The following is a 57,671-nucleotide window of genomic DNA, read 5'->3' on the forward strand; positions in this document are numbered from 1 at the left end:
ACCTTGCTGTTCTAGGATGTTCATGGTCTCTATTATCATGCTGGTGTTTCAAATGATTTTTAGCAGTTCAAATCATGACAGCATGAATAATTCATATCGAGAATAGCTTTCATGCACCAAAAATAAGGATCTCTGAGCATGTTTTACCATACAACACGAAAATTTATTCTGTCGGATCTACCTTTTATTTATTCAGTTATTTCAGTATAGAATATCCTGCCAGCGGAGGCGGACCGTTTTGACTCCTGAGGGATTAGCACCATCTGAAGATCCACTTTTGCCAAGTGATCTTCTTGGAAAAAGTTAGCTGAAGAGCGTGCCCCTAGGAAAGCAAAACGGTCCGCCGTAGCGTCGCTTTACACTTTACCTTCTATCTTTGTCAACAGATATATGGAAGAAATGATCAACCCCTGTTCCTATGGATAGGGAGTTACTTTTTAAAGTGCGAAAGTTGAGTTACCAATAATAGTGAAACATATTTAAATATGATAAAATACAGTACATTGTCTTTTATTCAATCAAAGATTTTGTCTTCGGTATTTGAAGATGAACGAATAAGTACAGGTATATTTCCGTATGAAATGAAGAACCTCCTGTTGATTGACGATTTATTTTTAGTAAGAAAGGAAGTCAACCAATGCAAGTGCAGTCAGTATATATTCACATTCCTTTTTGCAAGCAAATTTGCCATTACTGTAATTTTGTAAAATATTATTATATGGAGACAAAGGCAGATACTTTTATCGATGCATTAATAAAAGAAATTGATACAGCAATTCCCGGAAAAAGAAATATCTTCCGTACAATTTATATGGGCGGAGGAACTCCTACAGCATTGTCCATGGATCAACTGCAGAAGCTTTTTCAATTTTTAAATGAAAAATTTGACCTTGCTTCATGCGAAGAATTCACGATTGAAATTAACCCTGGAGATATTGATACGGAAAAAGCAGCATTGCTTCATGATTATGGAGTAAATCGGATTTCCTTTGGGGTTCAGGTAATGGATGATGACATGCTTGAAAAAATAGGCCGTATGCATCGTGTAGCAGATGTTTATACGACAGTTGATATGTTGACACAGGCAAAGTTTTCAAACATCAGCCTGGATTTAATTTATGCTCTCCCCGATCAATCTGTTTCCCACTTTGAAAAAACATTAAAAGAAGCCCTGCAGTTTGGACTTCCTCATTATTCAACCTATGCACTGCAAATCGAACCAAAAACGGTGTTTTATCACAAGCGGAGAAAGGGGGCTCTGCATCAGCCTCCAGAGGATGATGAAGTAGAGATGTATCAGCTGCTTCAGGAAAATATGAAAAAGCAGGGTGTGCTTCAGTACGAAATAAGTAATTTTGCTAAGCCGGGGTATGAGAGCAGGCATAATTTAACATACTGGAATAATGACTATTATTTTGGATTTGGGGCTGGAGCTCACGGATACCTGCCGGGGAAACGAACAGCAAATTACAAACCTTTGGGAACCTATATGAAAGAAATTCACCGTACCGGTTCCGCAGTTGAACAACTGGAAGAAATAACATTGCAGGACAGAATTGAGGAAGAACTGTTTTTGCAGCTGCGAAAAGCGGAAGGAATTGATGAAAAAGTATTTCGACAAAGATATGGTGTATCCTTGGAAAAATTATATAGGAATGAATTAAAGCAATTAATGCATGACAAATTATTAACATATAACGCAGGAAGGTATGCCTTGACGAACAGAGGGATGCTTCTGGGCGATAGAGTTTTCGGGCAGTTTTTATTACTGGAAGACTTTGAACAAAAAATTATAGCGGCAAAAAGCCAAACTGTTTGACAAAATAAAATGAATTTGATAATTTTATTATAGATTTAGCACTCAAAACATGAGAGTGCTAACAGAGGTGATCATCATGTTAACAGATAGGCAACTTATGATATTGCAGGTGATTATTGATGATTTTATAGAATCTGCTAAACCGGTCGGGTCCAGGGCACTATCTAAAAAAGATACTTTACCGTACAGTGCCGCAACGATTCGAAATGAGATGGCGGATTTAGAAGAGTTAGGTTTTTTAGAAAAGACGCATACCTCTTCCGGACGTGTACCTTCAGAAAAAGGATATCGTTATTATGTTGATCATTTAATCGGTCCTGAGATTTATCAGCATGGACTGGGTATCATTGAAAGATTAACAAATAACGGGATATACGAATTTGAACAGATTGTACAGACGGCAGCAGAGGCTCTTTCTAAATTAACAAATTATACGTCAATCATTCTCGGACCGGAAATGTTTGAAGCAACAGTAAAGCAGATTCAGGTTTTAGCACTATCCGATCAATCCGCAGTAGCAATTTTAGTAACAAACACAGGTCATGTAGAGCATCGATCCTTTACGTTGCCAAAAGGAGTTTCATCATCTGATATTGAAAAGCTGGTAAATATTTTAAATGACCGTCTTCAGGGTATACCGCTTTATCGTATTCCTGAGGTAATTCAAAATGAAGTAGCTTCCCTGATGATGAAATATATGAATGGCGTAGATTCTTCGCTCAATTGGATTCGGACACTCTTCACACAAGAGCAGGCGGTAAAGCTTTATTTTGGCGGAAAAGCCAATATCCTGATGCAGCCGGAATTCAATGATGTTGATCGAATTCGTTCATTTTACTCCCTGATGGAGCGTGAGGATGAAATTGTAAATCTCTTGAAAAACTCCAACCAGGGTATTAAAGTTTCTATTGGTCATGAAAATGAGGTTGAAGAGATTAAAGACTTGAGTTTGATCACTGCTTCTTACCACATCGGCGGCGGCCAGATGGGTACAATTGCATTAATCGGACCTACGAGAATGGAGTATAAAAAAGTACTATCCTTAATGGAAAGTATCTCCAAAGAAATGACTGGTGCAATGGGGAAATGGTATAGTGACAAATCATAATGTGAGATAACATCGTTATAAAGAAATGAAGGTTTTTGGTTTCCTGTCTATATCTTCTATGATATAGTTTTTAATTGGAATTTAGAAAAGAGGTGCCCGAGTAGATGTCAGAGAATGAAAAAAGAGATGAAGCAACGCAGGAAGAACAGGAAATTATTGAAGAGACAACAGAAGAAGTGAATGCTGATTCTGAATCTGTCGATGAAACTAATGAATTAAAAGTTCAAATGGAAGAATTGAAAAATGAAAAAGAAGAGCTTACGAATCGTATGCTCCGCTTGCAGGCTGAATTTGATAATTATAAAAGACGCACATTAAAAGAACGGGAAGCAGATCGTAAATATAAAGCACAGGATATGGTGCAGGAGCTGCTTCCGGTTATGGATAATTTTGAGCGCGCCCTGCAGGTAGAGGTATCTGAAGAAAACAAAAGCATACTTGAAGGTATTGACATGGTATACCGTCAATTACAGGATGTATTTGCTTCCCAGGATGTTTCAATTATTGAAACAGAGGGTGCTGACTTTGACCCGAATTTGCATCATGCAGTAATGCAGATTGAAGATGATTCCATAGAAGCAAATAAAGTGGTTGAAGAGCTGCAAAAAGGCTATCTCTTAAAGGACCGGGTTATCCGGCCTGCTATGGTAAAAGTCAATAAATAATCTAACAGGTGTCATTGAAGGATTTAAGGAGGAAATGAAGAAATGAGTAAAATTATTGGAATAGACTTAGGAACAACAAACTCATGTGTATCAGTAATGGAGGGTGGCGAAGCAGTCGTTATCCCTAACCCGGAAGGAAATCGTACAACTCCTTCTGTTGTATCTTTTAAAAACGGTGAAAGACAGGTTGGTGAGGTTGCTAAACGTCAGGCAATTACAAACCCGAATACAGTTCAATCTATCAAACGTCATATTGGTACAGATTATAAAGTAACTGTTGAAGATAAAGAATATACACCACAAGAAATTTCAGCAATCATTTTGCAATATATCAAATCCTATGCAGAAGATTATATCGGTGAAAAAGTAGAGAAAGCTGTTATTACAGTTCCTGCTTACTTTAATGATGCTGAACGTCAAGCTACAAAAGATGCTGGTAAAATTGCAGGTCTTGAGGTTGAACGTATTATCAACGAACCAACAGCAGCAGCACTTGCATATGGTATTGATAAAGATGATCAGGATCAGACAATCCTTGTATATGACCTTGGCGGCGGTACATTTGATGTATCCATCTTAGATATCGGTGATGGTACATTCGAAGTAGTTGCAACAGCCGGAGATAATCGTCTTGGCGGAGATGACTTTGACGAAGTAATCATCAAGCATATGGTAGAAGAGTTCAGAAAAGAAAATGGCATTGACCTTTCTAAGGATAAAATGGCTGTACAGCGTTTGAAAGATGCTGCAGAGAAAGCGAAGAAGGATTTATCCGGTGTTGCACAGACACAGATTTCTCTTCCATTTATCACAGCCGGCGATGCAGGTCCATTACACTTGGAAATGACATTATCCCGTGCGAAATTTGATGAGCTGTCATCTGATTTAGTAGAACGTACAATGAAACCGACTCGCCGTGCACTTTCTGATGCCGGATTATCTAAGAGTGATATTCACAAAGTTATCTTAGTTGGTGGTTCTACACGGATTCCAGCGGTACAGGAAGCAATTAAAAAAGAATTAGGTCAGGATCCTTCTAAAGGCGTTAACCCGGATGAAGTAGTAGCACTTGGTGCAGCTATTCAGGGCGGCGTATTACAAGGAGACGTTAAAGACGTATTATTACTTGATGTAACACCACTTTCATTGGGTATCGAAACAATGGGTGCCGTATTTACTAAACTGATTGAACGTAATACGACAATACCGACAAGTGCATCACAAACATTCTCTACAGCAGCAGATAACCAAACTGCAGTAGACATTCATGTACTTCAAGGGGAACGTGAAATGGCGGCAGATAATAAAACACTCGGCCGTTTCCAATTAACTGATATTCCACCGGCACCACGAGGAATGCCTCAAATCGAAGTATCCTTTGACATTGATGCCAATGGTATTGTAAATGTTAGAGCGAAAGATTTAGGAACAAATAAAGAACAATCCATTACAATCAAATCTTCCTCCGGTTTATCTGATGATGAAGTAGACCGCATGGTAAAAGAAGCGGAAGAAAACGCGGATGCGGATAAAGCACGCCGTGAAGAAGTAGAGCTTCGCAACCAGGCAGATCAGCTTGTATTTACAACAGATAAAACGTTGAAAGATTTAGGTGATAAAGTTTCTGATGAAGACAAACAGCAGGCAGAAGCTGCGAGAGATGAATTAAAAGAAGCTTTAGAGTCTAATGATCAGGAACAAATCAAAGCGAAGAAAGATGCTTTGGAAGAAAAAGTTCAACAGCTTTCAGCTAAGCTCTATGAGCAGGTTCAGCAGGAGGCTCAAGCGTCACAAGGAGCAGAAAATGCTGAAGGACAGCAAGGTGACGACGTTGTTGATGCTGATTATACAGAAGTCGACGATGACGATAAAGAAAATAAATAATGAATAGTTACTGAATAAAAGTCAAAGTCAGGATTCTCTTGGCTTTGACTTTTTTACAGAGTAATGTAGAAAATGAACGCTGGCAATCAGTTTAATTCAAAGCAGATATTCATTGTTGCCACAGACAAATGAATGATGATATGATTAAACTTATGCAATCAGAGTTTCGGGAGTGAGTAATTTGGCAAAACGTGATTATTATGATGTTTTAGGCGTGGATAAGGGTGCCTCGAAGGATGAGATAAAAAAGAGTTACCGGAAGCTGGCCCGTAAATATCATCCAGATGTAAACAAAGAAGAAGGCGCAGCAGATAAGTTTAAAGAAGTAAAAGAAGCTTATGAAGTATTAAGTGATGATCAAAAGAAAGCACAATATGATCAATTTGGGCATGCAGGAGCTCAAGGGCAGGGATTCGGCGGTTTTGGCGGCGGTGGTGGCGCTCAAGACTTTGGCGGATTCAGTGACATTTTTGATATGTTCTTTGGCGGCGGAGGGCGTACGCGTGATCCAAACGCTCCGCAGCAGGGGGACGATTTACAATATACGATGATACTTGATTTTGAAGAAGCGATTTTCGGAAAAGAAACGGATATTGAAGTCTCTCAGGAAGAAGAATGCGATACTTGTCATGGTTCAGGAGCGAAACCGGGTACGAAGACAGAAACATGCTCGCACTGTCATGGTTCAGGTCAGCTAAACCAAGAGCAGAATACGCCGTTTGGCCGTGTGGTTAATCGCCGTGTTTGTCATTATTGTAACGGAACAGGTAAAATAATACCTGAAAAATGTGAAACCTGCGGCGGTTCCGGAACAGTTAATAAAAAGAAAAAAATTCATATCAAGATTCCGGCAGGTATTGATGAAGGGCAGCAAATCCGTGTTGCCGGAAAAGGAGAGCCGGGGAAAAATGGCGGTCCTGCAGGCGATTTATTTGTTGTAATTCGTGTCCGCAAGCATGACTTCTTTGTCCGGGAAGGCGACCATATTTTCTGTGAATTGCCGCTTACCTTTGCACAAGCTGCTTTAGGGGATGAAATAGAAGTCCCTACTGTACATGGGAAGGTTAAATTAAGAATCCCGGCAGGTACACAGGCAGGAAAGACTTTCCGTTTAAAAGGAAAAGGCGCACCAAATGTTCATGGAAGAGGTCACGGAGATCAGCATATTAAAGTGAAAATTGTGACACCAACTAATTTAACAGATAAGCAAAAAGATTTACTGCGTCAATTTAATGAATTAGGCGGTCATGAAACTACGGATGAACAAGAGGATAATATTTTCCAACGTTTTCGTAAAGCGTTCAAAGGTGATTGATCAGGGTACCCTCCAGCTTGAGTTTTGATGATATTTTCAGGATAAAGGCTGGAGGTACCTCTGTTTACATAGATATTTTAAAAGGACGGCGGTGTTCAATATGAAATGGTCAGAGATTACCATTCTTACAACAAACGAAGCAGTGGAGCCTATTTCAAATATTTTGCATGAAACGGGTGCGAGCGGATTAGTTATCGAAGATCCATTAGACCTGGAGCGTTTCGAAGGAGAAGGATTTGGGGAAATTGTGGAGTTAGATCCTGAGAACTATCCCGATGAAGGGGTTCGTATTAAAGCATATCTGCCGATGAACAGCTTTTTGGGAGAAACTGTTGAGGAAATCAAACAGGCAATCAACCAATTACTTCTTTATGATATCGATTTAGGGAAAAATCAAGTAACAATAAGTGAGGTTCATGAAGAAGAGTGGGCAAGCGCCTGGAAAAAGTACTATAAACCGGTTAAAATATCCAACCGGATTACAATCACTCCAACATGGGAGGACTATAAACCGGTATCTACAGATGAATTAATTATCGAGCTGGATCCGGGAATGGCTTTTGGTACGGGCACACATCCTACCACAGTATTGAGTATTCAAGGTTTAGAAGCCTATATAGAGCCTGGTGATAAAGTAATCGATGTAGGCTGCGGTTCAGGTGTCTTAAGCATCGCTTCTGTAAAATTAGGTGCTGAATCTGTACAAGCTTTCGATTTAGACGATGTAGCTGTGCAGAGTACAAAATTGAATGTGAAATTAAATCATCTTCAGGATAAGGTAACAACGAAACAAAATAATTTGCTGGACGGTGTAGAGAACCAGGCAGATGTGATTGTTTCCAATATTCTCGCTGAGATTATCGTCCGTTTTGTAGGGGATGCCTATAATAACCTCCGGCCGGGCGGCTATTTCATTACTTCAGGTATTATCCAGAAGAAGAAACAGCTGGTTCGTGATCAGTTAACAGAAGCCGGGTTTAATATTATTTCAGTCGGCGAAATGGAAGATTGGGTTTCCATTGTTGCTAAAAAACCGGAATAAAAGCAGGTGAAATTATAATGCAACGCTATTTTATTTCGAAAGAACAAGTAGAAGATCAAACGATTAAAATTATTGGTGAAGATGTACATCATATAACAAGAGTTATGCGCGGCAAGCCTGGTGATCAAATTATTTGCAATACGGATGAGGGAAAATCCGCACTTTGTAAAATTGAAGAGGTTTATGAAACAGAAGTACAAGCATCCATCGAAGCCTGGCTGGATGAATCTGCTGAATTACCAGTAGAAGTTACCATTGCACAGGGAATCCCTAAAAGTGATAAATTTGAATGGATTTTGCAAAAAGGAACAGAATTAGGTGCAGCAAAATTTATTCCATTTGCAGCAGAGCGGTCTGTTGCAAAATGGGATGACCAGAAGTTTCATAAAAAAGCAAAACGATTTGAAAAAATTATCAAAGAAGCCAGTGAACAGAGCCATCGCAATCGTATTCCCGAGCTGTCCTCGGTCATGAAGTTAAAAGCTTTATTAGAAGAAAGCGAATCCTGCACAGTAAAGCTTTTTGCATATGAAGAAGAGGCCAAAGGGGCAGCAAATAAAATTTCTTCTTTTTCTTCTGCACTGGATAAATTATCTGAGAAGGACCGTGTTCTTCTGGTAATAGGTCCGGAGGGTGGTATTTCTTTAGAGGAAGCAGATATTTTGAAAGAATCCGGGTTTCAGGCGATCAGACTTGGCAAGCGTATTTTGCGTACAGAAACGGCGGCATTATATGCGTTAGCAGGTATTTCTTATCACATGGAAGAATTAAATTATAAAAATTAGTGAGTAAAACAGCCGGATAAAGGTTGTTTTACTTTTTTTACTACGTATTTTTGATATTATTAAAATGATAAACCTCTCTAAATAAAGGTAATTTGTAATTACAAGGGTATAAATGGAGGGTATAAAATGAAAAGAATACTAGCTTCAATATTCATTTTAATTACGATCACATTATTTTTGGGGGCCTGCAGTAATGAGGCTAAGCAAAGCAGCAATAGCGATGATAGAACTATGGAGCAAAAGGTGGATAGCGGAGAAAACAAATCCCAAAATAAAGCGGATGATAATACGGAAGACAGCCTAGACGAAGCAGAAACGAATGATAACCCGGAAAACACCCCAGCTGAAGCGGAACCGGATGTATCTGAGGAGGTTCCATCCAAAGCAGATAAAAATGAGGATTCAAATAACCAAGCTAATGACATTGACGGCAGCGCCTTGTCTGAATATCCTGCTGAGGAAATTGAATTCGCCCGTGTCTGGCTGCAAATTATAGGAAATCAAGATGTAGAAGAATTAAATGTATACCATATCTCTGCGGGAGAGCAAGTGAACCCCTACGATGATCACAGTGTGGATTATCCAGAAGATGTAATTACCTTAGGGGGAGGGATTATGGCAGACGGCATCGTTACATATAGCGGCAATGGAGATGGCACAATTAATTTATACAATATTCCCTCACACTGGCCAAGTAAAGAGCAAATAGATACATCAATGGAAGAATACACAGATGATATTATTGAAAATACAGAGCAGATTTACATTGAAACTGGGAACGATGAAGAAGTAATAACATTAATTGAAAAATTAAATATTCAAAGTTAAAAACGAAGCTTAAGGCAAAAGAAGCACCTTGCAGCATGAATACATAGGCAGTTATTTGCGTTTGAAGGATTTGACAATTGCGTAAGAGGAATTTAAAATTTTCTTTGTTCAGCATGACATACAATGACGCTGTCAGGAGTGATAATAATTGAAATCTGAAAGAGAAGTAACGATACAACAAAATCCAACGGGAGCGAGCCGGTTGGGATTAGCATTGCTTCTCGGACTGCTTGCTTTTTTAGGGCCGCTTAATATTGATATGTATTTGCCCAGTTTTCCAGAGATTGCACATGATTTAGACACAAGTGCCACACTTGTCCAGGCGAGCTTAACAGCATGTTTATTAGGTCTTGCGGTAGGCCAATTATTCGCAGGCCCTATAAGTGACGCCCAGGGGAGAAGGAAGCCGTTATTGATTGCTACTTTCCTGTTTGCTTTGGCTTCTATCCTGTGTGCTTTTGCTCCCAATATTATAATCTTGATTGCAATGCGGTTTTTACAAGGGTTAACCGCATCCGCAGGAGTTGTTCTTTCGCGTGCAGTTGTACGGGATGTGTTCAGTGGACAGGCTCTCACGAAGTTTTTTTCATTATTGATGGTTATTAATGCTATCGCCCCAATGATTGCCCCGATGTTTGGCGGTTTTATTTTATCGTTCGAGTCGACCAGCTGGAAAAGTATCTTTTTCTGTTTAAGTTTCATTGGTCTGCTTATGGTTGTTATCGTAGCTGTAAAGCTTAAAGAGACCTTACCTCAGCACAAGCGGATTCCGAGTTCAGCAGGAGCCTCAATTAAAACAATGGGGAGTTTGCTGACAGACCGTTCTTTTATCGGCTACGCCTTGGTTGTCGGTTTTATTCATGGCGGCAGCTTCGCTTATGTTTCTGGAACGCCATTTGTATATCAAGACATCTATGGTGTTTCGCCGCAAGTGTTTAGCGTGTTATTTGGTATCAATGGACTGGCGATAATAACGGGCAGCTTTCTTATAGGTCGTTTCAGCGGAATCATTCCAGAAAAAACGATGCTTCAGGCGGCGATTGTGACGGCACTTATAGCCACTGCTTTATTACTTTTTATGACGATTATTGAGGGACCTTTAACACTGATTGTTTTATTTATTTTTATTTATATGATGACAATGGGTATGATATTGACAAGTACTTTTACTTTGGGAATGGCGAAGCAGGACCATCGTGCAGGGAGTGCGAGTGCTGTTTTAGGCATGCTTCCGTTATTATTAGGTTCCATTTTTTCACCGCTTGCAGGCATTAATGAAGCATCAGCAGTTCCGATGGGAGCTATCATATTTATAACAACACTCATTGGTTTTATTTTTTTCTTTACACTTATCAAAAAAGACAAGACCATATGAAAGATATAATAAATAAAAACGATTATATCGTTTGTGTCAATCGTTCGTTTTATATAAAAAATAAGGCAGCTGGCAAATTAGTGTCTGTTTCCAAATAAAGAGCACCTGATTCTCAGTATAAAAACCAGGAAGGGAGATATTCTCTCACGCTTCCTGGTTTTTGTTTTTGCTATCCCGGCGATTTTCCCACTGCTGTAAAAGACGTGCATTCGCCGTGTTACCGAACACATTCAATAGTGTACGGAAACCTTCTGTTACCCGGTCAATCCCGGCTACGATCGCAATGCCTTCTAAAGGAAGGTTTGCTGCCGAAAGAACTGTGGTCATCATAATAATCCCTGCGCCAGGTACTCCAGCAGTACTAAATGAGACAAGCAAAGCGCTTGAAAAAACTGCCATCACGAGTCCTGTAGTTAAATCTACACCAAATAACTGCGCAACAAAGATTGCATTAAATCCCTGTAAAATGCCGGCACCATCCCTTTTTAAAGCTGTACCAAATGGAATGGCAAAACCGGATAAATCACTTTGCAATCCTGCTTTCTTCGCGCCATTTAAGGCAAGAGGCAAAGCTGCATTGGAACTGGCTGTACCGAATGCTAATGTAAAAGCAGAACCGAATCCCTGGAAAAATGGTTTCGGCTTTACTCCTGCGAAAAATAAGATCAAAACATATAAACCCATCATAAGAATAATTGCCAGAATCAACCCAAGCATATAAATGGCCAGATTTCCGATAATCCCAAATCCCTGCGTTGCCACAACGGAGGTTATCAAGGCAAAAACCCCATATGGCGCAATTTTTAATACAAGCTGCAGGATTTTCTGCACAATCTCGTACATACTTTCCACAACATTCAAAAAGGGACGGGTTTGCTCTTCCTTCATCAGGTTAATTGCTGTACCAACAAGGGCAGAAATGACGATAACCTGCAAGAGGTTCCCTGTTGCCAGTGCTTCAAATGGGTTAGAAGGAACAATGCTCACGAGCCAATCGATTAAGGAATATCCTTCGTCACTGGCAGATGCCTCACCTGTAGCTATTGCTTCGGCACTATTACCGGGACGAACGATTAATGCAACTGCCAGTCCCAGGGCAATAGCAACCGCAGAAGTCACTACATAAAGACTCATTAACTTTGTTGTGTATCGGGCAATATAACCAGTTCCTCTTAACTGAGTGATGCCCATAATCAAGGCTGCAAACACAAGGGGGACCACAATTAATTGAATTGCCCGTAAAAATATCTCTCCAACAGGCTGTAACAGATATTGATCGAGCGGCTCAACCCAACCCGGGGCAAGCAAGTTCATTAAACCTCCAAATAGAACTCCCGCACCCAAAGCCAAAAAGATTCTGCTTGATAAAGACATTCTCCTCACTTCCTTTTATCATAGTCTATTAATTCATTTTATATTAGCATATTAAATTTATAATTCATATCTTTTTAGTTGGTTATGAGATTTGTGTTAATAACAATTACTTTTAGAAACTGTGCTGCTTAGATTTTTAAAAACTATATTTTATCTATTTTCATCGCGCCGATACTAAATAGAAAAATATAATTCAAAAGGTGCTTTCTTCATTAAAGCTTTAGATGATTCTATATTGAAAATAAGGATAGAATTTTTTGTATTTAACGGGTGTGTTTTGCAACTTAAAAGGTTACAAGATTGCAATGAAAAGGTTAGAACTTTGCCAGCCCGTATTTTATTATGATTGATGATTGGAAAGCGCATGTGTGACGCGATAACTATCCCCAGTAAAGCTCAAAATGTGCGCGTGGTGAATAACTCGATCTACTAATGCAGCTGTTAAACGCGCATCTGTAAATATTCTATTCCATTGACTAAATTCTAAATTGGATGTAATCACGAGGCTAGACCTCTCATACCAATCAGATATCAATTGGAATAATAATTCAGCGCCTTCCTTACTAAATGGAACATATCCCATCTCGTCTAAAATAATCATCTCTACTTTATTAAACCTATTGCGTAAGGCTTGAAAGCGTCCTTCTCTCCAAGACTTTTCAAGTAGTTCTACCAAATCGGCCACTCGATAGAAACGGACTTCATATCCAGATCTACATGCCTTTCGACCAAGCGCTGTAACCAGATGAGACTTCCCAGTCCCAGGCGCACCTGTTAAAATTAAATTCTCTTTTTTATCGATAAAATATAATGATTCGAGACTTTCTCTATCCAATTGTGGAGGGAGACGAATATGTTCACTCCACCGGTAATCCTTTAGTTCTTTTTCATTCATGAATTTCGCCTTTTTGATCAAACGCTCTCCTTTAGCTACCTCTCTATGTTCTAATTCTTGTTGTAATAAAGCCGAGATATACTGCTCAGGATTCTCGAAGGGAATCTGCTCGTATATGTCTGCGACATATGCTAAACGCAACGATTTGCATTTCTCTCTAATCAAATTAGACATTCTATACTTCCTCTCCTGTCAACGAATGGTTGAAGGGTTGAAGAGAGTCGTAGATACTCCAATTTATATCATACGGATGTGCAACCGAAGCATGTAATGATTCATTTCTATTTTCTTTATCATCCACTGGTAACAATTCATAGAAACGCTCATCTATTTCTTGCATACTGTATTTTATTATGAAGCTCTGTAACCAATCGACACGTTCTTTTCTGAGTTCCATTGATTCACTATTCAAATAATGCGCGATTCTTCCTGGAAGATATGGGAAGTATCTAGAATAGGTAATTGATCTTGGTTTCCTCATCCAATTTTTCAAAATGAATTGCCATGGAATTTCCCTAGACCGATTCATATATTGTCTAGGTCCCTTATAAAGTACCTCTCCTTGTGGAGAAATCACTTTAAAGTCATCCCAGTACTTAATTACATACAATTGTGTATAGTGATAACTATTCGGTATGTGGATTTCCTGTCCATCAATTTTTACCTCACCATATTTATTAGCTGAAGTCAGTGTTTTATTAAATACTGGATACTCTTTCTCAGGTAATGCGAGACCATATTTCTTTTCTTCCTCTATTAGATCCGCGATACAAATTCCTTTTTTATAATGCACCCTTAAATGATCATCCTGACAATGTTTGAGCAATAACGCACGTAAGTGTGTCAGATCCTGAACAACGGGTGATGGCGTAAAGAAATTATATCGAACATAACCAACCTTATTTTCTACATGCCCTTTTTCATTTCCTTTTCTTGGATTACAGGCTACCGGCTCAAATCCATAGTGATTGGCAAACCGTTGAAAACCCTCATTGAAAATGGTTTCCTGATTATGAACTCTAGCTTTTACAACGGCAGCTGATAGATTATCTAACCACAGTGTCCTTGGAACAAAGCCAGCTTGTTCAAAAAGTATTTTAATACCTTCCAAAAAGCATTCTTGATTTTCTGCCGGTAAGGGTGCTACAAATCCACCATTACTAAAGGGGAAACTCAAGACCAAGCAATGCGTATCTTTTACTTTCCCTTCATGTACGACTTCTGTAACTCCAAAATCTATCTGGGCTTCCGCCGGAGGATGTGTTAACCTATCATATTCCTCTTTTACTGTGTCAGTTTCATCTAACATTTTATCTTTCCATTCAGCGATATAGTTACAAACGGTTCGATAAGAACCCGGGAACTTTAATCGCTGTAATTCTTCAAATATATTTTTATTATTCCTTCGCAATTTCTTTTTAAGTGCTTGGTCCTCCATTAGCCAATCAGAAACAATTTCTCCCCACTCTTCTTCATACATCATACCTTTTTTTATGGGTGTTTTTTCCTCGGGTAATTGATCTTCATCCGCATATTTCTTAACGGTTTTCCAAGCAAAACCTGTTCTTTTTACTATTTCATTAATTGATAGTGATTTATTATTACGTAAATTTTTGATATGATTAACTTCGGGCATTGCTAGCATCCTTTCACTTACCTCCACCATTAATTTGTTTAGTCGCTATTAACGGTAGAGTATTTTGTTAGGGCTGGCAAGCCTTTTTTTATTTGTGCAACCTTCTAACATTTTGGTTGCAATACTCTGTACTTTTATTATGCATTAAACAACGGGATGATATATGAGCGAGTCCAAAAAAAAGAGTCAATTAAGCACGACCTCTGTCCTGCTGCTTGGATATTTTACAGTAATTTAAGGTGGAGCACATGTTATTTAGTAATTTAACTTTTTTATTTGTATTTTTATCATTGGCAATAAGCCAAAAAGTCACGTTTTGTTAGCAAGTTTTTTGGACCAAAGTATAATTTTGATATATTATCGATAGAATGATTTGGATGTCTGTCAGGATTCCAAATAAAGTATACTGTTATTTTATCTCACTCAATTGATTTGTTATGATATAGTTTTAATTGGAACTTATATTAGGGGGGGGTGAGCTGTACAATGGAGGACTATGATTGGCTAATACTTCAGACACTTTATAAACATAAAAACATTACAAGAACATCTCAGGAACTATTTACCTCACAACCTTCTATTACGAAGCGACTTCACAAAATGGAAGCTGAGTTCAGTATTACCATTGTTAAAAGGGGAAGAAGGGGAATTCATTTTACGCCCCAAGGAGAATTCTTGGCCAAGTCAGCAGATTATGTTCTTTCAAATCTTCGCGCAATCAAAGAAAGAGTCCAAAATATGGATGCTCAGGTTTCGGGGACTTTAAGAATAGGTATATCTAATTATTCTACGAAACAAAAGCTCCCAGGTATTTTAAAAAATTTTAAATTGAAAAATCCAAATGTGGAATTTCAAGTAATCCCCGGAAGTTCTCGGGAAATTTACGATTTGATTTATTGCAGAGAGGTGCATGTTGGATTCCTTCGTGGAAACTATAATTGGTCTGGAGGAAGTCATTTATTATTTGAAGAGCCTTTATGTGTTGCTTCTGTTGAAAAGGTTAATCTGGAGGATCTCCCGGAATTGCCGCGGATAACCTACCATACGGAACAAGGGGTTAAAACAATACTGGATAATTGGTGGATGGAGAACTACTCTAGGCCGCCTCATGTTGGTATAAAAGTAGATAATGTAGATACTTGCAGGGAAATGATTGTAAATGGTTTGGGCTATGCAATATTACCGAGATTAATGCTAGAACATGATAAGCAAGTGAAAAAAATAAATATTAGAGATAAACAAGGAGAGCAGATTTTAAGGCAAACCTGGATGTACTACCATAATGAAACTCTTGAACTGAATACGGTAAGCGCTTTTGTCAATTTTATTAAAAAGCTGAACCTGGAATAAGGGAATCAAACGAAATATGTTTGGTTCTTTTTTATTTTAGATATTCCCAGCGGTTATAGTGTTCCATTCTAAATGGATATTTTTTTAATATTTAAGAGCGAACTATAATTGAATCATGAAGAATCTTTTTTTAACTAGATTCCTCCATTAAATTCTGTGTTGAAAAATAAGCCTTGCTATTTGGTACTGTTTCTTACTTCTGAATAAAAACGTTTTCCTTTGTTGGTAAGAATTAATGAAAGGAGGTTAAATAATGCGATTTTATCCAATCAGTTGATTATTTCTCGAAGTATAAATGGTGATAGTAATTTTAAAAATTGTCAATAGACCTAAGTCAATTCACAGCAGAATGATGTACTTGAAAGTAATATTTTACAGATTGTATTTGTATTTAAAATGATGAAAGAAATCTTTATAACATAAATGAAGGAGTTGTCGCGCATAATGGCATCATTAAATTACGAAAAATTATTGCAGAATTTTGAGCCTAGTTTTGATTTTGTATCACCAAAAGCTATACCAGATGAGGAATATCACGATAGAATAGAGCGCTTACGTCAATCAGCAGCAGAACGAGGACACGATGTTCTTCTTATACATGCAGATGGTGTAAAAACTTTTAAAACTACAAATATGTATCTTAGATATGCATGTGATTGGGCACGAGAGGGTGTATTAATTATACCTGCTGACAACAGTAAAGAAATTCATTTAGTTTCTTTCTTTACCCAATCAGTGATTATTCCACCCCCTGGTGAGCCAATTGGGGTTGAAAAGCTTTGGCAAGTAGGCGCGCTGGGTGAGGAGTACTCTGGACGTTCGGGTACGTCTGAAGTTCAATTGATTGAGGCTGTAGCTAAAGTTTTAACAGATTTAGGTTATAGCTCGGCAAGTATTGGTTTGATTGGTGATAACTCGTCCAAGAAGTATTGGGAAGGGATTAGATTTAAACTACCAAAGTTAAGAACAGTCAATGAGACTCAGATTATTATAGATATGCAGACAATCCGTTCTAGAAATGAACAGGCCCAGATTCGAGCTTCTGCTCAACTCATGGATATTGGATTTCAGGCTGCCTGTCATGTAACAAAACCTATGATAACAGACTTTGAAATTTATGCAGCTTTTACATTTGCACAGATGGCTCGTGGTGGTGAAAGTGGAGATGGCTATCAAATTGGTATTAACCGATTTGGCACGCATTGTGGGAAGCCTTATGGACATAAAGTAGTTTCTGGTGATCTCATCAATTTATATATGTCTGCTTTGCCATACAATGGATACACAGCTCAAGCTGCTCGGATGATTGCTGTAGGTGATATTACCGCAAAACAGGAAGAAACTCTTGAAGTATGTACGGAGGCAATACGCCGAGCTGAGGCAAAGATCCGTCCTGGTGCACGTTTTTGTGATCTCCATGCGGCAGCATTTTCAGTGTACGTCGAGCACGGATACCTTAGGGATGATACGACAGCTACAATGCCTTATAATTGGGCACCAAATGATGACTTAACGGCTAGAGAAATTCCGATAGAATATGTTCAAGAAGTGGATTATGAAAATAACGGCAGAAAGCTTAATCATGTTTATCCGGCAGTAGCTGGTCCGCATAATCCAAATTTGGGGCACTCTGTTGGGATGTCTGGTAATCCAAAATTTAACATCACATCACACAATAAAGTTATTATGGAGCCTGGAATGGTCTTTGTGTTGCACGCTCAATGGCTCGATCCATTAAATTCAGGTGCTAATATAGGTAATTGCTATCTAGTTACAGAAGATGGTTTCGAGAATCTTACTTGTCATACAGCGCTAGAAACAATTCGAATCCAAGGCTGAGCCTAGAATGCGTACTACGCTTTGTAAGATGACATTGATGTCAATAAAGGTACTGAATACCCCCTATTAAAGTTGAATTTTCTAGGGGATATAATGATAAAATATCTGCTTAAATGACAAATGAATAATACTTTTTTACTTGGTATTATACTAAAAATTATTTATAGAAACTTCTGAATTCTAGTTATAAATTGAAAGAAGTAGCAATTGTACTTCTCAAATGATATAAAGCAAATCTATGGAAAATGAATCATTTTGAACTCTAATTCATTGAAAAGGGTGAGTGTGTTTATGGTTGAAGAAATATTTGATACACTGATGATATTCGGTTTGCTATTGATTGCTGGAGTAGCCATCCGTGAAACTGTTCCTTTTTTTCAACGCTTTCTGATTCCATCCAGTGTAATTGCTGGATTTTTAGGACTAGTATTGGGCCAACAAGTTTTAGGTTGGATTACGATACCAGAATCATTTGAATCTATTCCTATTTATGCAATGTATATTTTAATGACCTGTGTTCCTTTGGGCATTACTGTTACAGGTAAGAAAATTATCCAACATATGGATTTTGCCTTTGGTAACATGATTATGTATGGTTTCCAATTAGCTTTTGGTGTTTTAATTGGAATTCTACTTCTTCGTTTCTGGCCGGGTTTGCCTGAAGGGTGGGGGTTGATGGCTGTTGCAGCTTTCTTTGGCTCTCATGGTAGTGTCCCTATTGTTTCTAGTGTCATTGATCCAACTGGAGAGCTTGGTGCTCAAAGTATGGGGATGGTTATGGCTACATTAGGTGTATTAATAGCTATCATACCAGGTATCATTTTAGCTAACTATGGTATTCGCCGTGGCTGGGGTGCTTTTACAAAGGATATTAAGAATAAAGATAAAAGCTTCTTCCGTGGCGCCCTCCCTGAAAAAGACCGAAAACCAATAGGCAGGCTTACTGTCAATCCAAGTAATGTAACTTCACTCGCTTTCCAGCTGGGTATTCTGGCTGTCAGTTTTAAATTTGGCGAGCTCATTTTATCGGGTATCGGGAAGTTAATTCCATTTATTAGTGATATACCTGCAATGATGTACGGTATTGTTGGTTCACTTATTTTATGGCCGCTTATGAAAATGGTTAAATTTGACGGATATGTTGATAAGCCGACCATTAATGAGATAAGTAATTTTTCTCTGGAAATTATTATTTTAACAGCTTGTGCTTCAATTCAGTTAAGTATTATTAGCAAGTTTTTTATCCCTCTATTGATCTTAACAATTATTATATGTAGTATTACATTCATTTTCACTCATTTTTGGTATAAGAAAATTAATAACCCTGAATGGTTTGAAAAATCTTTGATGAGCTATGGTATGGCTACGGGTGCGAACCCTCAGGGACTTTCTCTGGCACGTGTTGTTGATTCTAAAAATGAATCGAGTATTTACGAGGCACTTGGTGTCTATAATGCCGTATTTTTTTGGAATAAACTCCTCCTTCCTCTGGCAGCTTCTCTGATACTCGTAGGTACTGTAGTTCCTGTTTATCTCATAGGAATTGGTTTAATGGTTATTCCGTTAGTATTAGCTTATATGCTTTTCTTTAAGAAGAAATAGATTATGAATAATAATACCTCTGACGTTGTATAAAAGAATTTATAAGAAGTCAACCATTAAAAATAGCCCCAATCGGATATATGAAGGATTTTTTTATCACGAATAATCAATGCATCCAGCTGTATGGAATTATAAATATAAATATAAGATAATAAAAAACCCCTATTCAAATGAAGCAGAATAGGGGTTCAAAATGATATTAATTTTTTAGGCTTACCTGAAAGGGCACTTACTGCTCACTTGGTGATGCCCCAATCCATAATATTTTTCCTTTTTTGCTTTTTCGTACATTATTTTATACATCATATCAGCATCCAAAAGCGCATCGCTTAGAACTTGGAGTCCTTCTGTTTCATGAACCTGCGCATAAAGCATCAACTTCAAATAGGCTTCTGTCATCAGTTTTTTTGTATAGGTATCTTGTTGATGAATCGTTACTTGTTCGAAAAGTTTTTTGAAATTTATTGGTGCAATCCATTTACCAAATGCATTTTTTCGTGTATTCTTGTCCATAAGCGTTTCCTTTATATTGGATTTGGACAGAAATTCACCTGACCAATTCATTATAAAGGATTTTTAATGGCTAAAAACAGTGAAAATAGAAAATTAAGATTATTTTGTATTGTTCGACATAATTAATGCAATGCTAGTGAAAAACAACTAATAAATATTTTTTATAAAATCCCTCATGTTGTATTTGAATTGATTGAAAATTTCTGCTCATATACAATGTTATTCAAGGAGTAGATCCGGTCCAAATGACGGATGTGAAAAAGGCGTTCAATCAAATAATAGAGTTTATTAATAATGAAAATGAAAGGTTATTATTATAACTACGAGGGATTGCTGATACCGAAAAACACCAAGTTCTGTTAAAGGCACTTAATAAACCAATTTATTTCGATAATCTAACCAGTAAAAGTTATATTGGGAAATATGATAATCATGAGTTTGACTTTATGATTATTTGGGCAATTCAAAGTGTCACAAAAATGAAGAAGGGATTCCAATGCTTAAGGAATTAGCAGAACGGCAAAAAAACTAAAAAGATGGTATTCTTGCCCATTAAGGAACCTTGATTTAATCCGGATGCTTTTGCCGACTTTGTTGATAGGGTAGTCGAGTTGGATTGTGAGAATGATGACTCACAAGAGTACAAGAGAATGTTTTATGTTTATGAACAAGACATGAAACGAAGAAGAGAAATTCATATGTCCCCACATACGCCAAAACAGTCGATATGTTTCCATGTACGTGAGGTTCACTAAATCTCATTAAAACATCAATTCTATCTACTCAAGCCACGTGGAGTGTGTGGCGTTGCTATGTCGCTAAACTATGTAGAAATCTTTAGTTTCAGCACTAGAGTCTGACTATTGTATCGATTATATCACTATACATACAAGGGGGTGGATTTCAACTTGAGATTTTCATTATTGATACTGTCATCTATGATGCTAATCCTCGCAACGGGCTGCATCGGAAAAACATCAGGAAGTCTGTCTGATTCAAATGAGGAAAAGGGTGCATACGGCCCTTCGCAACCGAGCTACAAAATGGAGGTACTGTATGATTCCACTAGGCATGAAATCAGTGGCAATATGCATGTTCATTTTACAAATAATGTGGGTCACACATTGAATGAAGTGTACTTCAACATTTGGCCAAAAGCAAATGACTTCCAGAGCGGGAATATCGATGTGATCAATGTAAAATACAACGGGAAGGAAGCAGTTAGTGATGTTAATCAGACTCATTTGAAAGTGTCTGGCTTTTCTTTGCCGACAAAAGAACGGGCGGAGGTGGAGATGGAATTTACAGTCAAAGTTCCTGAACAACAGGATAGTTTCGGTTGGGATGGAACCTCTGTTTCCTTAGGCAATTGGTTCCCAATTCTTGCGGTATATGATCATAATGGTTGGAATGTATATCCCTATCTCGATGGGGCAGAATCTTTTTATTCTTTAACTGGTAACTATGATGTAACAATAACAACAGATGAGAAAGAAGTTGTGGCTGCAACAGGGGAACAAAAGGGGGATGTCAAGAAGAAAAACGGGATGGCAACGTATTGCTTCATTGCGGAAAATGTACGGGATTTCGCCATTCAAATGAATGCTGATTATCGGGTAGCAACAGAAATTGTAGACGATATTAAGATGAATGTATATTATACAGCCGATCAAGAAAAAGAGGGCTATAAGGAATACATGTTGGATAGCGGGAGCCAGGCACTGCAAACTTTCAATAAGAAAATAGGGCGCTATGCCTGGAATGAACTGGATATTGTTGGGATGGAATGTGATTTTGACGGAATGGAATATCCCCAGCTCGTAATGATTTGCCTTAATGAAGAACTCGATGAGTCTGATATTAAAGATACGGTCTCCCATGAAATCGGGCATCAATGGTTTTATTCAGCTGTTGGAAATAATCAATATAAAGATCCGTGGCTGGATGAATCATTTGCTTCATTTATGGAAGTTTTGGGTACCCGAGGGTTAAAGGATTTTGTGGATAAAGATTTTCAGGCACCGGTATCGCCCTATCAATTGGATTCTCCGAGTTCTGCTTTTATTAAACGTGGAAATAGTGGTAAGGAAGATTATATAGAATATATTTATAATTATGGTTTAAAGACACTGAATGATTTACGAATAAAACTGGGGGATGCAGTATTTTATGACGGGATGCAACAGTATTATCAAGAAATGAAATATAAAATTACAACCGCCGCGGATTTTATTAGCATTATGGAAGATACAGCAGGTGAAGATCTAACAGATTTTTTTGAAGATCATTATATTAAAATTGACGATTGAAGGATAAGAAGACATATCGATAGAAAAAACATTTACTTAATTGGTGACAAAAGAATATAAGGCGAGAGTGAACTAAACAGTGATATCAATATTATCCCAATGTCGTAATTGTAATCAAGAAGGAATTAATCTTTCATGAAGATTATCAAACAAGAGAAAAATCAAAACGCAGCATCTTTTCTGACATCCAGACATTTTATAATTCCAAGCGAATTCACGCAACGATTGGGTATATGTCACCAATAGCGTATGAAAAAATGTATCTGCGTAAGATAGCTTCATAGAAGAACGTCATTAGCCATTGTATTAAAGGAAGGAGCGGCTTTCCTCTTCTTTTAACACAATGGGGCGCAAGAAGAGCACGTTAGATTTTTAAAAAATTAACCATTTCCAGTGTCCAATTTATTGACATAGATCCAAATTCTCCACCACATAAGCTAACAATGTATTGTTCCAGATATATAATGATTAAGATGATTCTTTAGAAAAACTATTAATATAAAAAGCTTAATTTGTAAACAAAAATAATACAAGATTTATTATTAGATTAAATAATGGAGAAACATTGAACCTAAGCAGGGAAATTGCTATAGTAGGGAAAACAATTAATAAAAATTTTAACTTCCAATAAAATAAATTTTACATTAAATTGATAAATGAGTGAATTTCATAATTCTTAACCCTTGCGTCCCAATGAGTTCAGGGCATAAAAAAAGAAGTACCTCCCCAAATCTTGTATAATGGTAATAACCACAAAACCATAAAAAGACTGGAGGAGTACTTCTTATGACCATTATACGACAACCGAGTCTATTTGGCATCCAAGAATTATATGACATGGAACCTACCCAAAAATATGAAGCGATTATTTCAGCGATTGATCTGGATCGTATTTATCATGCGATTAATAAGAAATCCCGGCTTGGAGCGCCTGTTGAGCTAAATTATGCAGGGATGATTATTTCTTTTTTTATTCGCTACATCGAGCGCATCCCAACGATCAAAGACTTAATCAAGCGTCTAAATGATGACTTTATCTTTAAAATGAACTGCGGATTTCTTGTTTCCGATTCTACACCGTCAGAAGCTGCGTATTCTCGCTTGGTTACAAAACTGAGTGAATCAGATATTTTAGAGAAATCCTTCGAAAACGTAACACTGGCAGCTATCACAGAAGGATTTATCGCTGATGAAGTCATCGCCATTGACGCAACCCATTTTGAAGCCCGGGACAAGGCGCCCGTTCAAAAAGAAGAAAAATCGGAAATCAGACCCAAAAAGCGTGGGCGTAAATCCAAGAAAGAACGCGACCAATATCTCAAAGAACAAGCAGAAAAAGAAGCGAATCTTCCATTGTATGAAAAGAAAATAGAAGCTCAATTAGACGTTCCATTAGACGTATTGCGTGCAGAAGTGCCACAGAACCCAAAATGGGGTGTGAAAAAGAATGCAGATGGTAAAAACGAGTATTGGTTTGGCTACAAAGGACACCTCGCAGTTGGGGCATCAAGCCAGTATATTCTACAATCCTTGTTTTCTTCCGGCAGCTTAAATGATGGAAAAGCCGCTATCGCCCTATTGAAGGGGATAGATCAACGACTTCCGCTTACGTCTGCTTCTTACCAGACATTGGATGCGGGCTATGATTTCGAGCCGATTTATGAACAAATTCATCGCATGGGACAACAGTCTGTCATTGCCTATAATAAACGCAATGAAGGCGAAATGATCGGGTTTGATAAGGATTTTGCCCCGACCTGTTTGCGAGAACATTCCTATAAATATGACAGCTTTGATCCGAAATACGAAACATTGAAGTATACCAGACCTAAGGAATGTAGCAACTGCCCACTTGCAAATGAAGGTATCTGTCAAAAAGTGTATAAAGTCAAAATAACCACCGATTTAAGACGTTATACGGCGCCTGCGCGCGGATCAAGAGCTTGGAAAAAGATTTTTAAACAACGGACAGCAGTAGAACGTGTCAACGCTTATTTAAAAGAGTTCTATCAGTTAAATAATGTTCGCTATCGCACTGGAAAGCGTGCGAAAGTCCATTTTGACATGGTCGCTTTGATTTACAATGCTTCCAAATTAGCTGCGGATCGCATCCAAGCGGAGCTTATTCAGCAACAACAAGCTGCATAATTTTTGTTTTTTAAAATACACTTTCGAAAATTCTGTTCGTCTTTGTATTTTTAAAAAGAGCAATTATGAAATTCATTCAAATATAAAGTAATAATTCCATAATACAAAGAACCTTTCACCTCTTTAAGTAAAGATAGAAAGGTTCTTTTGTATTCTATTTCTAATCTTTTATGATAATATAAGATACGATGATGTTATAATAAAGATTTTAATGAAAGGATGATAAATAAATGGCTGAAAAATTGCCGAAAACAGTCAGTTTCCACACATTGGGCTGCAAAGTAAATCACTACGAGACCGAGGGCATTTGGAGAATGTTTAAGGAAGAGGGCTATGAACGTGTAGACTTTGACCATGATGCAGATGTTTATGTGATCAACACATGCACGGTTACCAATACAGGTGATAAAAAAAGCAGACAGACCATCCGCCGCGCGATCAGAAATAATCCTGATGCAGTAGTCTGTGTAACGGGATGCTATGCGCAAACCTCTCCCGGTGAGATTATGGAGATTCCTGGTGTCGATGTCGTTGTCGGTACACAGGAGCGTAAAAATATCTTTACTTATATTAAAGAGCATGAAAAAACAAAAGCTCCTGTAAATGGCGTATCAAACATTATGAAAAACCGTGTCTTTGAGGAAATGGATGTTCCTGTTTTTACAGATCGCACACGGGCATCATTGAAAATTCAGGAAGGCTGCAATAACTTCTGCACATTTTGTATTATTCCCTGGTCAAGAGGTCTGCTTCGCTCTAGAGACCCTGAGAATGTGATTGAACAGGCAAATAAATTAGTCGAAGCAGGGTATAAAGAGCTTGTACTTACAGGAATACATACGGCTGGATATGGAGAAGATTTAAAAGATTATAATTTTGCTATGCTTCTGGAAGAACTGGAACAGGTGGAAGGATTAGAACGCATCCGGATCAGTTCTATTGAAGCCAGTCAAATTACGGACGAGGTTATCCGTGTGCTGGACAGAAGTAAGAAAATTGTCCGCCACTTGCACATTCCATTACAATCTGGGTCAGATACGGTATTAGCCAGAATGCGCCGCAAGTATTCAACCGATTTTTACCGTCAAAAAGTGAAGAAGATACAAAAAGCATTACCGGGATTAGCGATTACCTCTGATGTTATTGTCGGATTTCCTGGTGAAACAGATGAAGAGTTTCAGGAGACGTATGATTTTATTAAAGAAATCGGCTATGCCGAGCTTCATGTATTCCCGTTCTCCAGAAGAACCGGTACGCCGGCAGCCAGAATGGACAATCAGGTAGAAGATGAAGTGAAAGAAAAACGCGTGCATGACTTAATCTCATTATCTGATCAGCTTGCAAAAGAATATGCCTCTAAATACGAAGATGAAGTATTGGAAGTGATTCCAGAGGAGCATGCAAGTGAACAGGAAAATAATCAGCTTATTGGCTATACGGATAATTATATGAAAGTTCAATTTGAAGGTTCCCCGGATTTAATTGGTAAAATTGTTAAAGTGAAAATAACAGAGTCCGGCTACCCTGTTAATAAAGGTGTTTTTGTAAGGGTGATGGATCACGCCACACATATTGCAGAAAAAAACGCATAAAAAAAGGATGTTCAAAAAGTCCAATAAAAATGACACGGCGATAAGAGGATCTTCTACTAAGAACGCCCACGTCGTGTGGGCAACGTAGAAGCCACCGCATCCTGCGGAAGTGCGTTGACGAGATTTTTTCGATGGGACTGCGATTACTCGCCCCACCAAAAGCGTTACTCACGTATTTAAAAGCATACGCTCCGTTCGTAAAAATCTCGTCGCCTTGAACTTCTTGGTCCTGTTTATCGTACTTTTTGAACACTCATAAAAAGGAGATATTAATCATGAATTTAGCTTCTTATATTGACCATACATTACTAAAACCAGATTCTACGAAGCAGCAAATCGCAAAAATTGTCGAAGAAGCAAAAGAAAATAAATTTGCATCCGTTTGTGTAAATCCACATTGGGTTGTTTACTGTGCAAGCGAACTAAAGGATTCTACAGTAAAAGTATGTACTGTCATTGGTTTTCCTCTGGGAGCAACAACCACACAGACAAAGGTTTATGAAACAAAAGAAGCAATTGAAAACGGCGCAACAGAGGTCGATATGGTTATAAATATCGGAGAATTAAAAGCTGGAAATGAAGCGCTGGTTAAAGCAGATATTAAGGCTGTTGTAGATGCTGCAAAGGACAAAGCTTTAACGAAAGTAATTATTGAGACAGCTTTGCTGACTGATGAAGAAAAAGTGCTTGCCTGTAAATTAGCTAAAGAAGCCGGAGCAGACTTTGTAAAAACATCAACCGGTTTTTCCGGAGGCGGAGCAACTGTTGAAGATATCAAATTGATGCGGGAAACAGTCGGACCTGATATGGGAGTAAAGGCATCCGGAGGAATTCGCGATCTAGAAGCAACGGAAGCAATGATTGAAGCCGGAGCAACACGTATTGGAGCAAGTGCCGGTGTGGAAATTGTTTCCGGTAAAGAAGGAACTTCAGATTATTAATAAATAACCATTGACCGTTCGGAAGGTTTATATTATACTTTAAAAAGGCATGAGAGTATGTTCATGTCAGCATTAAATATGGTTTTGTGCTTCGGAGGGAGGGAAATTAGCATGTCAAATACAACTCGCGTTCGTAAAAACGAGTCTCTTGAGGATGCTCTTCGTCGCTTTAAGCGTAGTGTATCAAAAAGTGGTACATTACAGGAATATCGTAAACGTGAACACTATGAAAAACCTAGTGTACGCCGTAAGAAGAAATCTGAGGCTGCTAGAAAACGTAAATTCTAAAGAAGGTGTAACGTATGACGCTACTTGATCGATTGAATCAAGATATGAAGCAGGCGATGAAGAACAAAGATAAAGAAACCCTTAGCGTTATTCGCATGGTAAAGGCTTCTATTCAGAATGAATCGATTAAGCTTGGAAAAGATACTCTATCTGAGGACGAAGATTTAACTATTCTTTCGAGAGAAGTTAAGCAGAGAAAAGATTCCCTCCAAGAATTTAGAAATGCTGGAAGAGAAGATTTGGTTGGAAAAACCGAAAATGAGTTGGAGATACTTGCACAGTATTTACCAAAACAGCTTTCAGATGAAGAATTAACATCGATCATTCAGGAAACAATAAAAGAAGTGAATGCTTCCTCAATGAAAGATATGGGGAAAGTAATGGGTTCCGTGATGCCAAAGGTTAAAGGACAGGCTGACGGTACTAAAATTAAACAAATAGTAGAGCAGAAATTGCGTTAAAAAAAACCAGCCTTTCGGGGCTGGTTTTTTAAATTGCATTTGAAATATGGTTTATGACAGGAATCAGCATAAATACATAAAAGACTTTTCTAACCTGATTATTAGATGAAGCTTTCTATTCATTCAAAAGATATGGTACTATCAATGTATACCCATCCACGAAAAATGAAACCTTTTATGAATTACTTTCGTAAATATAGATAAGGTGGAGGATGAGGGGGTGATTCAAGTTGAAAAGACATCGAAGGCGGTTGGCTGTATACATATTTTTTGTGTCAGTTTTAGCCTTGGTATCGATCTTTACTGGGAAACAGGCAGAAGCCGAGCAGGGTCAGGGTGAAACAGTATATATTATTCCGATCGAAAATGAAGTGGAAAGAGGGCTTGAAGCTTTTATTAAGCGGGCTACAGAAGAAGCTATGGAAAATGGTGCAGATCACATCATTTTTGAAATTGATACTCCTGGAGGACGTGTCGATTCTGCGGGACAAATAGGTTCGCATATTCGAAGTCTGACTATTCCTACGACATCGTATATCGTAAACGAGGCGTTATCTGCCGGATCTTATATAGCGCTATTCTCTGATAATATTTACTTTAATCCACATGCAACAATGGGAGCAAGCGGAGTCATCAATCAGGATGGAACAGCGGCTGATAAAAAAGCACAATCTGCCTGGCTTGCGCAGATGAGAAGTGCTGCGGAATCAAATGGAAGAGATCCTATTTATGCTGCAGCGATGGCTGACAGCAGTATTGATTTACCGGAATATGGAGCTCCTGAAGGGGAATTTTTAACATTAGGCCCCCGGCAGGCGGAAGAGGTAGGTTATGCAGAGGGCATCGTCTCAAATCGCGCTGAGCTTCTCGAAGAACTTAATCTTTCTGAAGCAACTATTGTAGAAACGGAAACGTCTTTTGCAGAAGAGCTGGCAAGATTTCTGACGCATCCGGTTGTTATACCTATTTTGCTTTCCGTTGCCAGTATCGGGCTGATTGTTGAGCTGTATTCTCCTGGTTTTGGAGTACCGGGAAGTTTAGGATTATTATCATTGCTCCTGTTCTTTTATGGTCATATTGTTGCAGGACTGGCGGGGATGGAGGCACTTCTTCTCCTGATCATCGGTATTGGCCTTATTGCAGCAGAATTCTTTGTCACAGGAGGCATATTAGGTGTCCTGGGAATAGCTGCAGTGGTCGGATCGTTATTCATGTCAGGTTATGATATGGTCCACATGTCAATGAGTATTGGTATTGCCTTTTTAATTGCTGTTATTCTTGCTATTATTCTGTTTAGAAGAATTGGTATGGATAAAGGTATTTTCCGCCATATTATTTTAAGAGACAGTACTGCAACAGAACAGGGCTATGTATCCTCAGTGAACCGTTTAGAGCTTGTCGGACTTGAAGGAAACTCATTAACACCGCTGCACCCTTCTGGATTGGTCGAATTAAATGATGAGACCATTGATGTTGTTTCTGATGGAACTTATATTGGTAAAGGGAAGAGGGTAAAAGTAATTCGTGTAGAAGGTGTTCGTGTCGTAGTTAGGGAAATAAAATAATTATTTTTATTAGGAGGAAGTTGCATGGAAGGAGAAATTTTAATGCCGCTTATCATTATAGCGGTCATCGTTATTGCTTTAGCAATTTTATTTACTTTTGTTCCAGTTGCACTATGGATTAGTGCCCTGGCTGCCGGGGTAAAAATCAGTATCTTTACACTAATTGGTATGCGTCTGCGTCGGGTTGTGCCAAATCGTGTTATTAACCCGCTTATTAAAGCACATAAAGCCGGGATAGATGTAAAAACCAACCAGCTGGAAAGTCACTATCTGGCCGGCGGTAATGTAGACAGGGTGGTAAACGCGCTTATTGCTGCTCAGCGTGCAAATATTGATTTATTATTTGAACGTGCAGCTGCGATCGACTTAGCAGGCCGTGACGTATTAGAAGCTGTACAAATGAGTGTAAACCCGAAAGTAATTGAAACACCATTTATTGCAGGTATTGCAATGGACGGTATTGAAGTAAAAGCATTAGCAAGAATTACAGTACGTGCAAATATTGACCGCTTAGTCGGTGGTGCTGGTGAAGAAACAATTATTGCTCGTGTCGGTGAAGGTGTAGTAAGTACAATCGGTAGTTCTGATGCACATACACAGGTACTTGAGAATCCGGATTCCATCTCTGAAAATGTATTAAGTAAAGGCTTGGACTCTGGAACAGCGTTTGAAATCTTATCGATTGATATCGCCGATGTGGATATTGGTAAAAATATCGGTGCGATGCTTCAAACGGATCAAGCTGAGGCAGATAAGAATATTGCGCAGGCAAAAGCCGAAGAACGTCGTGCAATGGCTGTTGCGCAAGAGCAGGAAATGGTTGCCCGCGTACAAGAAATGCGCGCGAAAGTTGTGGAAGCAGAAGCCGATGTACCACTTGCGTTAGCGGAAGCATTGCGTTCCGGTAAAATGGGTGTCATGGATTATATGAACTATCAAAATATTGATGCTGATACAGATATGCGTGATTCTATCGGTAAGCTTTCTAAAGACAACAAGGATGACGACCAAAACAAGTAATAAAAATAGGATGTTCAAACATTAAAACGACAAAAAAGGAGGGGGCATATGGACTGGATATTCGATAATTTATTTCTTGTTATTATCATTATTTCCGGATTAATCACTTTTCTGGGTGATTCGAAAAGGAAACAAGAAGAACAGAAAAAAAAGCAGTCTACACCTCCACAAAATCAGACGCAGTCCAGACAAAGTCAGCAGCGATCACCTCAAGAGATGAGAACGAGACAGCAAACTCAAAGAAAGAGGGAGCAGCCTCGTGCAGAACGGAAAGTCTATCGAGAAGGAGCACGTCCGGATATTTCTGCCGGGAGCATTGAAGAACAGCAGAAAAAACAAATGGATCGTTTGGCAAATCGATATCAGACTTCTTCTCAAAAAGATATAGAGAATACGGAGCAAAAGTTCAAAGATCTGATTGTGAATCGTAATGTTGAAGAAGAAAATCCAGGGAAACGTGAAATGAAAAGACGTATCTCCGGGAATCTGGACGGAAAAGGATTAGTAAACGGAATTATTATGGCGGAGGTTCTTGGATCTCCCCGTGCTAAACAGCCGTATAGAAGTATCGTGCAAAAAAGAAAATAAAATCACATTTATACCCTGATTGACATAGATATGTCAATCAGGGTATTTCTTTGTTTACAGAGGATATTCAAAAAGTACTCAAATGATAAGCTGCGAATCTCTGCGTTGACATGATTTTTTCGATACTCACGTATTCAAAAACATACGCTCCGTTCGAAAAAATCATGTCGCCTTGACCTTCTTGCTTCTAATTCGGCACTTTTTGAATACTAACTAAAAGAGGATATTCAAAAGTTTTCTTTCACCCTAAAACTGGTTCTGTTCAAGAGATACTTTACATATGTATCAATGAGGGGGGATCATCATTGAAAAAATGGCAACAAAGAATCCGTTCGCTTTTAATGGAGCAATTCTCTCTTCCATCCGATGTTGTTATGGAGATGCCGCGTATAACAATCATTGGACATTTGCATTTCTATATTGAAAATCATCAAGGTTTGGCCCTATATACAAATGAAGAGCTAAGATTAAAGGTAGCCAATGGTTTTGTATGTATCAAAGGGCACTCCTTTGTGCTTAAAATGATGCTGCCGAAGGAGATTATGCTGGAAGGAACCATCTCAGAGGTACTCTTTTTAAATCATGAAGGCGGAAAAGAAGAATGATTTCTTCAGTATTAACAAGTCTGCAAAGAGTTTCTTTATGAAAAATAGGATCTTGTATAAGTACCATCATTGTATGAAAAGGATATGAGACGAGCCATAGGAGGTTGAAATGAAAAAAGAAAATTCGCCAACTATACGTGCATACATTACTGTTCAAATTAGAGGAGCCAGGCCGGAATTGTTTTTACAAAAATGTGCCGGCAAGGGTATTTCTATTTGGGATGTTAAAAAAATAGAAGAGGACTGCTGTCAGGCTACTATCATGTTCAGGGATTTAGGGGCCTTACGAAAAATAAGAAGAAATTCTTTATATAAAGTTTCTTTTGTTGATCGAAAAGGCTTTCCGTTTTTCCTTTCAAGACTTTGTAAAAAAAGGTTTCTGATTATCGGTATTTTCATTGGCTTTCTCTTTTTTTTCGTTTTATCAAATTTATTATGGTCGGTTAAAATAACTGGCGTTCCAAAAGAAATTGAAGAAAAAATAGAAACAGAGCTTGAAGCCTTTGGAATACATCCAGGTGTCTGGTTATTTTCTCTTGATACACCAAAAGATATACAGCGTCAGCTTTTAAATGAAGTACCTGAGCTGCTTTGGACGGGTGTGAATCTTCAGGGAACAACCCTGCACCTGGAGGCTGTTGAAAAAACAATCGTAGAGGAGCTGCCACCAGGGGAGCCGAGAAACTTAGTAGCAACGAAAAAAGGAATTATTACGAACATGTACGTTTCTAAAGGACGAGCTATGGTAAGTGTGAATGATTACGTTGTTCCAGGAAAAGTTTTAGTTTCCGGTAATTTAAATACAGAAGAAGGGGAAAATAATACAGATGCTGAAGAAAATCCGGGAAAGCCTATTGCTGCAGAAGCAGAAGTGATAGCAAATACGTGGTATGAGGTTCATGTCAGTATTCCGCTTCGTTATCAGGCTGAAGAAATAACAGGAGAACAAAAAAAGAAGCATTATTTACGTTTTGGAGATGTTCAGCTGCCTTTCTGGGGATTCAAAGATCCGGATTTTATATATTCTCAGGAGGAACGGAGAGAACAGCCTATTCATTTCTTTAAATGGGAGCTGCCTATATCGTATGTTTCTAAAAAAATAAGTGAGACGGAGAAAATAGAAGAACAAAGATCGAAAGAAGAAGCGATTGAAGCCGGAATTCAGCAGGCGAGAACACAATTGGAAAATGAACTTGGTCCGGAAGCCGTGATATTATCAGAAAAGATTTTACATGAACATACAGAGCATGGTAAAGTTGAATTAGTCTTATATCTTTCTGTAGAAGAAAATATTGTAAAAGAAGAACTTATAACTCAAGGAGACTGATTATGCCCGAAAACTTAGTGGATATTGATTTACAATTAGAAGGTGCCAATGAAGCACTCGCTTTATTCGGGGCCAATGATAAGCATCTTAAACAGCTGGAAGCTTTACTTGAAGTAGATATTATATCCAGAGGCGAATTAATTCGTGTTTCTGGAGACGAGCAGGCAGTGCAATTGATACAAGAGATTCTCCTGACAATTTTGAGCGTTATCCGAAAAGGCCAAACCATCTCAGAGCGAGATGTTGTGTATGCAGTAGAACTGGCGAAAAAAGGTAAAATAAAACAATTTGAAACCCTATTTGAAGATGAAATCACAAAAAATTATAAAGGGAAATCAATCCGTGTAAAAACGCTTGGACAGAAGCAGTATATTCAGGCTATCAAGTCCAAAGACTTAGTATTTGGGATTGGCCCGGCTGGTACAGGGAAAACATATCTTGCTGTTGTTATGGCGGTTCACGCTATGAAAAATGGACTTGTGAAAAAGATTATTTTAACCAGACCGGCAGTAGAAGCAGGGGAAAGCTTAGGATTTTTACCAGGTGATTTAAAAGAAAAGGTAGATCCATATTTAAGGCCTCTTTATGATGCGCTGCATGATGTATTGGGCACAGAGCATACAGCCCGTTTAATTGAAAGAGAAACAATTGAAATTGCTCCATTGGCCTATATGCGCGGGAGAACATTGGATGATGCTTTTGTCATTTTAGACGAAGCTCAAAATACAACACCGGCACAAATGAAAATGTTTTTAACCCGTTTAGGTTTTGGATCAAAAATGATTATTACTGGAGATATGACACAGGTGGATCTGCCCAGAGGAATGACTTCCGGACTGAGAGTTGCAGAGCGTATGCTGTCTGCAATAGACGGACTGGCCTTTGTACACCTGCAGGCTGCTGATGTAGTCCGGCACCCGCTTGTTCAAAAAATTATAAATGCTTATGAAGCTGAAGACGGAAATGAAGGATGAGACAGGGAAAAGTCTCATCCTTGTTGTTCATGAGAAGATCATTGTATTTCAATCATACATATTTAGACATAATCTATTGGTGAGCAGGAATAATCGTCTAGAAATCAAATAAATGATATATATTATCTTTTCATCCAGTCGTTTTTCCTGTAATTTGCAGCTGGAATCAATTTGGTCTTACAGATGATACAACATAATCATATGAATGCAGCCGGTAAAAATGCGTAATGAGGTGAAAGTGTTGAAAAATAGATGGAGGAAAATACTCCCTTTTTTTAAAAAGAGACGAAAATCTCTCTTTGCAATTATTCCAGCTCTTATTATAGGGGCAGTCGTTTTTATAACATTATTAGATAATGTGCGCACCGATACATATGATATACAGCGTTTTGCTGTTTCTGAGGAAACCATACGTTCACCGATCACTATTGAGAATAAGCAGGAGACGGATCAGAGAATCCGGGAAGCTGTAGATGCTGTTCCTGACCGGTATAGTATTTCCGAAGAAGTTACGGAAGAAAGATTAAATTATATTAATGAAATCTTTGAAGCGGTATTTAAAGTGAAGGAAGAGCACGACGAAGATGCTGAAGATGCTATAGAAGATATTTATCAGGAAGAGGCAGTTGAACTAAAGGCCCTCCTTTCCGAAGAAATCAGCTCGGAAATTTCTGAAGACATATTTATTATACTGCTGCAGCAGCAGGATACTGCTCTGGAAGAAGCAGAAAAGCTATTTTCCGAAGCATTGGAAGAAGTGTTAAATAAGGGCATAAGAGTAGAGAATATACAATCTGGAATAACTAATGTAGAACGTGCTATATCTTATTCGGATTTAAATGAAGATCTGCAGGGAGCTCTAATCGAATTAGCGGACTTTGCTGTTGTGGAGAATTCCTTTTTTGATTATGAAGAAACAGCACAGGAGAAAAAGGATGCAGCAACACTTGTAGACCCTGTTATTATCCGGGCTGGAGAAACCATTGTCCGTGAAGGGCAGACCATTACAAATGAAATCTATGAACAACTGGAATTAGTTGGAGTATTATCACAGGACGGTAATATTTACCCGATCCTTGCTTTAGGATTTTTGGCAGCTGTGATTGCTTACTTTTTCGGCTATGAAAGCTTTCAAATTGCTAAAAATAGAAACTGGAGCATTCTTCCGATTATAGCAACCGTGCTGTTAAGTGCATTGGCAATCTTTATTATGAAGATTCAAAGTGTTTTCTTTGATCAGTCTAACGCACTGTATTTGGTTACACCGATTGCAGCTATTGCTATTTTATTAAAAATATTAATAAGTGATCGTACTGCCATACGGCTGAGCATTTTATATGCTATATTAGCTGCATTTATGTTTAATAACTATATTGCAGGGATGTTGCATGTAGAAGCTGCTATTTATTTTCTTTTCTCTCAGCTGGCAGCGATTGTATTAATGAAAAAAATAAGCGAGCGTTTAGTTATTTTAAAAACAGCAATAGGGTTAATCCTTATTCATTCTGCTGTCATTATTTTATTTTTATTCCTGTCCTTTGAAAAATATACATGGTTTGATGTGTTTTTATATATCGGCTTTGGTATTGCAGCTGCCTGCCTCTCTGCGATTTTGGCAATTGGAATATTGCCGTTATTTGAGAGCTTTTTAGGAACATTAACAGATATGAAGCTCCTGCAATTATCTAATCCTAATCAGCCGTTGCTGAAGAAGCTTCTGGTGGAGGCACCAGGAACATATCACCATTCTGTCATGGTCGCCAACATCAGTGAAACAGCATGTGAAGCAGTAGGAGCAAACGGTTTATTGGCTCGGGTAGGTTCTTACTATCATGATATTGGTAAAACAGTCCGGCCGGGATTTTTTATCGAAAATCAGATGAAGAATAAAAATCCGCATGACCTTCTGCCGCCAAAAGAAAGTGCAGATATTATTATCCGCCATACAACCGATGGAGCAAATATGTTAAAAGCGCATAAAATGCCAAAGGAAATCATTGATATTGCGAAGCAGCACCATTCCAATTCTTTAGTTCAGTTCTTTTACGTAAAAGCGAAGGAGCTGAATCCTGAAACGGATGAAGCGGATTTCAGATATCCTGGACCAAAACCGGAAACCAAAGAGACAGCTATTATCTGTATTTGTGATTCTGTAGAGCCTGCTGTCCGCTCATTACAGGACCCGACGCCTGAGCAGATTGATTCCATTGTTTCGGCTATTATCAGCAGTAAAATTTCAGATGGACAATTAGATAACAGTCCTTTAACATTAAGAGAGCTAAAAACCATTCAACATTCCATTTGCGATTCTTTAAAAGGAATTTTCCATTCCAGAATTCAGTATCCGAAAGAGGAAGGTGATAAATAATGATGATTGATTTTCAAGATGAAACAGGTGTTGTGGCTGACGGACATATAGAGCTTGTAGAGAAGCTTCTTACCTTTGCCGGAAAAGCGGAGAAGGTAGCTCCTGACGCGGAAGTTTCCATCAGCTTTGTGAATAATGAACAAATTCAGGTAATTAACAGAGACTATCGTGATAAAGATAAACCGACAGATGTAATTTCATTTGCGATGCAGGAAATGGAAGACGAAGAGCTGGAAATCGTCGGGGAAGGATTGCCTGTTGTACTGGGAGATATCATTATTTCGATAGATAAAGCAAAAGAACAGGCAGAAGAATATAATCACAGCTTTGAGAGAGAGCTGGCCTTTTTAGCATTACATGGATTCTTACACCTGCTTGGGTATGACCATATGAATGCGGAGGATGAAAAGAAAATGTTCCGCAGACAGGACGAAATACTAGGTGAATTTGGCATTGAAAGATAAAAAAAGCATTGTTGGATTCCGTTTTGCTTGGGCAGGGCTGAAAACGGTTGTGAAAAAGGAATCTAATTTTCAGCTGCATCTTACAGCAACAGCAATTGTAGTTGCATTAGGTGTCTTTTTCAAACTTTCTCTCATCGAATGGGCAGTTATTTTATTAACCATAGGTCTTGTGCTTATCACAGAAATGATAAACAGTGTCATTGAGCGGATTATGGATTTTATTCAGCCGGACTATGATGAAAGAGTAAAGGAAATAAAAGATATTGCTGCAGGTGTCGTTCTTGTTACAGCCATTATATCTGTAGTAATCGGAATTCTTATTTTCGGACCAAAAATAATGCAGTTTGTATAATTTGATAATTATTTACAAAAAGGGGTCCTGTAAGGGGCTCCTTTTTGTAAATAAAGAAGGGTGAAAGGCAGGTTGAAGATAGCCGCTCCAATAGATTCCATGGGAATACAATAACTTAAAACCATTTTAGCGTACATCTTCTTAGTAAAAACAGCTTTATTTAAACATGAAGTGCTTATCTTAGGTGTTTTTAAACAATTCACTCAAAAAAACATTAAAATTGTATGTTTGTTAAAGGTTTTGTCGATATAGTGAAACGAACTTAAAAATGTAGTATGATAAGAAGCAAGCAAACAATAGAAATTCGGAGGAACGCAGCATGACAAATAATTTTAAATCAGGATTTATTGCAATTATTGGCAGACCAAATGTGGGAAAATCAACTTTTATGAACCGGGTTATTGGTCAAAAAATAGCAATAATGAGTGATAAGGCGCAAACAACAAGAAATAAAATTCAAGGTGTCCTGACAACCAAGGAATATCAAATGATTTTTATTGATACACCTGGAATTCATAAACCGAAGCATCGATTAGGCGATTTTATGGTGCAGGTAGCAGAGAATACTTTAAATGAAGTGGATAATATTTTGTTCATGATTAATGCAGATGAAGGATATGGACGCGGAGACCAATACATCATAGACCTGCTGCAAAAAGTGAAACAGCCGGTCTATCTGGTAATTAATAAAATTGATAAAATTCATCCAGATAAACTCATGCAGCTGATTGACCAGTATAAGGACCTGCATTCCTTTGAAGAAATTATTCCAATTTCTGCATTAGATGGAAATAATGTCAACCATCTGTTAGAGGTGGTTGCAGGGAAGTTGCCGGATGGACCACAGTATTATCCGGCGGATAAGGTAACAGATCATCCGGAAAGATTCATTATTTCTGAGCTTATCCGGGAGAAGGTGTTACATCATACGAAGGAAGAAATTCCACACTCAATTGCTGTTGTTATCGAAAATATAGAGAAAAATGAAAATGAAAAATTATTAGTACAAGCAACGATTGTGACAGAAAGAAGCTCTCAAAAAGGTATTTTAATTGGTAAGCAGGGGAGCATGCTGAAAAAAATTGGCCAGCAATCACGTCGCGATATTGAAGCGTTGCTTGGCTCTAAAGTATATTTAGAGCTATGGGTGAAGGTGAAAAAAGATTGGAGAAACAGACAAAATCAATTACATGAATTTGGATTTCGACTTGATGAGTATTAAAGTATGCGCCTTTTTCATTGGGTTTTTAAGTACATCCACTTAAAATGTATATTCAAAAAGAGACCGAATTAGAAGCAAGAAGTTCAACGCAGAGATTCGCAGCTTATCATTTGGGGCTTTTTGAACATCCTCTTAAAGATGGTAATTTTTTATACTCATGAAATGTTCAAATCGAACCAACCTATAAAAGAAGCGGGAAGTTAATGTCAGGGTATTTTTTTAAGCAATTGCTTTAGTCTTAGCAAAAAATAATTTGAAAGGCGGGGGTTTCTTGTGCTAGATGCAACATGGTATTTGTTTTGTCAAACAGGAAACATTGAAACCTATTTATTATTAAAAGAATTAGAGCAGCAAGGAGAATTAAACCCGGAAGTGAAACAAAAAGACCAGACCCGATCTTCTATGGCTGAGGGGTTAGATTTGCCATCTGTTTAACCACACAAAATATTATTAGATGATGTTCAAAAAGTCTAATAAAAATGACTCGGCGAATTTCTTCGTTAGCTTGCTTTTTCGTTGGGGTTGCGATTACTCACCCCATTAAGATCGTTGCTCACGTATTTAAAAGCATACGCTGTGCTACTCAAAGCTGCGCTGCCTCGAACTTCTTGGTCCTTTTTATCACACTTTTTGAACTTGTATTATTATATTTTTCTGTTCAAAACAAAGTGAGGCCGGGTGATTTAGAGTGCTGGAACAGATAGATGGTATCGTATTAAAAACAAAAGACTATGGGGAAACACATAAATTAGTAACAATTTACAGCGGGAAATTTGGGAAGTTTCAGGCTCTGGCAAAAGGGGCAAAAAAAACAAAAAGTCGAATGGCTGCTGTTACGCAGCCATTCGTTTTTGCCCGATTTTTTGTTTATCTTGGAAGCGGGTTGAGTACAATACAGCAAGGAGAATTATTAAACTCACATCGCAAAATACGCGAAGATTTCGTGAAAACAGCTTATTGTTCCTATATTGCAGAGCTGACAGATAAGCTTCTGGAAAATCAAAATATAGATCCGTACATATTCGGACAATTTCAACAAACAATAAAGTGGATTGAAGAGAATGATCAGGCTGAAATCCCAATAATGATGTATGAATTAAAACTTTATAAAAAAGCCGGGTTTGCCCCGGTCTTAAATCAATGTATAAATTGCGGGTCAACGCAGCAGCCTTTTGCGTTTTCTGTCGTGGAGGGCGGCTATTTATGTCCTAAATGCCATCATTTGGATCCGGAAGCAATAGAATTTTCTCCAAAATTGGCCAGGATTCTATATCTATTTTCCGAGGTAGAATTAGAACGTATCGGAACCATCCAAATGAAATCGGAAAATGTGAAAATGTTTCAGGCCATTTTAAAAGCTTACTATGATCGTTATGGAGGATATTTCATAAAGTCGCGAAAGTTTTTGGATCAGCTTGATTTATTTAAGTAATAATTGACAAGTCAAGGACGGATAGAGTATGATTTGTACATATATCTTAAGTATAAAATGCGAGAAAATAGTCGTTACGATGATGAAGAAAAGTACTGAAGTATTGTCTGTAAAAAGCGAGCCTGGAAATGGTGTGAGCCAGGTATATGGAGACTTCAGGAAGGAACTTTGGAGTAACAGCAATGAAAAGAGGCTCTTGTAAAACAAGAGCAAATAGGGTGGAACCGCGGTTTTAAGCCGTCCCTATGTCTGTCGTTAAAACAGACATAGGGACGGCTTTTCTTATTGGTTCTGTCCGGTGCGAAATATGTTGTAAATTTCTTATCCATTAAAGGAGTGGAGTAAATGAATATTCAAGAAATGATTTTAACTTTACAAAATCATTGGTCAGATCAAAATTGTATCTTAATGCAGGCATATGATACGGAAAAAGGTGCAGGAACTATGTCTCCAATGACGCTGCTGCGAAGTCTGGGACCAGAACCATGGAATGTTGCTTATGTAGAGCCTTCCAGACGGCCGGCGGATGGCAGGTACGGAAAAAACCCGAACCGGCTGTATCAGCATCATCAGTTTCAGGTTATTATGAAGCCTTCACCAGCTAATATTCAAGAACTGTATTTAGAGTCTTTGAAAAAACTTGGAATTGATCCGCTCAAGCACGATATCCGCTTTGTAGAGGATAATTGGGAGAACCCGACCTTGGGTGCTGCCGGTCTTGGCTGGGAAGTATGGTTAGATGGGATGGAAATCACGCAGTTTACCTATTTCCAACAAATTGGCGGTTTAGAAGCCAATCCGGTAACGGTGGAGTTAACATATGGGATAGAACGGCTTGCTTCATATATTCAAGATAAAGAAAATGTCTTTGATTTAGAATGGAATAATGGCGTGACACTTCGTGATATTTTCTATCAGCCGGAATATGAGCATTCTGTGTATACATTTGAAACATCAAATACAGATATGTTATTTGATTTATTTACAAAATATGAACAGGAAGCAAAAACAACGATGGAAAAAGGGCTCGTCTTCCCTGCATATGACTATGTTTTAAAATGCTCACATACCTTTAATCTTCTGGACGCTAAAGGCGTTATTTCCGTAACAGAAAGAACAGGCTATATTAGCCGGATACGTAATCTGGCCCGCAGCATTTCAAAGATTTATGTACAAGAGCGTGAAAAATTAGGCTTTCCAATGTTGAAAAAGGAGGTAAACTAAAATGGCACAGGATATATTAATTGAAATTGGATTAGAGGAGCTGCCGGCTCGCTTTATCGATGATGCAGAAGCTCAATTTTTAAATAAAACAATAAAATGGCTGGATGAACAGCGTATTTCCTATGCGTCTGCAGTTTCTTTCTCCACACCGCGCAGATTAGCTGTCCTTATAGAAGAAGCAGCTGAGAGTCAGGCATCGATAGAAGAAGAGGCAAAAGGTCCTACTTTAAAGATTGCAAAGGATGATCAGGATAATTGGACAAAGGCCGCAGAAGGATTTACCAGAGGGCAGGGAAAAACAACGGATGATATTTATATCAAAGAAGTGAAAGGAACTTCTTATATTTATGTGAAAAAATATATTGAAGGAAAATCTGTGCAATCCTTACTTCCAGAATTTAAGGATATTATAGAGTCCATCACATTCGGTAAAAATATGCGCTGGGCAAATGAAACATTGCGTTATGCACGGCCAATCCGCTGGCTGGCTGCACTATACGGCAATGAGGTAATTCCTTTTGAAATTGCTCATGTGAAAACTAGCAATGTCACATACGGCCATCGTTTTCTCAGCGGCAAGCTTACAATAGATGAACCGAAACAATATGAGCAATTACTAAAGGATAATTATGTTATTGCGGATGCTAAAAAACGTGAGGATATAATTGTGAAGCAGCTTGATGCTTTACAAGAGAAAAATACGTTCCAAATTCCTGTCGATAAGGATCTTTTAAATGAGGTGAGAAATCTTGTGGAGTATCCGACAGCTTTTGTCGGCAGTTTTTCCACTTCTTTCTTAGCATTGCCAAATGAAGTTCTCATTACATCTATGGCGGAGCATCAGCGTTATTTTCCTGTAGAGCGTGATGGTGAACTGCTCCCTAAATTCGTCGGTGTAAGAAATGGTGATGAGCATGAGCTGGAAACAGTGATCCGGGGAAATGAAAAGGTTCTTCGTGCGCGTCTTGCGGATGCAGAATTCTTTTTTGAAGAAGATAAAAAGCTTTCCATTGACTTCTTCCAGGAAAAGCTGACCAGGGTTGTGTTTCAGGAGAAGCTTGGTACGTATACAGATAAAGTTAATCGTGTTAAAACAATTGCAAAACATTTTGCGGAGGAGCTTTCTTTAAAAGAGCTTAAAGAAGTTGAACGGGCAGCTGAAATCAGCAAGTTTGATCTGATGACCAATATGGTAAATGAATTTACAGAGCTTCAGGGCATTATGGGGGAGAAATATGCTGCTTATTTTGGAGAGGCTAAAGTGGTTTCTCAAGCTATCCGCGAGCATTATCTGCCGAAGCAGTCACATGGGGAACTTCCTGCAACGACAGTTGGTGCCGTATTAAGTATCGCAGATAAAATAGATACCATTGCGGGATGTATCAGTGTTGGCCTAATCCCGAGCGGTTCTCAGGATCCATATGGCTTAAGAAGACAGGCAATGGGAATCCTGCGCATTCTAAAGGATCAAAATTGGGATTTAACCATAGAATCACTCATTGAGTATACTTTATCAGTATTAAAGAAGACAGGCTTAACAATAAACGCTTCTGCTAAAGATGACTTGCTGGTATTTTTCGCCTCCCGTGCGGAGTATTTAATGCGTGAAGAAAATATTGAAGCAGATATAATCCATGCTGTCGTAGACAATCAATTAGGTATATTTCATGTTGCAGTGGAAAAAGCACATGTTTTAGCTGCGAAAAAAGCTGATGATCATTTTAAAACCTCTCAAGAAGCTCTTGTTCGTGTGTTGAATTTGGAAAACAAGGTAGAGAATACTGATTATAAGGTAAATCCTTCCCTCTTCCAAACAGAATCGGAAAAAGTATTATATGAATCTGTAGAAGCAGTGAAATCAACTTATGCCGAATATTTAGAAGCCCAAAAAAACGAGGAGGCATTACAGCTTCTTGCCGGACTTGCAGATGATATTCACGCATTTTTTGATCATAATATGATTATGGACGATAATGAAGAAGTAAGAAAAAACCGTCTCTCTATCATCCATGAGCTTTCTGTGCTAATCTTGCAATATGCAGACTTGCGAAAAATAGCATGGAAACAGCACGCATAATTAGAATGTAAGGATTTCTTTCTTAAAAAAGGAATTTTAATGAATAAAGTCGAATGATAATAACGTACCATGTTCTAAAAATATAAAGGAATCATGGTACGTTATCCTTTATTTACACTAATTTTTATGTATTCAAGCAATGCTATTTATAGTATTCATTTGCTAATAAAGCAACAGTATAGGTGGTGAAAAAGTGGACTTATCGAAAAGGCAACAGCAGATTATAGAAATAGTAAAAGCAGACGGTCCTATCACGGGGGAGCATATAGCAGAGCGCCTTACATTAACCCGGGCTACATTGAGACCGGATTTAGCTATTCTGACAATGGCTGGTTTTTTAGATGCACGTCCTCGTGTAGGCTACTTTTATACGGGTAAAACAGGTTCAGAATTATTAACAGAAAAAATAAAACGGTACAAGGTTCATGAATTTCAGCAAGTCCCTGTTGCTGTAAATGAAAAGGTATCCGTATATGATGCCATATCCACGATGTTTTTAGAAGATGTTGGCACTCTGTTCGTTGTAGATGAAAATGCCTGTCTGGTTGGTATCCTTTCCCGGAAAGACTTATTACGTGCAAGCATGGGAAGACAGGACTTAAGCTCAATACCGGTTCCAATTATAATGACAAGAATGCCAAATATCACGGTGTGTCGCAAAAATGACCTGCTTATTGATGTAGCTCATCAGCTGATATCAAGACAGATTGATGGAGTCCCCGTTGTTAAGGACACAAAACATGGCCTTGAGGTAATTGGCCGGATTACAAAAACAACGATGACAAAGCTGCTGGTTGAGTTAACCATTGAAGATAAAATATAACTTTTAAAAACTAGGGAGAGGATGTCAAAATGACTGAGCAGAAAATTATTTATGTGCTGTCTGATTCTGTTGGGGAAACTGCCGAGCTGGTAATTAAAGCCGGCCTGAGCCAATTTAAAAATGGGGATTATAAAATTCAGCGCGTTCCATACGTGGAAGATAAAGAAACCATTGATGAATTTTTGCAACAGGCAAAATTAAATTCAAATCTTGTCGGTTTTACACTTGTTAATCCGGAATTACGTGCTTATTTAAATAAACGTGCTAAAGAAATAGATATTGAAGCAGTTGATATAATGGGCCCTATCATGGACGCGATGGAGCGCGTTTTTAGTGATGAGCCGCGATTGGAAGCCGGACTTGTCCATAAATTAGACGAAGATTATTTTAAGAAGATAGAAGCCATAGAGTTTGCTGTAAAGTATGATGATGGAAGAGATACAAGAGGAATTACCCGTGCGGATATTGTATTAATAGGCGTCTCCAGAACATCCAAAACTCCGCTCTCTCAATTCCTGGCGCATAAGCGGTTTAAAGTGGCGAACGTTCCGATTGTTCCGGAAGTTGACCCTCCAGAAGAGCTTATGATGGTTGATCCTAAAAAATGTATTGGCTTGCGCATATCCTCAGAAAAGCTGAACGGGATTCGAAAAGAGCGTTTAAAAGCTCTTGGGCTCGGTGATCAGGCAACCTATGCAAATGTAAGCAGGATTAAGCAGGAATTAGAATTCTTTAATGAAGTAGTTGAAAAAATAGGCTGTCCTGTCATTGATGTTTCCCACAAAGCAGTGGAGGAAACAGCTAACCAGATTATTCGTATGTGGCAAGGAAGAAATGAATAAGGTTATTTAAAAAATACACCAAACGTCCTAATTTTCTTGACTATATTTTAATATTTTCAAAGTCTGTCAGAAAGCAAAATGATACATTGCAGTAAATAATTTCAGACACAAATTGTGTGAAAAGCATTCTGTTTACAGCTATAAGTGCGTGTTTAAAAAGCACCTAAATGTTTTCTCTTTTATCTAGTATGTGTTCTTGATTCATTTACGCAGTAGGGTGATATAACAAGGAAATAAATGCATTTATTTCCTTGTTATATCACCCTACTGCTACCTTTCAGCAGAGCTGAAAGGCGTGTGAATCGGGAGATTCACACGAATGGATCAAATCTAATTTTTCAGCAAATAATACGAGCAAGGATAAACTGATAATCACTTTTTGAACACGCTCTATAACGGAATGTTTTTCTTTTTTCAATAGTTTTATAAACAAATTAATAGAAATCTATTAAAAAATATATTATAATGGTAAATCGTATGAGCAGATTTATATAAAATGCAATTTTAATCATAATTTGCTTTGAAAAAGAAGGATTCTGCGTATCCTTTGTAGAAACTATGTTAAGGCTATTTTTTTTGAGTATAAGGAAAAAATATGTCGAATAATGAATAATGAAGCAACAGCAGTTTAAAAAGGAGGATTTTGCACAATCTCTCTAAGAAAAATAGGAATAGTTGGTGGTAACCATGGCTAATCAAATACCTGAACCAATTATTGAAGAAGTGAAAAAATCCAATGATATTGTCGATGTCATCGGAGAGTATATTCAATTAAAAAAACAAGGTAAAAACTATTTTGGCCTATGTCCTTTTCATGGTGAAAATACTCCGTCCTTTTCGGTCACTCAAGAGAAACAAATTTTTCGCTGCTTTGGCTGCGGAAAAGGGGGAAATGTATTCTCTTTTTTGATGGAGATGGAAAATTTCACATTTTATGAGGCGCTGAAACACTTAGCTGATCGCAGTGGAGTAGAATTACCGGAAACATCAATTAAAAAGGAATCATCCTTGTCAGAGGAAACAGAGCAGATGCTCTCCGCTTATGGATGGCTGACAAAATTATACCATCACCTCATAAAGTATCAAAAAGATGGGAAGGATGGGTTAGAGTACCTAAAAAGTCGCGGAATTACAAAAGAAACGCTGGAAGAATTCCAGGTTGGTTACGCTCCTAATAAACGCGATTTCACTGCAAAGTTTCTTATGCAGAAAGGGTATTCCAAGCCGATGCTTTTAAAAAGCGGCATTTTAGCAGGGAATGACAATAATGAAGTCATTGACCGTTTCCGGGGCAGAATTATTTTTCCTATACGGAATGCGCTTGGGCGTACTGTCGGGTTTGGAGGCAGGTCATTAACAGACGATAGCGGCCCTAAGTATTTAAATAGTTCAGAAGGTGAGCTTTTTCAAAAAAGTAAACTTTTATATAATTTTGATTTGGCGAAGCGCCATATCAGAAAAGAAAATGAAGCTATTTTAATGGAAGGTTATATGGATGTTATTTCAGCTTATCAAGCCGGAGTTAAGAATGTTGTGGCGACAATGGGAACTGCATTGACAGAAACGCAGGCAAAGCTTTTAAACCGTTACGTTGACACAGTAATCATTTGTTATGACGGTGATAGTGCAGGAATAGAGGCCCGTTATAAAGCATCGCTTTTACTGCGGTCGATAGGCTGTGATGTCCGGATTGCGAATTTAGATGCAAAAGAGGATCCGGACAGTTATATCCAGCAACATGGCGGCGAAGCTTTTCGAGAAAGAGTGATACGGACAAGCGACAGCTACATGAGTTTCTTTATGCGTTATCAGCGCAGACACTTTAATCTGCAGGTGGAAAGTGAACGTATTGAATATATCGAGCGCGTTCTAAAGGAACTTTCCATGATTGAGAGTGCATTGGAACGGGAATATTATATTCAGGAGCTGCACAAGGAATTTGACTTGTCTGTAGAAACCTTGATGAATCAGCTGACACAGTATGACAAAAGAGTTCCTGCAGCTAAGGATAATCAAGGTAATAAGAGTTATACTAATCAATATGTATCTGTAACTAAAAGAAAATTGTATCCGGCATACGTTAATGCTGAAAAAAGAATTTTATCCTACATGCTTCAGGATGCCTATATTGCTGAAAAAGTACAATATGACCTTGGAGCAGGATTTAATGTAAATGACCATAAAATTGTGGCAACGCATTTATACGCCTTTTATGAAGAAGGTAATGCACCAGATATCAGTTTATTTATGGAGAGACTGTCAGATGAACATTTGAAAAATCAAGTCATTGAATTGGCCTTGTCAAGTGATGTGGAAAACAGCACAGAAGAAGAAATTGATGATTATTTACGAATGATTCATCGGGAGGCTAATCAAAGCCAGACGAAAAAGAGCTTAAAAGAGCAGCAAAAGAAAGCAGAGCGGGAAAATGACCCTTTGGAAGCTGCGCGTTTGGCAATGGAGCTGATTCAGCTGCAAAAGCAAAAAAATGAAAATTAATTCAACAATTTGGAAGGAGGGGGACTCATGGCCGAGCAAAAACCTTCGCACATGAAAGAATCCGAACTGACATTAGAGCAAGCAAAAGAAAAATTAGTAGACATGGGTAAGAAGCGTGGTACGCTTGCTTATGAAGAAGTGGCTGACGGTTTATCTAATTTTGACATGGAACCCGAACAAATGGATGAATTTTATGAGTACCTGGAAGAACAGGGTGTCGATGTGCTGGGTGAGTCTGAGGATGACCCCGAAATGCAGAAAATCGCAAAAGAGGAAGAAATTAATCTTAATGATCTCAGTGTACCTTTAGGAATTAAGATTAATGACCCGGTCCGTATGTATTTGAAAGAAATCGGCAGAGTAGATTTACTTTCTGCAGCAGAAGAAATTGAACTTGCTTCCCGCATTGAAGAAGGGGATATTGAGGCTAAAAGAAGATTAGCTGAAGCCAACCTTCGTCTCGTTGTCAGTATCGCCAAACGGTATGTTGGACGGGGAATGCTTTTCCTTGATTTAATCCAAGAAGGAAACATGGGTCTGATTAAAGCAGTTGAAAAGTTTGACTATCGTAAAGGATTTAAATTCAGTACCTATGCGACCTGGTGGATCAGACAAGCAATCACACGTGCCATTGCCGATCAGGCACGTACTATCCGTATTCCGGTTCATATGGTGGAAACCATTAACAAATTAATTCGTGTGCAGCGTTCCTTACTCCAGGATTTAGGACGGGAACCTACTCCGGAAGAGATTGGTGAGGAAATGGAACTGAGTCCTGACAAAGTCCGGGATATTCTAAAAATTGCTCAAGAACCAGTGTCATTAGAGACACCAATCGGGGAAGAAGATGATTCCCATTTAGGTGATTTTATCGAGGATCAGGAAGCAGTTTCTCCATCAGATCATGCTGCTTATGAGTTATTAAAAGAGCAGCTGGAGGACGTATTGGACACCTTGACCGACAGAGAGGAAAATGTACTTCGTCTGCGCTTTGGGTTAGATGATGGAAGAACAAGAACGCTTGAAGAAGTAGGAAAAGTATTTGGTGTAACCAGAGAACGTATCAGACAGATTGAAGCAAAAGCATTGCGGAAATTAAGACACCCGAGCCGAAGCAAACGCTTGAAGGATTTTCTTGATTAAGCTTAAAAAGTGTATTTAAAAAGTCCGATAAACAGGACTTGGTCATCATAGGCTTATATTTGCCAGCAGACTGGAATGTGCAAGTTAGAAGTAAGTTACTTGCATATTCCAGTTACTATGTGTATTCAGTTATAGAAAAGCGAATCAGCTATTTATTGAATAGTGTTTTTTTAGATAAGGATAGTCCCTTTATTAGTGATAGTTATGATTTGATAAATAATTAAGCTAAAAATACAGGTGAATATATGAATAATCAAGAAAAAAATCAATTGATTATCCAAGAGATATTAAAATGGAAAGAAAATCATTTATTACCGGAAAAGCAATGTGATTTTTTACTCGCATTATATACAAAGGGCGGGGAAATTGAAATTTCGGGTCCAAATGACACGAAAAAGCAAAATACTTCTTTATCCATATGGATAAAGCTCCATTTTATTTTTATTTTAATCATTTTAGTAAGCGTTATCTCTCTGGATTATTATTTTCATTCACTTTGGTATATTACGTCTGGCATTTTAATTGTTACTCTAATTATTAATTATTTGTTTTATTCAAAAATCCGGACGGATGTTTCAAAGCGGTATCGTTATTTATTTATATTTATTCAATTTTTATATATCCTGCAGTTAACTGTCTTTATAGCCGAAGCTGCCGGGTTAGGAAATTATATTAATTTTGTGATTATCTTAAATGGGACAGGGTGGATTATTTTTGGATTTTTGAAAAAGCTGCCTGTATTCGGATACGTTGGAGCTATCCTGATTATAGCGGTGATAACTTATGTCGTTTTTTTTAAATATATTGGATAAACCTTTAAAAATTTTTAGATATCGAGTAAACTAATGATAGTATTAATTTTATAATATTTGTGTTACATAAGGAGGAAGCGAAATGAAAAAGAATCCGGTTATACCATATGCTATTATTGCCGGGCTAGGGCTTATTGCAGTCATTATTATTTCAGTGATTGGTATTGATCAGAGACAAGCAATTGAAAATGAAGAAGAAAATGGTGAAGAACAGACAGAACAGGCAGAGGGTGGAGAAGAAGGCGGAGAATCTGCCAGTGCTGACGCTGGAGAAGAAGTATTCCAAACAAATTGTACCAGCTGTCACGGTCAAGATTTAGCAAGCGGTCCTGCTCCTGATTTAACAGAAATCGGCAGCAAGTATTCACAGGAAGAAATTGCTGAAATCGTTGAGAATGGAACAGACGGGGGTATGCCTTCATTCCCACAGATTCAGGGTGATGATTTAGATGCACTTACTGAGTGGTTAAGTGAGCATCAATAATATATAATGAAAGAAATGAATGAAAGCTTTCTGATTCGTACAGAAAGCTTTTCTTATTGTAGAAATAAAGGAGAAAATGCAATGAACCAAAATATTCCGCTTTCCAGCCGTTTGAAAATAATTGCTGATTACCTGCCGAAAGGTGCTAATTTTGCAGATATCGGATCTGATCATGCGTATTTGCCTGCTTATGTCTGCCTGAGAGATAAGACAGCACGGGCTATTGCCGGAGAGGTAAATCAGGGACCGTTAGAAAGCGCAAAAAAAACAATTCAATTGCATCAATTAGAAGAACAAATTGATGCCCGTTTAGGGGACGGTTTAGCTGTTTTAAAAGAAGGAGAGACTGAACAGATTGTCATTGCCGGGATGGGCGGTGCATTAATTACTTCCATTTTGGAAAAGAGTCCGGCTATAGCTCAATCTGCAGGAAGGATTATTGCCCAGCCTAATATCGATGCGAGAGCGGTCAGACAATGGTTTAACCAAAATGATTTTATATTGATTGCAGAGGAAATAGTGGACGAGCAAGGGCATATTTATGAAATTCTTGTTGCTGACCGTCATACGGAGGTTTCATCACCTTATAGCGATAACACACAGATCAAGGATAAACAGCTTTTATTAGGACCATATTTATTGACTGAAAAGAATAATGCTTTTATAAAAAAATGGACGCTGGAGAAAGCTAATCTGAAAAGAATTATTTCTCAAATGCAGCAGGCGAAGCAAGTAAATCATGAGAAAATATCTGCATTCCAAACAGAATTACACTGGATTAAGGAGGAGCTTCATCATGAAGAAACAAACACTTAAACATGCTGATTTTTTTCAAATAATGGACGGCTGGGCACCAAGAAGTCTTGCCTATCATTGGGATAATATTGGATTACAGGTAGGGAGATTCCACGATTCAACCTCTCATATTCTGGTTGCACTGGATGTTACAGAGGAAGTAGTTGATGAGGCAATCGAGAAACAGGCTAATCTGATTATTGCGCATCACCCCCTATTGTTTCAGCCTTTAAAGCAAATAAATATTGATCATCCTAAGGGCAGGGTTGTCCAAAAGCTTTTGAAGAATGATATTACTGTTTTTGCGGCGCATACCAATTTAGATGTAGCAGAAGGCGGCGTAAATGATTTATTAAGCGAAGCAATTGGTTTGAAAAAGAGAGAGCCTTTGGAAATTCTGGATCAGGAGAGCCTATTTAAAATAATTGTTTTTGTTCCGGATTCTCACGTGCAGGAATTACGTAGTGCATTGCATGAAGGCGGAGCCGGGAAAATAGGTGATTACAGCCATTGTACCTTCCAAAGCCCTGGACAGGGCACATTTCGTCCATTAGAAGGATCAACCCCATATATTGGTGAGAAGAATGAGTTAACCTATGTAGATGAGAAAAAACTGGAAGCTGTTGTGCCGAAGAGAAATCTTTCAAAGGTTATTGATGCAATTATTTCTGCTCATCCTTATGAAGAACCTGCCTATGATATCTATCCGCTGGAAAACAAAGGACAGTCAATTGGCATTGGACGCTTCGGTGTATTAGATGAATCTGTATCGATGAAAGAATTTATTCAGACCGTTAAAAAGAATTTAGATATGCCTCAAGTACGTGTTTCTGGTAATATAGAAAAGAATGTAAAAAGAGTTGCTGTTTTAGGCGGCAGCGGCGAGAAATATGTCAGTCATGCACTCAGGAAAAAAGCAGATGTTTATATTACAGGAGATATGACATTTCACGCTGCTCAAGATGCGGAGCAGATGGGGCTGACAGTTATCGATGCCGGGCACTATATCGAGAAGATTATGAAAACAGCAGCAAAGAATAAGCTGGTACAGGAATTTCCTGCATTCCAGTCGAGAGTTTATGTATCTGAAGTAAATACAGATCCGTTCGTATTTTTATAAGAAAAACCAAGAAAATCACTTGGTCTTTAAAATACTGGTGTTCTAGCCAAGGAGATGTCCGCTGTGGGAAGTCGCTTTCCGCGGGCAACGCCTCAGCCTCCTCAGAAGAAGACCCCGCAGAAAAAAAGTGCTCTTCTTTTTTTCGAGGAGGCTGAGCTCAAGCCCACGGAAAGCGTAGTGTATTTCTGCAGCGGCTGACTTCAGCATTTTTATATACTTTCTTATCTTTTAAAAAAGAAAGCAAAAAAACAGATTACAAGGAGGGAAACAAATGGAAAAAACATTTGCAGAATTATCCCTGGATAGCACGATGCAAAATATTATTCAAGAGCTGGAATTTAGAAAGCCGACAGAGATTCAGGAACGAGTGATTCCTTCTATTCTGGATGGCAGAAGTGTTATTGGCCAATCCAGAACAGGTTCAGGTAAATCCCACGCTTTTTTATTACCATTGTTTCAAAAGCTGGATGAAAATCAAAAAAAAGTCCAGTTTGTTATTACTGCACCAACAAGAGAGCTGGCAACACAGCTGTATAACGAAGTAAGAAAAATCATTACAATTGCTGATAAGACGGAAAAATGGACAGCAAAGCTGCTTGTCGGCGGTACAGATAAACAAAAAGTGATTGAGAAATTAAAAACACCGCCAATGATTGTGGTAGGAACCCCTGGGAGAATTTTAGATTTAGTAAAGGATGGAGCGTTATCTATATACAGCGCGGAAACCTTTGTTATTGATGAGGCAGACTTAATGCTTGATCTGGGCTTTATTGAGGAAGTGGATCAATTATTAGTACGCTCGAAACAAGAAATACAGCTGCTTGTTTTCTCAGCAACCATTCCTCAACGCCTGCAGCATTTCTTCAAAAAATACTTGAGAAATCCGGAGTATATTAAAATTGAAGAGCATTTTTCTCCGGAGACGATGGAGCATCGGCTGATCCGGAAGAAGCATCGTGATGAAGCGAAGGTTATTTGGGAAATTTCCCAAACGATTCATCCTTATTTAGCATTGATTTTTACTAACGGCAAGCAACAGGCAAATGAATTAGCCGAAGCGCTTGAGGGATACGGATTATCTGTTGGGGTCATTCACGGCGGTTTAACTCCAAGAGAAAGAAAACGTGTCCTGAAGGAGATACAGCAGCTGCGTTATCAATATGTTGTAGCAACTGATCTGGCTTCACGGGGAATCGATATCAAGGGAGTCAGTCATGTCATTAATGCCCAGCTTCCAAAAGAAGAGCATTTCTATATTCACCGTGTCGGCAGAACTGCCCGTGCCGGGTTAGAGGGAACGGCGGTGAGCATCTATTCAGAGAGTGATGCTCCTTTAATTGAAAAATTAGAACAAAAAGGACTGGAATTCTCTTATGTAGAGGTAAAACAGGGCGAATGGACAGAGGATAAATCCTGGAATGCGAGACAGCGCCGTAAAACCGAAGATACAAGTACAGACCGGGAAGCCTGGAAACGGGTAAGAAAGACAAAGAAAGTAAAACCGGGATATAAGAAAAAGCAGAAGCAGCAACAGCAGCAAATAAAAAGACAGCTGACAAAAGAGCAACGACGGAAAAAACGATAGGAGGAATAAATATGGTAAAAATAGGTTCTCATGTTTCGATGAACGGTAAGAAAATGTTATTAGGTTCCAGCGAAGAGGCTGCTTCATATGGTGCAAATACATTTATGATCTATACAGGAGCACCGCAGAACACAAGAAGAAAGCCTATTGAAGAATTGAATATTGAAGCAGGCCTGGAGCATATGAAATCGAACGGAATATCAGACATTGTCGTTCATGCGCCATATATTATTAATATTGGCAACACTGTAAAGCCGGAGACATTTGAATTGGGTGTTAATTTTCTGCGGAGCGAAATCGAGCGTACAGAGGCTCTCGGGGCGAAACAAATTGTCCTTCATCCTGGAGCGCATGTCGGTGAAGGTCCGGACAAGGGCATCCCTAAAATTATTGAAGGATTAAATGAAGTGCTTGAACAAAAAAATGATGTTCAAATTGCTCTGGAAACAATGGCTGGAAAAGGCTCTGAAATGGGACGTACATTTGAGGAGCTGGCTGAAATTATTCATGGTGTGACGCACAATGAGCACCTTTCTGTTTGTATGGACACCTGTCATATTCACGATGCAGGCTATGATGTTGTCAATGACTTTGATGGTGTATTAAATACTTTTGATAAAATTGTCGGTTTAGACCGGCTGAAGGTTGTCCATGTCAATGACAGTAAAAATGACCGCGGAGCGCATAAAGACCGTCATGAAAACATCGGTTTTGGTTATATCGGCTTTGATGCACTTCACAAAGTTGTTCATCATCCACAGCTCAGTGAGCTGCCTAAAATTCTTGAAACACCATATGTAGGTACAGATAAGAAAAATAAAAAAGCGCCATATAAATATGAAATAGCAATGCTGCGTGAAGGTAATTTCCAGGAGAATTTAAAAGAAGTAATTATGGAAGGTAAATAATATCAAAAAAGATGAGCGAATTAAAATTGCTCATCTTTTTTGATGCTTTTAAAATAAATGCTCCAGACCATATGATTTAATAACCTCATCCATTAACTGCTGCGCCGCCAGTGCTGTTTTTTGATCTGTGATATTCGCAAGCTCCGTCATAAAGCGATCACGATCTGCCTGATTAAATGGATCAGGAGAAGAGGCTCTTAAATAGTTCACTATCTGATCAGCTTGTGCAGGTGTTATGGAGAAGCCATACTGGCTGCTGTAGTGTAAAATTTCGCCTGGGGTTAATTTACGAAGTTTATTTTTAATCATTTCTTTTATAAAAAAAGACATAATACCGCTCCTTTTGTAGATATATTATTTACCTTATGTTCATCCATCATGTAAATATATGCAAAGAACAAAATAATTATACCATTCTTTTCTTATAATACCGTATGATACCTGATTGAAATGACTTAAATTCCACAAACTAACCATATAAATCTAAAAGGGTATGTTCAAGAAATTCATTTTTGTTGAGCGATTTGAACATCCTTTAAAAGTAAGGAGTTTATTTCATGAATGATAAAGATCAGAGCAAACAAGTCCAAAATGCGCCAAATCATGGGCAGGAATCAGAGCATGAGCACATAAATAATAAACTGGACAGCAAAAGAATGGAGGAGTTTTCAGCGGAGCTTACCGATTCAGATCTCCCGGATTTTGAAGAAGAAAAGGGCTTTAACCCGGGAACCTTGTATGGATGGGGCAGTATTATTTTGGCCGTTATTTCCTTCTTTACCTGGCCGGTAATTCTGGGAGCTGCCAGTATTGTATTTGGTTTTGTAGCGCGGAGCAGAGGAACAAATACACTTGGTATCATAGGTATTATAGCTGGAATTCTTTCATTAATTTCTGCGTTTTTCTTTATTCCATTTCTTTCTTAGGCTGAATTTCAGCCTTTTTTATTTTTCTTGAAAGAGTGGAAAATAATATATTTCATGTATTTGAATATCGTCTGGAGAAGTATTTGGATTTAATGCTTCAAAAGCTTCCAAAATAATATCGACTACAACAGTATATGCAGATCCGGTTTGAATTTCTTCTGTAATACTTAATACGGTATCTCCCGGCTTTACTTTGACAGGAACTGCTTCAAACGGAGGCAATTCTGTCTCAGCTTTATTTGAAAAGGAGATTCCGCTGCCAGAATGAGCTAAGTCTTGAAAAATACTTACAGCAACTAATATAATAAGAGTAATCAGGGAAATTCTACGTAAAAAACCCATAAAAAAATCTCCTTTTATGAAACTAATTATTCCATTCATACGTACATATAGTAATAGGATAATGAGAGGGCGTGAAGTGTATGGACATAGTTGAATTACAATGGATTGGATTCCTGGCTTTATTTTTCGGAACTTTATTTATATTAGGAGAAATATTCGTAAATATGCGTGGTATTTTTGGTGTATTGGGTTTAGGATTTATTACGGTTTATTTTACGGTGTATACAGAAACTAATTCAGTCTTACTCATGTTTATTATATACTTTTTAGGAATATTACTGATTATTATTGATGGGAAAGTAATTAATGATGGAACGCTGGCGACGATAGGGCTGGTTTTAATGATAGTTGCAGTTGCAATGCCGCAGCCGACTATTGCAAACGGTCTCTATGCGGTAATCAGTATCATTGCCGGTGCTTTTTCTTCCTTAGTATTTTTAAAAGTATTTAAACGGAGAGAAATGTGGACGAAAATTGCCTTAGTCGACCGGCTTACAAAAGAAGAGGGCTACAATTCGCTCAGTGCAGAGTACGAGGCTCTGTTAGGGGAAGAAGGAGTTGCGCTGACAGATTTTAGACCTTCCGGCACAATTGAAATAAATAAAAAGCATTATAGTGCAGTTTCTGGAGGGCGCTGGATTAAAAAGGGCACACCAATTAAAGTAGTTGCAGTAGATGGCACGAGTGTTCGTATAGAAGAGATGCAGGAAGATTAATTTAATAGAAATCCCTGAAAGAGGATTCACTTCATAAAAATGGAGGTGAATCCTTTATTTATATGCTTCTTTTCTAATATTATACATATTTTCATGAATAAAACATAAACTAAGCATCCTTTTTTAAACGAATGTAAAACAAATATTAAATGTATGTAAAGTTTTCTTAATACATATTTACATTCTCTTTAGAATCATCAATAATGAATGAGGCGCAAATTTCTACAAGAGTTTACATAAGAGGTAGAAGGGATGAAGTTTACGTGGATATCGATGTTCAAAGTTTAGTTATTGAATTTCTTGGAGGAATCGGCATATTCCTTATGGGGATAAAAATGATGGGGGATGGACTCCAGAAATCAGCAGGAGATGGTTTACGTGATATTCTGGATCGGTTTACAACGAATCCATTCCTTGGTGTACTTGCTGGTATTATTGTAACTGTGCTTATTCAGAGCAGTTCGGGAACAACTGTTTTAACTGTAGGTCTTGTAAATGCCGGTTTTATGACATTAAGACAGGCTATTGGTGTTATTATGGGTGCGAACATCGGAACAACCGTCACAGCCTTCATTATTGGAATAGACGTTGGGGAATATTCGTTATTATTTTTAGCATTAGGTGCATTTACAATCTTTTTCTTTAAAAAGCAAAAAATTGTGGCTGTAGGTCAGGCGATATTCGGATTTGGTGCTTTATTCTATGGACTTGAATTAATGAGCAGCGGTATGACACCGCTCCGTTCGTTAGAAGCATTTCATGATTTGACAGTTACGATGAGTGAAACGCCAATCCTCGGTGTGGTTATTGGTGCAGTCTTTACTGTCATTGTACAAAGTTCATCAGCAACTATCGGTATTCTGCAAGGATTATTTGGACAGGGTGCAATTAAACTGGATGCTGCAATCCCGGTATTATTCGGTGATAATATTGGTACAACGATTACAGCTGTTCTTGCAAGTATAGGGACATCCGTAGCTGCCAAACGGGCTGCATATACCCATGTAACCTTTAACTTAATAGGTGCGATTATTTTTATAATATTGCTTTATCCGTTTACTCAGTTTATTTATTATTTACAAGCCAGCTTAAATTTGAACCCGGAAATGACAATTGCTTTTGCGCATGGAAGTTATAATATCGCAAATACAATCATTCAATTTCCGTTTATCGGTGCATTGGCATGGCTGATTACCAGGCTGGTGCCAGGAGATGACGTAATCATTGAATATAAACCGAAGCATCTGGACTCTATTTTCCTTCAGCAGTCTTCTTCACTGGCACTTGCTCAGGCCAAATTAGAAGTTGTCCGTATGGGGAAATATGCGTATCAGGGATTAGAAGAAACACATAATTATATCACGACGCAAAATCCGAAAAGCTCAGAAATGGCTCTGCAGATTGAAGGAGCACTAAATAATCTCGACCGTAAGATTACAGATTATTTAGTGGATATTGCTTCTACCAACTTAACAGAGCCTGAGAGTGTAGAGCATACCGGATTAATGAGCGCTATCCGCGATATTGAACGGATCGGGGATCATTTTGAAAATGTTGTGGAGTTAGTTGACTATAAAATGTCAAATAAAGTTTCACTGACAGAGCAAGCTATTGAAGACTTAAACAAAATGTTTGATTTAACTTATATGACGGTTAAACAGGCTGTGGAATCCTTAGAAATGAATGACA

General features: G+C 38.2%; 51 protein-coding genes, 1 pseudogene and 1 other annotated feature (1 of these 53 only partly in view). Of the genes and pseudogenes, 46 read left to right on the plus strand and 6 right to left on the minus strand.

What is annotated here, in order from left to right; all coding sequences use genetic code 11:
• The first annotated feature begins 637 nt into the window (after window positions 1-637).
• The 9 genes from hemW (at window position 638) to BN1068_RS02570 (ending at window position 10,821) form a co-directional block, all read left to right on the plus strand.
• Window positions 638-1,819 (plus strand): radical SAM family heme chaperone HemW, encoded by a 1,182-nt coding sequence (hemW, locus tag BN1068_RS02530; protein ID WP_077601264.1) that lies wholly within the window; start codon window positions 638-640, stop codon window positions 1,817-1,819.
• Window positions 1,820-1,895: 76 nt separating this feature from the next.
• Entirely contained in the window at window positions 1,896-2,927 is a 1,032-nt protein-coding gene (gene hrcA / locus BN1068_RS02535) for a heat-inducible transcriptional repressor HrcA (RefSeq protein WP_077601265.1), read from the plus strand.
• 104 nt (window positions 2,928-3,031) lie between these two features.
• Entirely contained in the window at window positions 3,032-3,592 is a 561-nt protein-coding gene (grpE, locus tag BN1068_RS02540) for a nucleotide exchange factor GrpE (RefSeq protein ID WP_077601266.1), read from the plus strand.
• 42 nt (window positions 3,593-3,634) lie between these two features.
• A complete protein-coding gene (dnaK, locus tag BN1068_RS02545) occupies window positions 3,635-5,476 on the plus strand; it encodes a molecular chaperone DnaK (RefSeq protein WP_077601267.1) in 1,842 nt (613 codons plus the stop codon).
• Between the two features lie 181 nt (window positions 5,477-5,657).
• Entirely contained in the window at window positions 5,658-6,791 is a 1,134-nt protein-coding gene (dnaJ, locus tag BN1068_RS02550; protein ID WP_077601268.1) for a molecular chaperone DnaJ, read from the plus strand.
• A gap of 100 nt (window positions 6,792-6,891) precedes the next feature.
• Window positions 6,892-7,833, plus strand: coding sequence for a 50S ribosomal protein L11 methyltransferase (gene prmA, locus BN1068_RS02555; protein WP_077601269.1), 942 nt, complete (start codon window positions 6,892-6,894; stop codon window positions 7,831-7,833).
• Between the two features lie 17 nt (window positions 7,834-7,850).
• Window positions 7,851-8,618 (plus strand): 16S rRNA (uracil(1498)-N(3))-methyltransferase, encoded by a 768-nt coding sequence (locus BN1068_RS02560; protein WP_077601270.1) that lies wholly within the window; start codon window positions 7,851-7,853, stop codon window positions 8,616-8,618.
• Between the two features lie 126 nt (window positions 8,619-8,744).
• On the plus strand, window positions 8,745-9,446 hold the full coding sequence (locus BN1068_RS02565; protein WP_077601271.1) for a hypothetical protein: 702 nt from the start codon (window positions 8,745-8,747) through the stop codon (window positions 9,444-9,446).
• A gap of 172 nt (window positions 9,447-9,618) precedes the next feature.
• Window positions 9,619-10,821, plus strand: coding sequence for a Bcr/CflA family efflux MFS transporter (locus BN1068_RS02570; RefSeq protein WP_077601512.1), 1,203 nt, complete (start codon window positions 9,619-9,621; stop codon window positions 10,819-10,821).
• Between the two features lie 144 nt (window positions 10,822-10,965).
• On the opposite strand, the gene BN1068_RS02575 is transcribed toward BN1068_RS02570, so the two are convergent.
• The 3 genes from BN1068_RS02575 to istA all read right to left on the minus strand — a co-directional run bounded on the left by BN1068_RS02575 (window position 10,966) and on the right by istA (window position 14,753).
• On the minus strand, window positions 10,966-12,195 hold the full coding sequence (locus tag BN1068_RS02575; RefSeq protein ID WP_077601272.1) for a dicarboxylate/amino acid:cation symporter: 1,230 nt from the start codon (window positions 12,193-12,195) through the stop codon (window positions 10,966-10,968).
• Window positions 12,196-12,535: 340 nt separating this feature from the next.
• Window positions 12,536-13,264: an IS21-like element helper ATPase IstB gene (gene istB / locus BN1068_RS02580; protein ID WP_077601273.1), complete on the minus strand. Its 729-nt coding sequence runs from the start codon at window positions 13,262-13,264 to the stop codon at window positions 12,536-12,538.
• A 1-nt stretch (window position 13,265) separates the two neighbouring features.
• Window positions 13,266-14,753: an IS21 family transposase gene (istA, locus tag BN1068_RS02585; RefSeq protein WP_254846678.1), complete on the minus strand. Its 1,488-nt coding sequence runs from the start codon at window positions 14,751-14,753 to the stop codon at window positions 13,266-13,268.
• 459 nt (window positions 14,754-15,212) lie between these two features.
• Here istA and BN1068_RS02590 point away from each other — a divergent pair, with 459 nt between their 5' ends.
• The 3 genes from BN1068_RS02590 (at window position 15,213) to BN1068_RS02600 (ending at window position 19,517) form a co-directional block, all read left to right on the plus strand.
• On the plus strand, window positions 15,213-16,076 hold the full coding sequence (locus BN1068_RS02590) for a LysR family transcriptional regulator (RefSeq protein WP_077601274.1): 864 nt from the start codon (window positions 15,213-15,215) through the stop codon (window positions 16,074-16,076).
• Between the two features lie 444 nt (window positions 16,077-16,520).
• Window positions 16,521-17,915 (plus strand): M24 family metallopeptidase, encoded by a 1,395-nt coding sequence (locus BN1068_RS02595; protein WP_175637041.1) that lies wholly within the window; start codon window positions 16,521-16,523, stop codon window positions 17,913-17,915.
• Window positions 17,916-18,206: 291 nt separating this feature from the next.
• Window positions 18,207-19,517, plus strand: a complete 1,311-nt coding sequence (locus tag BN1068_RS02600) for a sodium/glutamate symporter (protein WP_077601276.1) — start codon at window positions 18,207-18,209, stop codon at window positions 19,515-19,517.
• 213 nt (window positions 19,518-19,730) lie between these two features.
• On the opposite strand, the gene BN1068_RS02605 is transcribed toward BN1068_RS02600, so the two are convergent.
• Window positions 19,731-20,030 carry a DUF4372 domain-containing protein gene (locus BN1068_RS02605; RefSeq protein WP_175637042.1) on the minus strand — a complete coding sequence of 100 codons (300 nt, stop codon included), beginning with the start codon at window positions 20,028-20,030 and terminating at the stop codon, window positions 19,731-19,733.
• A 908-nt stretch (window positions 20,031-20,938) separates the two neighbouring features.
• Here BN1068_RS02605 and BN1068_RS02615 point away from each other — a divergent pair.
• The 31 genes and pseudogenes from BN1068_RS02615 (at window position 20,939) to BN1068_RS02765 (ending at window position 53,998) form a co-directional block, all read left to right on the plus strand.
• Complete coding sequence (locus BN1068_RS02615) at window positions 20,939-22,339, plus strand: M1 family metallopeptidase (protein ID WP_077601278.1); 1,401 nt, start codon at window positions 20,939-20,941, stop codon at window positions 22,337-22,339.
• A gap of 110 nt (window positions 22,340-22,449) precedes the next feature.
• Window positions 22,450-22,623 (plus strand): annotated as a pseudogene (locus tag BN1068_RS24245) (IS3 family transposase); the annotation flags it as partial.
• Between the two features lie 502 nt (window positions 22,624-23,125).
• Window positions 23,126-24,487: a transposase gene (locus BN1068_RS02625; protein ID WP_077601279.1), complete on the plus strand. Its 1,362-nt coding sequence runs from the start codon at window positions 23,126-23,128 to the stop codon at window positions 24,485-24,487.
• Between the two features lie 230 nt (window positions 24,488-24,717).
• Complete coding sequence (gene mtaB, locus BN1068_RS02630) at window positions 24,718-26,079, plus strand: tRNA (N(6)-L-threonylcarbamoyladenosine(37)-C(2))-methylthiotransferase MtaB (RefSeq protein ID WP_077601280.1); 1,362 nt, start codon at window positions 24,718-24,720, stop codon at window positions 26,077-26,079.
• A gap of 275 nt (window positions 26,080-26,354) precedes the next feature.
• Window positions 26,355-27,020, plus strand: a complete 666-nt coding sequence (gene deoC / locus BN1068_RS02635) for a deoxyribose-phosphate aldolase (RefSeq protein ID WP_077601281.1) — start codon at window positions 26,355-26,357, stop codon at window positions 27,018-27,020.
• Window positions 27,021-27,131: 111 nt separating this feature from the next.
• Window positions 27,132-27,308, plus strand: a complete 177-nt coding sequence (gene rpsU, locus BN1068_RS02640; protein ID WP_019377991.1) for a 30S ribosomal protein S21 — start codon at window positions 27,132-27,134, stop codon at window positions 27,306-27,308.
• Window positions 27,309-27,322: 14 nt separating this feature from the next.
• Complete coding sequence (locus BN1068_RS02645) at window positions 27,323-27,769, plus strand: GatB/YqeY domain-containing protein (protein ID WP_077601282.1); 447 nt, start codon at window positions 27,323-27,325, stop codon at window positions 27,767-27,769.
• A 230-nt stretch (window positions 27,770-27,999) separates the two neighbouring features.
• Window positions 28,000-29,334 carry an NfeD family protein gene (locus BN1068_RS02650; protein ID WP_077601283.1) on the plus strand — a complete coding sequence of 445 codons (1,335 nt, stop codon included), beginning with the start codon at window positions 28,000-28,002 and terminating at the stop codon, window positions 29,332-29,334.
• Window positions 29,335-29,358: 24 nt separating this feature from the next.
• The gene (floA, locus tag BN1068_RS02655; protein WP_077601284.1) at window positions 29,359-30,354 is read left to right on the plus strand and encodes a flotillin-like protein FloA; all 996 of its coding nucleotides are present in this window, start codon (window positions 29,359-29,361) and stop codon (window positions 30,352-30,354) included.
• Window positions 30,355-30,402: 48 nt separating this feature from the next.
• The gene (locus BN1068_RS02660; protein WP_077601285.1) at window positions 30,403-30,942 is read left to right on the plus strand and encodes a hypothetical protein; all 540 of its coding nucleotides are present in this window, start codon (window positions 30,403-30,405) and stop codon (window positions 30,940-30,942) included.
• A gap of 305 nt (window positions 30,943-31,247) precedes the next feature.
• Window positions 31,248-31,547, plus strand: a complete 300-nt coding sequence (gene yqfC / locus BN1068_RS02665) for a sporulation protein YqfC (RefSeq protein ID WP_077601286.1) — start codon at window positions 31,248-31,250, stop codon at window positions 31,545-31,547.
• 109 nt (window positions 31,548-31,656) lie between these two features.
• A complete protein-coding gene (gene yqfD, locus BN1068_RS02670) occupies window positions 31,657-32,874 on the plus strand; it encodes a sporulation protein YqfD (protein WP_077601287.1) in 1,218 nt (405 codons plus the stop codon).
• 2 nt (window positions 32,875-32,876) lie between these two features.
• Window positions 32,877-33,848, plus strand: coding sequence for a PhoH family protein (locus BN1068_RS02675; protein WP_077601288.1), 972 nt, complete (start codon window positions 32,877-32,879; stop codon window positions 33,846-33,848).
• 241 nt (window positions 33,849-34,089) lie between these two features.
• Window positions 34,090-36,216, plus strand: a complete 2,127-nt coding sequence (locus BN1068_RS02680) for an HD family phosphohydrolase (RefSeq protein WP_077601289.1) — start codon at window positions 34,090-34,092, stop codon at window positions 36,214-36,216.
• A complete protein-coding gene (gene ybeY / locus BN1068_RS02685; RefSeq protein WP_077601290.1) occupies window positions 36,216-36,680 on the plus strand; it encodes an rRNA maturation RNase YbeY in 465 nt (154 codons plus the stop codon). The genes BN1068_RS02680 and ybeY overlap by 1 nt, the downstream gene beginning before the upstream one ends.
• Window positions 36,670-37,032, plus strand: coding sequence for a diacylglycerol kinase family protein (locus tag BN1068_RS02690; protein WP_077601291.1), 363 nt, complete (start codon window positions 36,670-36,672; stop codon window positions 37,030-37,032). Before ybeY ends, BN1068_RS02690 begins: the two co-directional genes overlap by 11 nt.
• Window positions 37,033-37,351: 319 nt before the next feature.
• A complete protein-coding gene (gene era / locus BN1068_RS02695) occupies window positions 37,352-38,254 on the plus strand; it encodes a GTPase Era (RefSeq protein ID WP_077601292.1) in 903 nt (300 codons plus the stop codon).
• Window positions 38,255-38,527: 273 nt separating this feature from the next.
• Complete coding sequence (locus BN1068_RS02700) at window positions 38,528-38,689, plus strand: YqzL family protein (protein WP_077601293.1); 162 nt, start codon at window positions 38,528-38,530, stop codon at window positions 38,687-38,689.
• A 253-nt stretch (window positions 38,690-38,942) separates the two neighbouring features.
• On the plus strand, window positions 38,943-39,686 hold the full coding sequence (recO, locus tag BN1068_RS02705) for a DNA repair protein RecO (protein WP_077601294.1): 744 nt from the start codon (window positions 38,943-38,945) through the stop codon (window positions 39,684-39,686).
• A gap of 70 nt (window positions 39,687-39,756) precedes the next feature.
• Window positions 39,757-39,934: a binding site (T-box leader), on the plus strand.
• A gap of 97 nt (window positions 39,935-40,031) precedes the next feature.
• Window positions 40,032-40,910 (plus strand): glycine--tRNA ligase subunit alpha, encoded by an 879-nt coding sequence (glyQ, locus tag BN1068_RS02710; protein ID WP_077601295.1) that lies wholly within the window; start codon window positions 40,032-40,034, stop codon window positions 40,908-40,910.
• Between the two features lies 1 nt (window position 40,911).
• On the plus strand, window positions 40,912-42,987 hold the full coding sequence (gene glyS, locus BN1068_RS02715) for a glycine--tRNA ligase subunit beta (RefSeq protein ID WP_077601296.1): 2,076 nt from the start codon (window positions 40,912-40,914) through the stop codon (window positions 42,985-42,987).
• A gap of 193 nt (window positions 42,988-43,180) precedes the next feature.
• On the plus strand, window positions 43,181-43,810 hold the full coding sequence (locus BN1068_RS02720; protein ID WP_077601297.1) for a transcriptional regulator CcpN: 630 nt from the start codon (window positions 43,181-43,183) through the stop codon (window positions 43,808-43,810).
• Window positions 43,811-43,839: 29 nt separating this feature from the next.
• On the plus strand, window positions 43,840-44,652 hold the full coding sequence (locus BN1068_RS02725; RefSeq protein WP_077601298.1) for a pyruvate, water dikinase regulatory protein: 813 nt from the start codon (window positions 43,840-43,842) through the stop codon (window positions 44,650-44,652).
• 687 nt (window positions 44,653-45,339) lie between these two features.
• Entirely contained in the window at window positions 45,340-47,151 is a 1,812-nt protein-coding gene (dnaG, locus tag BN1068_RS02730) for a DNA primase (RefSeq protein ID WP_077601299.1), read from the plus strand.
• A 27-nt stretch (window positions 47,152-47,178) separates the two neighbouring features.
• Complete coding sequence (rpoD, locus tag BN1068_RS02735) at window positions 47,179-48,294, plus strand: RNA polymerase sigma factor RpoD (RefSeq protein WP_077601300.1); 1,116 nt, start codon at window positions 47,179-47,181, stop codon at window positions 48,292-48,294.
• A 245-nt stretch (window positions 48,295-48,539) separates the two neighbouring features.
• A complete protein-coding gene (locus BN1068_RS02740; RefSeq protein WP_077601301.1) occupies window positions 48,540-49,106 on the plus strand; it encodes a hypothetical protein in 567 nt (188 codons plus the stop codon).
• A gap of 82 nt (window positions 49,107-49,188) precedes the next feature.
• The gene (locus BN1068_RS02745; RefSeq protein ID WP_077601302.1) at window positions 49,189-49,590 is read left to right on the plus strand and encodes a c-type cytochrome; all 402 of its coding nucleotides are present in this window, start codon (window positions 49,189-49,191) and stop codon (window positions 49,588-49,590) included.
• An 81-nt stretch (window positions 49,591-49,671) separates the two neighbouring features.
• Window positions 49,672-50,406 carry a tRNA (adenine(22)-N(1))-methyltransferase gene (locus BN1068_RS02750; protein ID WP_077601514.1) on the plus strand — a complete coding sequence of 245 codons (735 nt, stop codon included), beginning with the start codon at window positions 49,672-49,674 and terminating at the stop codon, window positions 50,404-50,406.
• On the plus strand, window positions 50,387-51,505 hold the full coding sequence (locus tag BN1068_RS02755) for a Nif3-like dinuclear metal center hexameric protein (RefSeq protein ID WP_077601303.1): 1,119 nt from the start codon (window positions 50,387-50,389) through the stop codon (window positions 51,503-51,505). The genes BN1068_RS02750 and BN1068_RS02755 overlap by 20 nt, the downstream gene beginning before the upstream one ends.
• 271 nt (window positions 51,506-51,776) lie before the next feature.
• Entirely contained in the window at window positions 51,777-53,090 is a 1,314-nt protein-coding gene (locus tag BN1068_RS02760) for a DEAD/DEAH box helicase (RefSeq protein ID WP_077601304.1), read from the plus strand.
• A gap of 11 nt (window positions 53,091-53,101) precedes the next feature.
• Entirely contained in the window at window positions 53,102-53,998 is an 897-nt protein-coding gene (locus BN1068_RS02765) for a deoxyribonuclease IV (RefSeq protein WP_077601305.1), read from the plus strand.
• Window positions 53,999-54,046: 48 nt separating this feature from the next.
• Here BN1068_RS02765 and BN1068_RS02770 read toward each other — a convergent pair whose 3' ends face one another.
• Window positions 54,047-54,328, minus strand: coding sequence for a DUF2624 domain-containing protein (locus tag BN1068_RS02770; RefSeq protein WP_077601306.1), 282 nt, complete (start codon window positions 54,326-54,328; stop codon window positions 54,047-54,049).
• Between the two features lie 227 nt (window positions 54,329-54,555).
• On the opposite strand from BN1068_RS02770, the gene BN1068_RS02775 reads away from it, so the two are divergent.
• A complete protein-coding gene (locus tag BN1068_RS02775) occupies window positions 54,556-54,924 on the plus strand; it encodes a hypothetical protein (RefSeq protein ID WP_077601307.1) in 369 nt (122 codons plus the stop codon).
• Window positions 54,925-54,942: 18 nt separating this feature from the next.
• Here BN1068_RS02775 and BN1068_RS02780 read toward each other — a convergent pair whose 3' ends face one another.
• Window positions 54,943-55,266, minus strand: a complete 324-nt coding sequence (locus tag BN1068_RS02780; RefSeq protein ID WP_077601308.1) for a hypothetical protein — start codon at window positions 55,264-55,266, stop codon at window positions 54,943-54,945.
• Between the two features lie 80 nt (window positions 55,267-55,346).
• Here BN1068_RS02780 and BN1068_RS02785 point away from each other — a divergent pair, with 80 nt between their 5' ends.
• Both BN1068_RS02785 and BN1068_RS02790 read left to right on the plus strand, forming a co-directional pair.
• The gene (locus BN1068_RS02785) at window positions 55,347-55,982 is read left to right on the plus strand and encodes an NfeD family protein (protein ID WP_077601309.1); all 636 of its coding nucleotides are present in this window, start codon (window positions 55,347-55,349) and stop codon (window positions 55,980-55,982) included.
• A 263-nt stretch (window positions 55,983-56,245) separates the two neighbouring features.
• Window positions 56,246-57,671: the 5' portion of a Na/Pi cotransporter family protein gene (locus tag BN1068_RS02790; RefSeq protein WP_175637043.1), read on the plus strand. The gene runs 203 nt beyond the window's last position; 1,426 of the gene's 1,629 nt are visible here — the first part of the coding sequence; its start codon is at window positions 56,246-56,248; its stop codon lies beyond the right edge, outside the window.

The sequence above is a fragment of the Oceanobacillus sojae genome, assembly GCF_900162665.1.
Taxonomy (GTDB): domain Bacteria; phylum Bacillota; class Bacilli; order Bacillales; family Amphibacillaceae; genus Oceanobacillus; species Oceanobacillus sojae_A.

Excerpts from the sequence above, each read along its gene's own strand:
- hemW (WP_077601264.1), top strand. The coding sequence starts at position 638 with ATGCAAGTGCAGTCAGTATATATTCACATTCCTTTTTGCAAGCAAATT.
- hrcA (WP_077601265.1), top strand. The coding sequence starts at position 1,896 with ATGTTAACAGATAGGCAACTTATGATATTGCAGGTGATTATTGATGAT.
- grpE (WP_077601266.1), top strand. The coding sequence starts at position 3,032 with ATGTCAGAGAATGAAAAAAGAGATGAAGCAACGCAGGAAGAACAGGAA.
- dnaK (WP_077601267.1), top strand. The coding sequence starts at position 3,635 with ATGAGTAAAATTATTGGAATAGACTTAGGAACAACAAACTCATGTGTA.
- prmA (WP_077601269.1), top strand. The coding sequence starts at position 6,892 with ATGAAATGGTCAGAGATTACCATTCTTACAACAAACGAAGCAGTGGAG.
- BN1068_RS02560 (WP_077601270.1), top strand. The coding sequence starts at position 7,851 with ATGCAACGCTATTTTATTTCGAAAGAACAAGTAGAAGATCAAACGATT.
- BN1068_RS02565 (WP_077601271.1), top strand. The coding sequence starts at position 8,745 with ATGAAAAGAATACTAGCTTCAATATTCATTTTAATTACGATCACATTA.
- BN1068_RS02575 (WP_077601272.1), bottom strand. The coding sequence starts at position 12,195 with ATGTCTTTATCAAGCAGAATCTTTTTGGCTTTGGGTGCGGGAGTTCTA.
- istB (WP_077601273.1), bottom strand. The coding sequence starts at position 13,264 with ATGTCTAATTTGATTAGAGAGAAATGCAAATCGTTGCGTTTAGCATAT.
- BN1068_RS02590 (WP_077601274.1), top strand. The coding sequence starts at position 15,213 with ATGGAGGACTATGATTGGCTAATACTTCAGACACTTTATAAACATAAA.
- BN1068_RS02595 (WP_175637041.1), top strand. The coding sequence starts at position 16,521 with ATGGCATCATTAAATTACGAAAAATTATTGCAGAATTTTGAGCCTAGT.
- BN1068_RS02600 (WP_077601276.1), top strand. The coding sequence starts at position 18,207 with ATGGTTGAAGAAATATTTGATACACTGATGATATTCGGTTTGCTATTG.
- BN1068_RS02605 (WP_175637042.1), bottom strand. The coding sequence starts at position 20,030 with ATGGACAAGAATACACGAAAAAATGCATTTGGTAAATGGATTGCACCA.
- BN1068_RS02625 (WP_077601279.1), top strand. The coding sequence starts at position 23,126 with ATGACCATTATACGACAACCGAGTCTATTTGGCATCCAAGAATTATAT.
- mtaB (WP_077601280.1), top strand. The coding sequence starts at position 24,718 with ATGGCTGAAAAATTGCCGAAAACAGTCAGTTTCCACACATTGGGCTGC.
- deoC (WP_077601281.1), top strand. The coding sequence starts at position 26,355 with ATGAATTTAGCTTCTTATATTGACCATACATTACTAAAACCAGATTCT.
- rpsU (WP_019377991.1), top strand. The coding sequence starts at position 27,132 with ATGTCAAATACAACTCGCGTTCGTAAAAACGAGTCTCTTGAGGATGCT.
- BN1068_RS02645 (WP_077601282.1), top strand. The coding sequence starts at position 27,323 with ATGACGCTACTTGATCGATTGAATCAAGATATGAAGCAGGCGATGAAG.
- floA (WP_077601284.1), top strand. The coding sequence starts at position 29,359 with ATGGAAGGAGAAATTTTAATGCCGCTTATCATTATAGCGGTCATCGTT.
- BN1068_RS02660 (WP_077601285.1), top strand. The coding sequence starts at position 30,403 with ATGGACTGGATATTCGATAATTTATTTCTTGTTATTATCATTATTTCC.
- yqfD (WP_077601287.1), top strand. The coding sequence starts at position 31,657 with ATGAAAAAAGAAAATTCGCCAACTATACGTGCATACATTACTGTTCAA.
- BN1068_RS02675 (WP_077601288.1), top strand. The coding sequence starts at position 32,877 with ATGCCCGAAAACTTAGTGGATATTGATTTACAATTAGAAGGTGCCAAT.
- ybeY (WP_077601290.1), top strand. The coding sequence starts at position 36,216 with ATGATGATTGATTTTCAAGATGAAACAGGTGTTGTGGCTGACGGACAT.
- era (WP_077601292.1), top strand. The coding sequence starts at position 37,352 with ATGACAAATAATTTTAAATCAGGATTTATTGCAATTATTGGCAGACCA.
- glyQ (WP_077601295.1), top strand. The coding sequence starts at position 40,032 with ATGAATATTCAAGAAATGATTTTAACTTTACAAAATCATTGGTCAGAT.
- glyS (WP_077601296.1), top strand. The coding sequence starts at position 40,912 with ATGGCACAGGATATATTAATTGAAATTGGATTAGAGGAGCTGCCGGCT.
- BN1068_RS02725 (WP_077601298.1), top strand. The coding sequence starts at position 43,840 with ATGACTGAGCAGAAAATTATTTATGTGCTGTCTGATTCTGTTGGGGAA.
- dnaG (WP_077601299.1), top strand. The coding sequence starts at position 45,340 with ATGGCTAATCAAATACCTGAACCAATTATTGAAGAAGTGAAAAAATCC.
- rpoD (WP_077601300.1), top strand. The coding sequence starts at position 47,179 with ATGGCCGAGCAAAAACCTTCGCACATGAAAGAATCCGAACTGACATTA.
- BN1068_RS02740 (WP_077601301.1), top strand. The coding sequence starts at position 48,540 with ATGAATAATCAAGAAAAAAATCAATTGATTATCCAAGAGATATTAAAA.
- BN1068_RS02745 (WP_077601302.1), top strand. The coding sequence starts at position 49,189 with ATGAAAAAGAATCCGGTTATACCATATGCTATTATTGCCGGGCTAGGG.
- BN1068_RS02750 (WP_077601514.1), top strand. The coding sequence starts at position 49,672 with ATGAACCAAAATATTCCGCTTTCCAGCCGTTTGAAAATAATTGCTGAT.
- BN1068_RS02755 (WP_077601303.1), top strand. The coding sequence starts at position 50,387 with ATGAAGAAACAAACACTTAAACATGCTGATTTTTTTCAAATAATGGAC.
- BN1068_RS02760 (WP_077601304.1), top strand. The coding sequence starts at position 51,777 with ATGGAAAAAACATTTGCAGAATTATCCCTGGATAGCACGATGCAAAAT.
- BN1068_RS02765 (WP_077601305.1), top strand. The coding sequence starts at position 53,102 with ATGGTAAAAATAGGTTCTCATGTTTCGATGAACGGTAAGAAAATGTTA.
- BN1068_RS02770 (WP_077601306.1), bottom strand. The coding sequence starts at position 54,328 with ATGTCTTTTTTTATAAAAGAAATGATTAAAAATAAACTTCGTAAATTA.
- BN1068_RS02775 (WP_077601307.1), top strand. The coding sequence starts at position 54,556 with ATGAATGATAAAGATCAGAGCAAACAAGTCCAAAATGCGCCAAATCAT.
- BN1068_RS02780 (WP_077601308.1), bottom strand. The coding sequence starts at position 55,266 with ATGGGTTTTTTACGTAGAATTTCCCTGATTACTCTTATTATATTAGTT.
- BN1068_RS02785 (WP_077601309.1), top strand. The coding sequence starts at position 55,347 with ATGGACATAGTTGAATTACAATGGATTGGATTCCTGGCTTTATTTTTC.